Below are 57,671 nucleotides of genomic sequence, written 5' to 3'. Positions count from 1 at the left end.
CGCCACGCTGCCGCGGATGCGCTACGACCAGTTCATGGCGCTGGGCTGGAAGCTGCTCATTCCGGTGTCCCTGGTCTGGATCATGATCGTCGCAGTTCTGCACTCGGCCAACATCACCGGCGTCATCCCCGGCCTGATCGCCGCCGCTGGTCTGCTGCTGGCCCTGCTGGCGGTCAATGCGCTGCGCCGCAGGCTCATTCACCACCACGCTCCTGCCCCGCCACCGCCGACTGCTACCGGCGCATTCCCGATCCCGCCACTGCCCGGGCAGCCGGCGCCCAACGCCACGACCGCGAGGGAGACCGCAGATGCCTAAATTCGTGGATGCCGTCAAGGGCTTCGGCGTAACGCTGGGGTCGATGTTCAAACGACCCATCACCGAGGGGTACCCGGAGAAGCCCGGACCGGTGGCGCCGCGCTATCACGGCCGCCATCAGCTCAACCGCTACCCCGACGGGTTGGAGAAATGCATCGGCTGCGAGCTGTGCGCGTGGGCGTGCCCAGCCGATGCGATCTACGTCGAGGGCGCCAGTAATACCGAGACACAGCGGTATTCACCCGGGGAGCGCTACGGCCGGGTGTATCAGATCAACTATCTGCGCTGTATCGGCTGCGGGCTGTGCATCGAAGCGTGTCCCACCCGGGCGTTGACCATGACCAACATCTACGAGCTGGCCGACGACAACCGCGGTGACCTCATCTACGGCAAGGACAAGCTCCTGGCGCCGTTGCAGCCGGGCATGCAGGCACCACCGCACGCGATGGCGCCGGGCACTACCGACGACGACTACTACCTGGGCCGCGTGACCCCGAGCCAGGAGGTGCCCCGATGATCACGCTGCTGGCCGCTGAGACCCTGAACCGCACCTCGACACCCGAGGCGGTGGCGTTCTGGATCCTGGGCACTATCGCGGTCGCCGGCGCGATCGGAGTGGTCGCCGCCCCCAAGTCCGTGTACTCCGCGATCTTCCTGGCCTCGACGATGATCGCGCTGGCCATGCTCTATGTGGCCCAGGACGCGCTTTTCCTCGGGGTGGTCCAGGTGGTGGTCTACACCGGGGCGGTGATGATGCTGTTCCTGTTCGTGCTGATGCTCATCGGCGTGGATTCCTCGGAGTCCCTGGTGGAAACGCTTCGCGGACAACGGGTTGCGGCCATCGTCGCCGGATCGGGTTTCGGGATCCTGCTGATCGCCGGTATCGGCAACGTGGCCACAACCGGCTTCACGGGGCTGGCCGAAGCCAACCAGGGCGGCAACGTCGAGGGCCTGGCCACCCTGATCTTCACCCGCGACCTGTGGGCCTTCGAGCTGACCAGCGCCCTGCTGATCACCGCGGCCCTCGGCGCGATGGTGCTGGCCCACCGGGAACGGTTCGAGCGACGCAAGTCCCAGCGCGAGTTGGTGATCGAACGGTTCCGCACCGGCCAGCGCGCCACCCCGCTGCCCGCGCCCGGCGTCTTCGCCCGCCACAACGCCGTCGACACCTTCGCGCGGCTGCCTGACGGCTCCGACGAGACCACCTCGGTGTCCACGATCGTCCAGCGGCAGAAGGTGTCGGTGCCCGACGGCAGGAACGGTGCGAAGTGAACCCGGCCAACTACCTGTATCTGTCGGTGTTGCTGTTCACCATCGGCGCATCCGGAGTGTTGTTGCGGCGCAACGCCATCGTCATGTTCATGTGTGTGGAGCTGATGCTGAACGCCTGCAATCTGACGTTCGTCACGTTCTCCCGGATGCACGGCCACCTCGACGGCCAGGTCGTCGCCTTCTTCACCATGGTGGTGGCGGCCTGCGAAGTGGTGGTCGGTCTGGCCATCATCATGACCATCTTCCGCACCCGACGCAGCGCCAACGTCGACGACGCCCACCTGCTACGGCATTAGCATGCAGACGCTTCTGTGGTTGACCATCGCGCTGCCCCTGGCCGGGGCGGTGGTGCTGCTGCTGGGCGGCAGGGCCACCAACAGGTGGGGGCATCTGCTGGGCTGTGCCACCGTGATCGGCGCCTTCGCCTGCGGCGCAGTGCTGTTCACTCACCTGCTCGGCCTGCCCGCCGAGGAACGCGGCGTGCACGAAGTGCTGTTCTCGTGGGTTCCGGTCGGGGTGCTCAAGGTGGACTTCGGCCTGCAGCTGGACGCGTTGTCGGTGTGCTTCGTGCTGCTGATCACCGGGGTCGGTGCACTGATCCACATCTACTCGGTCGGCTACATGGCCCACGACCCGGGCCGCAGACGCTTCTTCGCCTACCTCAACCTGTTCGTGGCCGCCATGCTGCTGCTGGTCCTCGCCGACAACTACCTCGGCCTCTACATGGGTTGGGAGGGCGTCGGTGTGGCGTCCTACCTGTTGATCGGCTTCTGGTCGCACAAACCCAGCGCGGCCACCGCCGCCAAGAAGGCGTTCGTGGTCAACCGGGTCGGTGACATGGGCCTGGCGATCGCGCTGATGGTGTTGTTCGCCTCGGTCGGGTCGGTCACCTTCAGCACCGTGTTCGCCGCCGTGCCCAGCATGACCAACGGCGCCCTGACCGCCGTCGGCCTGTTACTCCTGCTGGGTGCCTGCGGCAAGAGCGCCCAGGTGCCGCTGCAGTCCTGGCTCGGTGACGCCATGGAGGGCCCCACTCCGGTCTCCGCACTCATCCACGCCGCCACCATGGTCACCGCCGGGGTGTACCTGATCGTGCGCTCCGGGCCGGTCTTCAACGCCGCGCCGGCCGCGCAGACCGCCGTCGTCCTCGTCGGCGCGGTGACCCTGCTGTTCGGCGCGATCATCGGCTGCGCGAAGGACGACATCAAGAAGGCGCTGGCCGCCTCGACCATGTCCCAGATCGGCTACATGGTGCTGGCCGCCGGCCTCGGCCCGGCCGGCTACGCGGTGGCCATCATGCATCTGCTCACCCACGGCTTCTTCAAGGCCGGCCTGTTCCTCGGCGCCGGATCGGTGATGCACGCGATGGACGACGAGACCGACATGCGCCGTTACGGCGGGCTGCGTCCGCTGCTGCCGATCACCTTCGCCACCTTCGGGCTCGGCTATCTGGCCATCATCGGTGTGCCGCCGTTCGCCGGCTTCTTCTCCAAGGACGCCATCATCGAAACCGCCTTCAACTCCGGCGGGGTCAGGGGCTTCGCGCTCGGCGGCGCTGCACTGCTGGGCGCCGGGATCACCGCGTTCTACATGACGCGGGTGATGCTGCTGACGTTCTTCGGCACCCCCCGCTGGAAGCCCAACACCCACCCGCACGAATCCCCGGCGGTGATGACCTGGCCGATGATCGTGCTCGCGGTCGGCTCGGTGGGCGCCGGGGCCTTCCTGGCCATCGGCCACACCCTGCAGGACTGGCTGGAGCCCGTCGTCGGCAGCCACGAGGCCGGACACACCATCCCGGTCTGGATGATGACCGTCACCGCACTGGGCGTCGTCGCCATCGGTGTGGCCGTCGCCTACCGCCAGTACGCCATGCACAACGTTTCCGAGACACCACCGCAGGACGTCTCGGCACTGACCGTCGCCGCGCGCCGCGACCTCTACGGTGACGCGCTCAACGAGGCCACCGTCATGCGCGGCGGTCAGGGACTCACCAGAGCCCTGCTCGTGGTCGACGACAAGGCCGTCGACGGCGCCGCCAACGGACTGGCCGCACTGGTCGGCCGAGTGTCCGGCGGATTGCGCACCGTCCAGACCGGATTCGCCCGATCGTACGCACTGTCCATGTTGGCCGGCGCGGCGCTGGTGATCGCGGTGGTCTTGATCCGGACGTGGGGGTGAGACGATGACGACCATCCCGTGGCTCACGCTGCTGTGGGCGATACCCGTGCTCGGCGCGGCGGTGATCATCGTGCTTCCCGCGTCACTGCGCCAGTTCGCCAAGTACGCCGGACTGGTCGTGGCGTTGGCGGTGCTGGCCCTAGCTCTGGTGCTGGCGGTGCGCTTCCAGCCCGGCGGCGCGCAATTCCAATTCGTCGAGAACCACCCGTGGATCCCGTCGTTCGGCACCGGGTACATCCTCGGAGTGGACGGTATCGCACTGGTTTTGGTGGTCCTGACCGCCGTGCTGGTGCCGCTGCTGCTGATCGCGGGATGGAACGACGCCGACGACCGGCCGGGATTGTCCGGCCGCGGGACGCACAGCTATATCGCCCTGACGCTAGCCGTCGAGGGCATGGTGTTGATGTCGCTGGTCGCGCTGGACATCCTGCTGTTCTACGTGTTCTTCGAGGCCATGCTCATCCCGATGTACTTCCTCATCGGTGGCTTCGGTGCCGAGAACCGATCCAAAGCGGCAGTGAAGTTCCTGCTGTACAACCTCTTTGGCGGCCTCGTCATGCTGGCCGCGGTGATCGGGCTGTACGTGGTGACATCGGCCAGCAAGGCCTTTGACGCCGGCACCTTCGACTTCCGGGAGATCGCCGACGCCGTAGCCACCGGAAAGTTCGTACTGCAACCCGGCGTGGCCAACGCACTGTTCCTGGGATTCATGTTCGCCTTCGCGGTCAAGGCCCCACTATGGCCCTTCCACCGCTGGCTGCCCGACGCGGCGGTGCAGGCCACCCCGGCGTCGGCGGTGCTGATGATGGCGGTGATGGACAAGGTCGGGACCTTCGGCATGTTGCGCTATTGCCTGCCGTTGTTCCCCGACGCATCAACGTATTTCCGGCCGGTGATCGTGGGCTTGGCGGTGATCGGCATCATCTACGGCGCCGTCCTGGCCATCGGTCAGACCGATGTGATGCGCCTGATCGCCTACACCTCGATCAGCCACTTCGGCTTCATCATCCTGGGCATCTTCGTGATGACCAGCCAGGGCCAGGCCGGCTCCACGCTGTACATGGTCAACCACGGCATCTCCACGGCGGCACTGTTCCTGATCGCCGGGTTCCTGGTCAGCCGGCGCGGCAGCCGCCTCATCGCCGACTACGGCGGCGTGCAGAAGGTGGCCCCGGTGTTGGCGGGCACCTTCCTGGTGTCCGGGCTGGCCACCCTCTCGCTACCCGGGCTGGCGCCGTTCATCAGTGAATTCCTGGTTCTGATCGGCACATTCACCCGCTATCCGATATTCGCGGTGTGTGCGACCATCGCCCTGGTGCTCTCGGCGCTCTACGTGCTGTGGATGTACCAGCGCATGATGACCGGTCCGGTCACCGACGGCAACGAGCACGTCCGCGATCTGGGCCGCCGGGAACTTCTGGTGGTGGCACCGCTGATCGCGCTGCTGATCGGTCTTGGTGTGTACCCGAAAATCGCTCTGGACGTGATCAATCCGGCGGTGACCGCCACGCTGACATCGATCCACCAGCCGGACCCGGCTCCCACCGTCGCGGAAGGAGCACGGCCATGACCGCGCCCAGCGTCGAATACAGCCAGCTGGCACCGATGTTGATCGTGTTCAGTGTGGCAGTGGCCGGTGTGCTCGTGGAGGCGTTCCTGCCCCGTAAAGCCCGCTACCCCAGTCAGGTGGCGCTGAGCCTGACCGGTCTGGTGGTGGCATTGCTGGCGGTACTCCGGCTGGCCCGTGACCTCGGCGACGGCGTGGGGCAGTCGGTGGTCGCCGGAGCCGTCGACATCGACCGGCCCACCCTGTTCCTGCAGGGCACCATCCTGTTGATCGGGGTGCTCAGTGTGCTGCTGATCGCCGAACGGCGCGCTCCCGCCGAATCACCTGATGGCGCAGTGGCATTGGATGCGTTCACCCCGGATGCCTCGACGGTGCCCGGCAGCGTGGCCGAGAAGGTGGCGACCAAGGCGGCGCTGATCCAGACCGAGGTCTTCCCCCTGACGATGTTCGCCGTCGGCGGGATGATGCTGTTTCCGGCGGCCGGCGATTTCTTGACGATGTTCGTCGCGCTGGAGGTGTTCTCGCTGCCGCTGTACCTGATGTGCGGTCTGGCGCGGCGGCGTCGGCTGCTGTCGCAGGAGGCGGCGCTGAAGTACTTTCTGCTCGGCGCATTTTCGTCGGCGTTCTTCCTGTTCGGCATCGCGATGCTCTACGGCTATGCCGGGACGATGAGTCTGACCGGTATCCAGCAGGCCATCGCCAACCGGGCCGGCGACACCACGCTGGCCATGGTCGGCACCGCACTGGTCACCGTCGGTCTGCTGTTCAAGGTCGGCGCAGTGCCCTTCCACTCGTGGGTACCAGACGTGTATCAGGGTGCCCCCACTCCGATCACCGGGTTCATGGCGGCGGCCACCAAGGTCGCCGCGTTCGGGGCGATGCTGCGGGTGTTCTACGTGGCCCTGCCTGCCCTGCAGCATGGCTGGCGGCCGGTACTGTGGGTGGTCGCGATCCTGACGATGGTGGTCGGCACCGTCACGGCGGTCACCCAGACCGACGTCAAGCGCATGCTGGCCTACTCGGCAGTGGCACACGCGGGGTTCATCATGACCGGTGTGATCGCGGGCAACCGCCCGGGCCTCTCGGCGACGCTGTTCTATCTGTTCGCCTACGCGTTCTCCACCCTGGGCGCCTTCGCCGTCGTCAGCGTGGTGCGCGACACCGACGGCGCCGAAGAGACCTCGATGGCCCGCTGGGCCGGCCTGGGCAGGCGTTATCCCCTTGTCGGCGTGGTCTTTTCACTGTTCCTGCTCGCCTTCGCGGGCATCCCGCTGACCAGCGGCTTCGTCAGCAAGTTCGCGGTGTTCAAGGCGGCCGCTCAGGGCGGGGCCATCCCCCTGGTGGTGGTCGGCGTGGTGGCCTCGGCCATCGCGGCGTACTTCTATGTGCGGGTGATCGTGCTGATGTTCTTCACCGACCCGCCCCCGGACGCACCGGAGGTCATCACCCCCAGCGCACTGAGCGTTGCCACGATCACGCTGACGGCCGCCATCACCTTCGCGCTCGGTGCTCTCCCCCAGCCGCTGCTGGATCTGGCGAACGGCGCCGCTAGATTCTTGTCCTGATGACTCTCTTGAGGAACGACCACGGCGCGGTCCGGGTCCTGACGATGAACCGGCCCGAGGCCCGCAATGCCTTGAGCACCGACTTGTTCGAAGGGCTGTATGCCGCTTTGGGCGAGGCCGAGGCCGACGACTCGGTGCGGGCGGTGGTCCTCACCGGCGCCGACCCGGCGTTCTGCGCCGGAGTGGATCTCAAGCAGGCCCAGCAGCTCGGCATGGAGTATTTCGCTCGCTTCGACGCGATGAATTGCATGACCCGCATTGTCGACATCGCGACCCCGGTGGTCGGGGCGATCAACGGGGCAACGTTCACCGGCGGCCTGGAGATTGCCCTGGCGTGTGATTTCCTGATCGCCTCAGAGCGCGCGATCTTTGCCGACACCCACACCCGGGTGGGCATCCTGCCCGGTAGCGGCATGACGGCGCGGCTGCCCCTGACGGTCGGGTGGGCGATGGCCCGACGGCTGTCGATGACGGGTGAGGTGGTCGACGCGGCGCGGGCGGAGAAGATCGGTCTGGTCACCGAAGTGGTTGCCCACGAGCATCTTCTGGATCGCGCGCTCGAGCTGGCCGGTCAGATCGCCGACGTGCCCGGGCCGGTGATGGCGGGCATGAAGGAGATCTACCGCACCGGCACGGCCGCGGTCACCGATGCTGCGCTGGCCGCTGAGCGCGCAGTGGGGGCGACCACCCACGTCAGCACCGACGAGTTGGCGGCGCGCCAGCGTGCGGTGGCCGAGCGCAACAAGCGCCAGATCGACCGCTGATACCGACGTAATCGGCCCACTGCTCGGGCGTTCACGCGCGGGCAGAACGTGTCGGTGGGTGCTGCCATGATGGCGTCATGTCCTCGTCGACGGTGGTGACCACACCCAAGGAGCGCCTCGAGGTGCTCTTCGAGGAGTTGGCGGAGTTGGCCGGTCAGCGCAATGCGATCGACGGACGCATCGTGGATATCGTCGCGGAGTTGGATCGCGACGGGTTGTGCGGCATGACGGGTGCACGCTCGGTAGCGGCGGTGGTGGCCTGGAAACTGGGCACCACATCGACCAACGCCAACACCTTCACTACCGTGGCGGGCCGGCTCGATGTTTTTCCCCGCTGCGTCCAGGGGCTGCGGGAGGGGCAGTTGTCACTGGATCAGGTCGGCGTGATCGCCGCCCGCGCCGCCGAGGGCTCCGACGAGCATTACGCCCAGCTGGCCTCGGTCGCCAGCGTCAGCCAGCTACGCACCGCCGTCGCACTCGAACCGCGGACCAAACCGCGGCCGGACCCACAGCCCTCATTCACCCGGGGCTCTGATGACCAGTTCGCCTGGTGGCGCATCACACTGCCGCACGCCAAGGCGGCCACGGTCGACGCCGCGATCGCCGCCCACCGCGAGGCGCTGATCACCGAGTGGAGGACCACCTGCGATCCCGGCTGCGAGAGCGCCCCGCCGATGCCCGGTGACCTCGAGGCGTTCCTGCGCCTGATCGCCGACAGCTGGGACGCCGAGGCCACCCGCCGCCCCCACGGCCAGCACACCACCGTGATCGTGCACCTCGACATCGACAAGCGCGCCGCCGAACTGCACCTGGGTCCGCTAATGCCCGAGGCCGAACGCCAGTACCTGACCTGTGATGCCACCTGCGAGGCGTGGTTCGAACGCGACGGCCGGCCCATCGGGGCCGGGCGGGCCACCCGTACCGTCAACCGCCGGCTGCGCCGCGCCCTGGAACACCGCGACCGGACCTGCGCCGTGCCCGGTTGTGCGGCCACCCGCGGCCTGCACGCCCACCACATCGTGCACTGGGAACACGGCGGCCCCACCGACCTGACCAACCTGGTGCTGCTGTGTCCGTTTCACCACCGCGCCCACCACCGAGGGCTGATCACCATCACCGGACCCGCCGACCAGCTCGTCGTCACCGACAGCAACGGCGATGTCCTGACTGACCAACCACTGGCACGTCCACCCAGCCACCCACCACCCGAGGTGCGGCCCTACCCCGGACCCACCGGTGAACGCGCCCAATGGAAGTGGTATCAACCCTACGAACCGCAACCCCCGCCAAGCACCAACTAGCCGATTGCGCTCTCGATGTTGGTGAACGGGCTGAAGCTGCCGTCGAGCACGTCGAGGTGACCGATGGTGCGCCCGGTGACGACATTGGGATCAACCAGCGTGAGTTCGACTGCAGCGCGGGCGAACTCGTCGTCCGGCGAGGTGCTGTCGAATTCGGAGCGGTAGTACGAGAGCCCGGGCGTGGGGATCGGCCGCGACGGCGCCAATGCGTTGACCGCGATATTGCGTCGCTGCAGATCGTAAGCCGCACACCAGGTCAGGTGCTCCAGCGCTGCCTTGGAGCCGCCGTAGCCCGGCAGCACACCACCTGCGAAATTCTGGTACGGACCGTCACCGGGCACCCGGGAAGCCACCGAGGTGACATTGATGATGGAACCGTATCCGGCGTCGAACATATCCGGGCACACCAGCTGGATGAGCTCGTAGGAGGCGAACACCCCGATCTCGAAGTGCCGCCGGTAGGCGCCAAGCGGAATCGACAGGAACCCCGGCCAGTCGGCGTTGCCCGCGCGTGGGGCACCCGCCGGCTTGGGTGTCTTGGGCGCGGCATCGGCTTTCGGTGGGCGGCCGGGGGCGGTGAACGCAGCATTGTTGATCAGGATGGTGATCGGCCCCAGGGCGGCGCGCGCTTCGTCGACCAGCCGCGGAATATCCTCCCGTTCAAGGAGATCCGCCTGAATAGGCACGGCCGTTCCGCCCGCGGCTTCGATGGCGGCGACTGTCTCACCGATGGTGCCGGGCAGACGCTCGTCCCACTGCTGGGTGCTGCGGGCGACGACCGCGACCGCAGCGCCCTCGGCCGCCAGTGCCAGAGCCGTAGCTCGGCCCAGCCCGCGGCTGGCTCCCGTGACAATCGCTGCGCGTCCCGCCAACCGTCCTGTCATCGCTTCGTCCTCTCCATCACAGGGCACCCCATCACAAGGCGACACCGTGCACCAGGATCGCCGTCGTCTGGTCCACCCAGTCGTCATCGAGTTCGCCCTCGGGCACCAGCAGTAACCGCATCATCGTCGCACCGCCGATGAGTTCGATGAGTCGGTCGGGCTCGACATCCGGGTGTACCTCCCGGCAGTGCACCGCCTCGACCAGCCGATCACGCACGAGTGCGAAGAGCCCGGTGAAGCGAGCCATCACCCGCGCGTTGAGCGCCGGGTCGGCTCCCATATCGGAGATCAACCCGGGCAGCGCCGCGCGCACCACCGGACTGGTGAACACATCGCGGGTGGCGGCCAGCATGGCCCGCACATCGCCAGGGACATCGCCGGCCGGGGCCGCCAGCGCGGTCGGCGCGGTGGGGAACGCGGCCTCGTGCACCAACTCGGCCTTGCTCGACCACCGCCGGTAGAGTGCAGTCTTAGTGGTGCCGGCCCGCTCGGCGACCGCAGCCAAAGTCAGATTGGCATAACCGATCTCGACGAGGAGCTCGGCCGTAGCACGCAAGATCGCGGCATCGATGCGAGGATCACGGGGACGCCCCGCGGCCCCGGCCTTGTCCACCGACGACGGATCAGCACTCATAACGCTACTCAGCGTATCGTAATCGCTCCGGATTGCGCCGACCAGCAGCACGAGCACCCGAACCCACTGGCCGAGACTTCACGCCGGTGACCCTTGTCTTCCGTCCAACGGTCTGCTTTCATAACGCTACTTCCAGTATCGAAATAGGGGTTGGAGGACAACGGTGACCAACCAACCGAACGTCGAGACCGACGTCGATCACCTACAGCGTTCCGGCCGAGACGTCAGCACGGTGCCCGCGCTGATCTCTGAATGGCTGTCCACTCAGCTGCCCGGCGGAGTCAAGCCGGAGGTGACCGTCGAAAGCGGTATCGACTCCAACGGCATGTCGTCGGAGACGATCATCCTGACCGGCCGCTGGGAACAGGACGGCAAGAAGGTTGAGGAGAAGTGGGTCGCCCGGGTGGCACCGACCACCGACGACGTCCCGGTGTTCATCACCTACCGGATGGACCACCAGTTCGACGTCATCCGCCTGGTCGAGGAATTGACCGACGTGCCGGTACCCAAGGTCCGCTTCATCGACACCAAGGGCGAGGTGCTCGGCAGCCCGTTCTTCCTGATGGACCACGTCTCGGGCATCGTCCCGCCCGACGTGATGCCCTACACGTTCGGCGGCAACTGGTTTGCCGACGCCACCCCCGAGCAGCAGCGCACCCTGCAGGATGCCACCATCGAGGTGCTGGCCAAGCTGCACTCAATTCCTCACGCGGAGAAGACCTTCGGATTCCTCACCGAGGCAGTGCCTGCGGGTGACACCCCACTGCGCCGCCAGTTGAACTGGCTGCAGGAGTGGTACCGGTTCGCCGTCCCCGACATCGGACGCTCGCCGCTGGTGGAGACGTCGCTGGCGTGGCTGGAGGAGAACTTCCCCACCGAGATCGCCGCAAAGGACACCGTGCTGGCCTGGGGCGACTCCCGGATCGGCAACGTGCTCTACGAGGACTTCCGCCCCGTCGCCGTGCTGGACTGGGAGATGGCCACGCTGGGTCCCCGCGAGCTGGACGTTGCCTGGATCATCTTTGCGCACAATGTTTTCCAAGAGCTGTCTGGCCTTGCCGGGATGCCCGGCCTGCCCGAGGTGATGCGCGAGCAGGACGTCCGCGCCACCTACCGGAAGCTCACCGGCGTCGAACTCGGCGACCTGACGTGGTTCTACGTCTACTCCGGGGTGATCTGGTGTTGCGTGTTCATGCGCACCGGGGCACGGCGGGTGCACTTCGGCGAGATCGAGAAGCCCGAGGACGTCGAGTCGATGTTCTACCACGCAAGCCTGCTGCGCCGTCTCATCGAGGCGGAGGGCAGGAGCGAAGCGACCCGGGAATCGAAGGAGAACTGACCATGCTCGGACCCATGGACGAATACCCGGTTCACCAAGTCCCGCAACCGATTGCGTGGCCGGGATCTTCAGACCGCAACTTCTACGATCGGTCCTACTTCAACGCCCACGACCGCAGCGGTGACATCTTCGTCATCACCGGCATCGGGTACTACCCCAACCTCGGGGTGAAGGACGCGTTCTTCCTGGTGCGCCGCGGTGACACCCAGACTGCCGTGCACCTGTCGGACGCTATCGACCAGGATCGGCTCAACCAGCACGTCCTCGGCTACCGCGTCGAGGTCATCGAAGGCCTGCAGAAGCTGCGGATCGTGCTCGATGAGACCGACGGGATTTCCGCCGACCTCACCTGGGAAGGCCTGTTCCCGGTGGTGCAGGAACAGCCGCACATCATGCGGCAGGGCAGCCGGGTCACGCTGGACGCTCAGCGCTTCGCCCAAGTCGGTTCCTGGGCAGGGCATATCACGATCGACGGCGAGGAGATCGAGGTCGATCCGTCGGTGTGGATCGGCAGCCGGGACCGCTCCTGGGGCATCCGCCCGATCGGTGAGCCCGAGCCCGCCGGCCGGCCGGCCGACCCGCCGTTCGAGGGCATGTGGTGGCTGTACGTCCCGATGGCCTTCGACGACTTCGGGATTGTCGTCATCATCCAGGAGGCACCCGACGGCTTCCGCTCGCTCAACGACTGCACGCGGATCTGGCGCGACGGCCGGGTGGAGCAACTGGGCTGGCCACGGGTGAAGATCCACTACCGTTCCGGCACCCGGATTCCGACCGGCGCCACCATCGAGGCCACCGACTCATCCGGCGCCCCACTGCGGTTCGAGGTGGAGTCCAAGCTGCCGGTGCCGATCCACGTCGGCGGCGGCTACGGCGGCGACTCGGACTGGATCCACGGCACCTGGAAGGGCGAGAAGTTCACCGAGCGGCTCACCTACGACATGAACGACCCGGCGATCATCGGCCGCTCCGGCTTCGGCGTGATCGATCACGTCGGGCGTGCGGTGTGCCACGACGGCGGCAAGTCCTCGGAGGGCTGGGGCCTGTTCGAGCACGGCGCATTGGGCCGCCATGACCCGTCGGGCTTCGCCGACTGGCTGGCCGTCGCCCCCTAGTCCGTTCAGTCAGACCTCACGCAGACATCTACTCGCACTTCTGCTGCGTGAGGTCTGACTCAACGCAAGGGCACTAGGTCAATTCGTCGACGATCGCGGCCACCGTGTCCAGGGCGATCGGGCCGGGCTGGTAGAGGCACACCGTGTCGGCTAGACCGTCCACCCGGCCGCGGATGTGCTCGGCGATCTCCTTCGGCGTGCCGCAGGCGGCGATCGTGTGCAGCATCTCGTCGGTGATCAGGCCGGCCATCTCCTGCCATTTGCCCTGTTTGGACATGGCGTTGAGCTCGGGCTGCAGGTCGCCCCACCCGTGGATATCGAGGACCGGACGGTACGCCGGGGTGGACCCGTAGAAGGACAGCAGCCGGCGGGTGGCATCGTGGTCCTCACCCGCCGACAGGATGATCTCGGGAACGATCGTGAAATCGGCCTCCGAGCGCCCCGCCGCGGCCAGCCCGTCGCGCACCGCGGGCATCGTGGATTCCCGCAGGAACTTCGCCGACCCGAACGGCATCACCAGCAGCCCGTCGGCTACTTCCGCAGTGGCCTTCGTCAGGCGTGGCCCCAGTGCTCCGACGTAGATCGGCGGTGGCCCAAAAGGATTCGGGCCGGGATTGAACATGGGCGTCATCAGGGTATGCCGGTAGAACTCGCCGCGGAAGTCGAGCCGTTCCCCGGTCTCCCAGGTGGTGAAGATGGCCCGCAACGCACGAACCAGTTCCGTCATCCGGGCAACCGGCTTGTCGAATGCCGCCCCGTAGCGCTTCTCGACTTGCGCTCGGATCTGAGTCCCGAGGCCTAGCGTGAAGCGGCCCTGGGAAAGCAGCTGATGGTCATAGGCCTGGTGAGCCAGCTGAATCGGATTGCGCGGGAAGGCGATTGCGACGTTGGTCATGATGTCGAGCCCGCCGACCCCGGCCGCCAGCGTCAGCGGGGCGAAGACGTCGTGCGGGCCTTCGAAGGTGAAGACGCCGCTGGCGCCGGCCTCTTTCAGCGCGCGGGCACGATCAACGGCATCAGTGGGCCCGAACAGGGCGGTGAGCACCTTCACAAGTCAATGACAGTAACCGAATTCACACCGAGGTCGACGATTCGTCCCACTCCACTCGGTGTTGTGCGCCGGTTTGGTGGTTTGGGCGAGACGAAGGCGGGACACTGGGAGGTATGGGTTACGACGTGGTGGTGATCGGTGCGGGGTTCGCCGGGCTGACGGCAGCGCGGGAGCTGGTACGCCAGGGCCTGGATGTGGTGGTTCTGGAGGGCCGCGACCGAGTCGGCGGACGCTCGAGCACCACCACCCTGGCCGGTGTGCCCGTCGATCTGGGCGGCACCTTCGTCGGCCCCACCCAGGACGCCGTGCTGAAGCTGGCCGCCGAACTCGGCTGCCCCACGACGCCGACGTACAACGCCGGCACCAATCTGATCCGCTGGCGCGGCCGGGTGCGCTCCTACCGGGGCACCATTCCGCGCCTGTCCATCCTGAGTCTGCTCGACATCGGCCGGATCCAGTGGCAGGTGCAGCGGCTGTCCCGCGGTATCGATATCAGCAGCCCCTGGACCGCGCCGAAGGCACAGCATCTGGACCGTATGTCGATGGGCGACTGGCTGCGATCGGTCGGCGCCAGCTCCTCCTCGCGGGACCTGATGGCCATCATGGCCCGGGTCACCTGGGGCGCCGAACCCGATGACGTGTCGATGCTGCACGCCGCGCGCTACATCAAGGCCGCCGGCGGTATCGACCGCATGCTCGACGTCGTCGGCGGCGCCCAGCAGGACCACTTCCACGACGGCACCCAGCAGATCGCCCGCAAGATGGCCGCCGAACTGGGTGACCGGGTCAGGGTGAACGCGGCCGTGTCGCGGATCGAGTGGTCGGCCGACGCCGTGGCCGTGACGTCGAGCGCCGGAGTGGTGGAGGCCCGCCGCGCCATCCTGGCCATCGCGCCCGCGCACCGGCTGGGTATCGACATCGCCCCGGCACTGCCGATCGAATACCAGCAGCTGTCCCAGAGCTGGCCGCAGGGCGCGTTGAGCAAGGCCTACGCCGTTTACTCCCGCCCATTCTGGCGCGCCGCCGGGCATTCCGGGCAGGCCCTGTCCGACGAGGGTCCGGTGTTCATCACCTTCGACGTCAGCCCTTCTGATGACGGGCCCGGTGTGCTGCTCGGCTTCGTCGACTCCCGCGGCTTCGATGCTCTCCCGCCCGAGCAGCGCCGCGACAAAGCCGTCCAGGGTTTCGCCGGGTTGTTCGGGGTGGACGCCGAGAATCCGATCGACTACCTCGACCACTGTTGGGGCGCAGAGACTTTCGCACCCGGCGGTCCCACCGCCGCGGTGCCGCCCGGCGCATGGACACAGTTCGGTCCGCTGCTGCGCACACCGGTGGGGCCGCTGCATTGGGCGGGCACCGAAACGGCCGACGAGTGGACCGGCTTCCTGGACGGCGCGGTGCGCTCCGGTCAGCGAGCCGCCGCCGAGGTCAGCGCCGCACTCAGGAGCTGATCCGACTGTCGGCCACCACCGACTTGACCAGCGCACGCAGGTGACCGTTGACGGTCTCGGGGTGCTCGAGGATCGCGCAGTGCCCGCCGGGCACCTCGACCAGATCGACCAGATTCGGTGCGGCTGCGGCGATCTTGCGGGCCTGGCACATGGGCAGCAGCCGGTCGTTGGTGGAGCCGATCACCAGGGTCGGCACCGTCAGTCCGGACAGGTCGATGTGGCGCGGTCCCATCTGCTCGACCAGCACCCGCGCCCATGCACCGCGACCCGACGGCGGCGTGGTGGCGAACAGCTCGTGGATGAACTCAGCGACCGCCGGATCGGCGTCGGCGCCGACCGCCATCAGCGTGACGAACCACCGACTGCCGGGCTGCGCACCACGCAACAGCGGCGCCCCGCCGAAGGCCTGGATCATCCGCTTGGCCGCCAGCGAGCGCCCGCCGGCGAACACCGTCGGCACCCGCAGCAGGTTGATCTCCTCGAGCAGGTCACCGGTGGTGGTGTTGATCAGGGCGACAGCATCGGCACGTTCGGTCACGCGCTCGCAGTGCCGTTCAGCCCAGGAACTGATCGCGATACCACCCATGGAGTGGCCGGCGATGACGGCCCGCTCCCCCGGCCGCAGCGTGGCGGCCAGGACGGCATCGAGGTCGCCGGCGAGGTGGTCGAGACTGTAGGCCGAGCGGTGCGGCAGCCCGCTGCGGCCGTGGCCGCGGTGGTCGTAGGCGATGACGCGGTGGTCCCGGGACAGGTCGTTGATCTGTTCGTGCCAGACCCGCAGCGCGCAGGTGATGCCGTGGGCCAAGACGATGGGATAACCGTCTTCGGGGCCGAAGACCTCGGTGTGCAGGCGGGTCCCGTCGGCGGCGCGGACGTTGACGGTCCGCCCGGGCGGCAGCTGAGGGCCACGAACGGTGGCCACTGGTGACGCTGGCATGGTGACTCCTCGCCTGGTGCAGCAACGTTGCCGCACCGGATCCACAGACTAACCGCACCGCGTGCCGGGCAATGCCAGACTCGACCGCGTCGTTACCGCACCGTGCCCCGTCCCTAGGATGGCCAGGTGCCCGACCACGCGTTTCCCACTGAGCAGCGGCGGGCGGTCTACCGGGTGATCGCCGAGCGCAGGGACATGCGCCGCTTCACCCCCGGGTCGACGGTGCCCGAAGAGGTCCTGGCCCGTTTGCTGGCCGCCGCGCACGCCGCCCCGAGCGTCGGCCTGATGCAGCCGTGGCGGTTCATCCGGGTCACCGATGACGGGTTGCGCCGGCGCATCCACGCCCTGGTCGACGCCGAACGCCGGTTGACGGCGACCGCACTGGGCCAGCGGGCCGACGAGTTCCTGGCATTGAAGGTCGAGGGCATCCTGGACTGTGCCGAGCTGCTGGTGGTGGCCCTCGGCGACGGACGCGAGGCGCATGTCTTCGGTCGGCGCACCATGCCGCATATGGACCTGGCCTCGGTGTCGTGCGCCATCCAGAACCTGTGGCTGGCGGCCCGAGCCGAGGGGCTCGGGATGGGCTGGGTGTCGCTGTTCGACCCCCGCGGTCTGGCCGAGTTGCTGGCTATGCCCGAGGGCGCCGACCCTGTCGCGGTCCTGTGTCTGGGACCGGTGCCGGACTTCCCCGACCGGCCTGCCTTGGAACTAGACAAGTGGGCATTCGGACGGCCGCTGGCCGAGTTCGTCAGCGAAAACAGTTGGGATACCGCGACCTCACTGCACGACTGAGAACCGCTCGGCGTGGATCTGCTCGCCCAGATCGGGCACGCTGGTGCTCACAATGTCCTCTCCGTCGTCCTCTCCGTCTTCCGTCCTCCTCTCCGACCCGAGTGAACTGGCCGGGCTCCGCGCGGCCGGCGCCGACCCCGACCGGCTGTTCGGCTCCTTCGCCGCGTGGGCACAACAGCGCGGCACCGCGCTGTACCCCGCCCAGGAGGAGGCCCTGATCGAGTTGGTCAGCGGCGCCAACGTCGTACTGGCAACGCCGACCGGGTCGGGCAAGTCGCTGGTGGCCACCGGGGCGCTGTACGCGGCGTTGGCTCGATCTTCCGAGCAACAAGGCCGCAGCTTTTACACCGCACCGATCAAGGCACTGGTCAACGAGAAGTTCTTCGCTCTGTGCGAGGTGTTCGGGGCGGCCAATGTCGGCATGCTGACTGGCGATGCCGCGGTCAACGCGGACGCGCCGATCATCACGTGTACCGCCGAGGTGCTGGCCAACATCGCCCTGCGGGAAGGTGCCGATGCCGAGATCGGCCTGGTGGTCATGGACGAGTTCCATTTTTACGGCGACCCGGACCGCGGCTGGGCGTGGCAGGTGCCGCTGCTGGAGCTGCCCAGAGCACAGTTCCTGCTGATGTCGGCGACGCTGGGCGATGTCACCTTCCTGCGCGAGGACCTCACCCGGCGCACTGGCCGTCCCACCGCACTGGTCGCCAATGCGCAGCGGCCGGTCCCGCTGTTCTATTCGTATGCGACCACGCCGATGCAGGAGACCATCGGCGACCTGCTCGACACCAAGCGAGCGCCCGTCTATGTCGTGCACTTCACCCAGGCCTCCGCGCTGGAGCGGGCGCAGGCGCTGATGAGTGTCAACGTCTGCAGCAAGGAGGAGAAGGCCGCGATCGCCGATCTCATCGGGGCGTTCCGCTTCTCCTCGGCGTTCGGAACCACGCTGTCGCGGTTGGTTCGGCACGGCATCGGTGTGCACCATGCCGGCATGCTGCCCAAGTACCGGCGGCTGGTCGAACAGCTCGCCCAGGCCGGTCTGCTCAAGGTCATCTGCGGCACCGACACCCTGGGCGTCGGGATCAACGTGCCGATCCGCACGGTGGTGTTCTCCGCGCTGTCGAAGTACGACGGCACCCGCACCCGGTTGCTCAGTGCACGTGAATTCCACCAGATCGCCGGGCGGGCCGGGCGGGCCGGCTACGACACCGCCGGCACCGTCGTGGTTCAGGCACCCGACCACGAGGTGGAGAACCTCAAGCAGTTCGCCAAGGTTGCCGACGACCCGAAGAAGCGCCGAAAACTGTTGCGCCGCAAGGCCCCCGAGGGCATGGTGCCGTGGAGCGAGGCCACCATGACCCGGCTCGTCGACGCGGTCCCCGAACCGCTGACCTCCAACATGCGGGTGTCGACCGCAATGATCCTCGATGTCGTGGACCGCCCCGGCGACCCGTTCGTGGCGATGCGCAGGCTGCTCACCGACAATCACGAACCGCGCAAACGCCAGCTCGCCCACATCCGCGAGGCGGTCGGCATCGCCCGGTCACTGCTGCAGGCCGGAATCCTCGAACGCCTCGCCGTGCCCGACCCCGATGGTCGCCGCTACCGGCTCACCGTCGACCTGCCACCGGATTTCGCCCTCAACCAGCCGCTGTCGACGTTCGCGCTGGCGGCGATGGAGGTACTCGACCCGGCATCGGAAAGCTATGCGCTCGAGGTTGTTTCGGTGATCGAGGCGACGCTGGAAGACCCCCGCCAGATCCTGGCCGCGCAGCTGAACAAGGCCAGGGGTGAAGCCGTCGCCGCGATGAAGGCCGAGGGAATCGAGTACGAGGAGCGTATTGAGCTCCTCGACGACGTGACCTATCCCAAGCCGCTCGACGAGCTGCTGCGCCACACCTTCGAGGTGTATCTGCGCAGCAATCCCTGGGCTGCCGACGGCCGGCTGTCGCCGAAGTCGGTGGTGCGCGAAATGTGGGAGCGGGCCTTCACCTTTCGCGAGTTCGTCAGTGTCTACGGATTGACCCGCTCCGAGGGTGCGGTGCTGCGCTATCTTTCCGACGCTTTCAAGGCCTTGCGGTCGGGGGTGCCGGCAGCCGCGCGCACCGAGGAACTCACCGACATCGTGGAATGGCTCGGCGAGCTGGTGCGCCAAGTCGACTCCAGCCTGCTCGACGAGTGGGAGCAACTCACCAACCCGGACCAGCCCGACGCCGTCGCAGTCTCGGTGCCGAGCCGTCCCCGCCCGCTGACCGGCAACCAGCGGGCCTTCACCGCCATGGTGCGCAACGCCCTGTTCCGGCGCGTCGAGCTGTTCGCCCGGCGCCGTTCGTCTGAACTCGGCGCGCTGGACTCCGGATCGGGGTGGACCGCGCAGCGCTGGGACGATGTCATCGACGACTACTTCGACGAGTACGACGATGTCGGCACCGGAGCCGACGCCCGCGGTCCCGCCATGCTGATCTTCGACCGCAGGCCCGACGTATGGCGGGTGCGCCAGATCCTGGACGACCCGGCCGGCGACCATGACTGGGCCTTCGAGGCCGAGGTGGACCTGGCGGCCTCCGACGAGGAGGGAACCGCCGTCATCCGGCTCCTCGACGCTGGTCGGCTGGATTAGCGGGGCCCGCAGCACACCGGTGCGATTGGCTGTTTGGCATCCGCGGCCAATACCATCAGCACCGTCATGACAGATCACGACACCGAAGTACGGACCGCCCCCACCGGCAAGGCCGCCGACCGCCTGGCCGCCGAAGCCGGTCGTCGCCGAACCTTTGCGGTCATCAGCCACCCCGACGCCGGCAAGTCCACCCTGACCGAGGCCCTGGTGCTGCACGCCCGGGTGATCACCGAGGCGGGCGCCATCCACGGCAAGGCCGGCCGTCGCGCCACCGTGTCGGACTGGATGGAGATGGAACAGGCCCGCGGTATCTCCATCACCTCCACCGCACTGCAGTTCCCGTACACCTCACCGGACGGTCAGGACTGCGTGATCAACCTGCTCGACACCCCCGGGCACGCCGACTTCTCCGAGGACACCTACCGGGTGCTGTCGGCGGTCGACTGCGCGGTGATGCTGATCGACGCCGCCAAGGGTCTGGAACCGCAAACCCTCAAGCTCTTCCAGGTGTGCCGTCACCGCGGCATCCCGATCCTGACCGTGATCAACAAATGGGACCGACCGGGCCGTCACGCGCTGGAACTGCTCGACGAGATCGCCGAGCGCATCGGCCTCAAACCGACGCCGCTGACCTGGCCGGTGGGTATCGCCGGCGACTTCAAGGGCGTGCTGGATCGCCGCACCGGCAACTTCATCCGCTTCACCCGCACCGCGGGCGGGGCCACCGCGGCCCCCGAGGAGCACATCACGCCGGACCGGGCCGAGGAGGCCGCCGGGGTCGACTGGATCAACGCGGTCGAGGAATGCGAACTGCTCTCCGCCGACGGCGGCGATCACGACCAGGAGTCGTTCCTGCGGGGCGAGACCACGCCGGTGCTGTTCACCTCGGCGGCATTGAACTTCGGCGTCAACCAGCTGCTGGACAATCTGGTCCGGCTGGCGCCGCCGCCGGGCGCCCAACGCGACGCCGACGGCAACGTTCGTCCGGTCGAATCCCCGTTCAGCGCTTTCGTGTTCAAGGTGCAGGCCGGGATGGACTCCGCGCACCGCGACCGCATCGCCTACGCCCGGGTGTGTTCCGGCTCGTTCGAACGTGGTGACGTGCTGACCCACGCGGCCACCGGCAAGCCGTTCGTCACCAAGTACGCCCAGTCGGTGTTCGGTCAGCAGCGCTCCACCCTGGACAGCGCCTGGCCCGGTGACGTCATCGGACTTGCCAACGCGGCGGCGCTGCGCCCGGGCGACACGCTGTTTCGCGATGTGCCCGTTCACTTTCCGCCGATCCCCAGCTTCTCCCCCGAGCACTTCGCGGTGGCCCGCGGCACCGACCCCAGCAAGCACAAGCAGTTCCGCAAGGGCATCGAGCAACTCGACCAAGAGGGCGTGGTGCAGGTGCTGCGCTCGGACCGCCGCGGCGATCAGGCGCCCGTGCTCGCGGCCGTCGGCCCGATGCAGTTCGAGGTCGCCAGCCACCGGATGGCCACCGAGTTCAGCGCACCCATCACGCTGGAGTTCCTGCCCTACACGGTGGCCCGCGCCTGCGCCCCCGAGGACGCCGAGTTCCTGCAGAAGCAGGTCTCCATGGAGGTCCTCACCCGCACCGACGGCGTCATGCTGGCGCTGTTCACCACGAAGTGGCGGCTGCAGGGCTTTCAGGAGGACAACCCGAGCGTCACGCTGCGCTCGCTGGTGGCCGCGGGCGACAACTAAGGCACTGAGCACTCAGCGCTCAGCCGACCGACGCGCAGCCCACGTACGGGATGCAGCCGGTGGCGCCGCCCGGGCCAGCCGAGCCGCTGGGGCCACCGGGGATAGCGCCGCTGGCCCCGCCCGGGCCTGCCGATCCGCCGGGCCCGCCGGGAATGACTCCCGAGGCACCACCTGAGCCGGCCTCACCGGCGGGACCACCGGGGATCGCACCCGAGGCGCCACCGGGGCCGGCGGTAGCCGTCGGGCAGGCGGTGCCGTCGGGGTTCACGCAGGCGGGCTCGGCCGACGCCAGCGGCGCGGCGGCGATGGCCGCTGCTGCGGCACCGGCGAGGACAACGGACGTCAGGGACATCTTCTTCATTGCCATGTTCATTGCCATGACAACCGCTTACCCGCATCGCCGCGATTTTCAACCATGACGTGACGCCTGCGGACAACAATTGACGGCCGCGTCTATTCTAGGGCTGGTCCAACCAGAATGAGTGGGACAGGAAGGTCGGGGGGAAATGGCCTCACGAGTGCGTGCTGTGCTCAGCGTCATCCTGCTGCTGGGGGTCATCGCCGGCTTACCAGCGTTGGCGGCACCAGCGGGAGCCGAGTCGCGCACCGTCACGCTGGCCACCCATGATCTGGACCCGTTCGTCACCACCCATGACGGCGTGAAGACCGGCTTCACCATCGACCTGTGGGAGGAGATCACCAAGCGGCTCGGCTGGAGCACCACGTTTCTGGATGCCAACGGTGTGAATGGCGTGCTGGATGCGGTCAAGACCGGCGCCGCCGACGCCGGCGCCAGCGCTGTCTCGATCACGGCCGACCGGGTGCAGACCTTCGACTTCTCCCAGCCGACGCTCAATGCCGGGTTGCAGATCCTCACCAAGGCAGGCGCCACGCAGAAGTCGACGCCCGGACTGATGGACTTCCTCAAGCTCCTGTTCTCCTGGTCGATGCTGGGCTGGCTGGGCGCGGCCTTCATCATCACGGTGATCCCGGCCCACATCACCTGGCTGGTGGAACGCCGGCACACCGACTCGATGGTGTCCAAGTCCTACTTTCCCGGCGTATTGCAGGCGTTCGGGTGGGGCCTGGGAACCCTTGCCGCCCAACCCGATGACGCCCCGCGACATTGGCTGGCCCGCTGCATGGGGTTGCTGTGGGCGTTCGTCAGCATCATCTTCGTCGCCTACTACACCGCGACCCTGACGGCGAATCTGACCGTCGAGCGTTTCGATGCCCAAATCTCCTCGCCCACCGATCTTTTCGGTAAGTCGGTGTGCACGGTCGCGAATACCACCTCCACGCACTTCCTCAGCGATCTGGGGATCAGTTTCACCGGCGCCCGCACTATCGAGGACTGCTACGCCGGCCTGAAGAAGGGCGATTTCGACGCCACGGTGTTCGACGCACCGGTACTGCAGTACTACGCGCGCCACGGCGGCTCGGGTGCCGTCGAGATCGCCGGGCCGATCTTTAAGAACGAGGACTACGGCATCGTCTTCCGCCCCGGCAGCCCGCTACGTCAGCAGGTCGACGAAGCATTGCTCTCGATGCGTGAGGACGGCACCTACGACATGATCAAAGCCAAGTGGTTCGGCAGCGAGGAGGGCAAAGCCGGCGGCTGACATTATTAGGGTAACCTACCCTAAATGAGCAGTTCGCTGGCCGTCGTCGCCGAGACCCTCGAGGTGACTCCGCGAATCCGTCGCATCACGTTGGACGTTCTGGACCCGGCTGCGCTGGCCGTTGCGCCCGGCGCCGACTCAGCAGTGGCGGTGTACTTCGACGCCACCGCACCGGAGGAGGGCCGCAACTACACCGTCCGCCGCCACGACAGGAATCGGGTCACGATCGACGTCGTCCTGCACGAGCGCGGCCCCGGAACCGCCTGGGCCCTCGCCGCGCGCCCCGGTGACCAGGTCGTCCTGGACCACGCCCGCTCCTGGTACCGCCGACCCGGCGGCTGCGATTGGCAGCTGTTGCTCGCCGACCTGTCGGGACTTCCGGCGCTCGCCCGCATCATCGGGGAGCTGCCCGGTGGCCTGCCGACCACCGCCATCGTGGACGTCGTCGACGACTCCGATCTGCGCTATCTGCCGCAGCACCCCGACGTGACCGTGCTCGCCAGCATCGGCGCCGGAAATGGTTGTGCACCAGGCTCCCTGGCAGAGCGGATGGCACAGGTCGACTCCCCCGGCACCGGATACTGCTGGTTCGCCGGGGAGGCCGCCGAATCACGGCAGATTCGAAAACACCTGCGCGCCCGCGGGTGGCGCATCGACCAGTACGACATCACCGGCTACTGGCGCCGGGACTCCGAGACCTGGGATGCCCGCTTCGCACTCGTCGAGAACGACGTCGTCGCGGTCTACGAACGCGCCCTCACGGCAGGCAAGAGCGAGAAGGTGGCCTTCGAGGAGTTCGACGACGCGCTCGAACGAGCGGGCCTCTGAACTCGTGGTCACCACTACCGTGGTCTCCGCACCGTCGGCGACCCACCGACACCGCATGGCCATGCTGTTCGCGGCCACCCTCGTTCTCGGGGTGATGTGTCTGGCGAGCCTGGCGATCGGCACCAACACCACCACGCTGCCGACGGTGTGGTCGGCGATCGTCGACTACCGCAACGTCGGCGACCAGTGGATCGTGCGCGAGCTGAGGATCCCCCGCACCGTGCTCGGTGTCCTGGTCGGTCTCGCGCTCGCCCTGTCGGGCAGCCTGATCCAGGCTGTTGGCCGAAATCCGTTGGCCGACAGCGAAATCCTCGGGATCAACTCCGGAGCAGCGCTTGCGGTCGTCGCCGCGATCGCCTTCCTGGGCGTCCACGGGATCTGGACCTACATCTGGTTCGCCTTCGCCGGTGCACTTGTGGCAATGACGGTGGTCGCCGCGATCAGCATGACCGGGCGGGCCATCACCACTCCGGTTCGGGTGCTGCTCGCCGGGGTCGCGGTCGGTGCGGTGATGGACGGCTTCGGGTACACCATCCGGCTGCGCAACCCGTCAGCCTTCGACAACATGCGCTTCTGGGACAGCGGAGCACTCGACGGACGACCGCTCGAGGTCGCTGCGGCCATCGCCCCGTTCATCGTCGTCGGCGCTGTGCTGTGCCTGACCGTCAGCAGGTCACTCAATGTGACCTCGCTCGGCGACGACCTCGCCCACAGCATGGGCACCAATGTCGGCCGCACCCAAGGGATCAGCCTGGTCGCGGTCACCCTGCTGGCGGGGGCCGCGACGGCCGGGGCCGGCCCCATCGGATTCGTGGGCTTGATGGTTCCGCACGCGGTACGCCGGTTCACCGGCCCGGACTGGCGCTGGATCCTGGCCTATTCGTGTGTCGCCGGACCAGTCCTGCTCTTGGCGGCCGACATCCTGGGACGCGTGCTCATCAGGCCAGCCGAACTGCCGGCCGGAATCGTGACCGCGTTCCTGGGCGCGCCCGTCCTGATCTGGCTGATCCGCAAGAACGGTACGAAAACCGGATGATCCCGGTCGATTTCGGACGCCGTCAGGCGGTTGTGCGCAGCGGGCGCGCCTCGGTGCGGGTGTCCTGGCGCACCGTGGCAGCGGTCGGCACCATGCTCGCGGTGGCCGCGTTGGTCGCGGTGTGGGCGGTCGGCTCCGGCACGTACCCGGTGAGCCCGACGGAGGTGATGCGGGTGCTGCTGGGCACCAACACCTCCTTCGACCGCACCGTGGTGCTGCAGTGGCGGATGCCGCGGATGCTGATGGCGCTGCTGGCGGGTGCGGCACTCGGGATCTCGGGCGCCATCTTTCAAGCGTTGACCCAGAATTCGCTGGGCAGCCCGGACATCATCGGCATCAACACCGGGGCCTACACGGGGGCACTGGTGGCGCTGGCCGCGGCGGGCGGCGGGTATTACCGGGTGGCGGCAGGGGCGCTCGTCGGCGGCCTGGCCACGGCGGCCATCGTCTACGCGCTGTCCTACCGCAATGGCCTACTCGGGTACCGGCTCATCGTCGTCGGCATCGCCGTCGGCGCCGTGCTCAGTTCGGTCAACCAGTGGATCGTCGTGCGATTGGACTTCCACACCGCCCTGACCGCCTCGGTATGGCAACAGGGCACGCTCAACGGGCTGGGCTGGACGCAGGTGCTGCCGATGGCCGCCTGCTTGGGGGTCGTGGTAGCCGTGCTGGCAACCATGGGGCCCGCGCTGTCGGTGCTGCAGATGGGCGACGCGGTGGCCGGCGGCCTCGGATTGCGCCCCGAACGTCTCCGGTTCGGCTATCTGGTCGGCGGGGTGGCACTGGTCGCGGTGGCCTGTGCGGCGGCCGGGCCGATCTCGTTCATCGCGCTGGCCGCCCCGCAGATCGCCCGTCGCTGCACCGCCGGCGCGGGGATCAGCCTGGCACCCGCGGCGGCGATGGGAGCGGTGCTGTTGTTGGTCAGCGATGTCGTGGCACAGCGCGTGCTCCCCGGCGGACAACTTCCCGTCGGCGCGGTCACCGCCACCCTCGGGGGTGGCTACCTGGTGTATCTGCTTGTCGCTCAGTCCAGAAAGGGGCCGCGATGACGGCGAGCCGACTATCCGCCGAACATCTCTCGATCGGCTACGGCGACCGACCGGTGATCACCGATCTGTCCGTGCAGATACTCGACGCCAGGATCACTGTGATCGTCGGACCCAACGCCTGCGGCAAGTCCACCCTGCTCCGCACCCTGGCCAGGCTGCTGCGCCCGTCGGCGGGCAAGGTGATCCTCGACGGTAGCGAGATCGGCACGCTACACACCAAGGAGGTGGCCCGGCGGATGGGTCTCCTGCCGCAGAGTGCCACCGCGCCCGAGGGCATCACCGTGGCCGATCTGGTCTCGCGCGGACGGTTCCCCCATCAACGGGTCATCCGGCAGTGGTCGCGCGACGACGAGGCCGCCGTGGCCGAGGCGATGCGGTGCACCGCCATCACCGGGTTGTCGGGACGACTGGTCGACGAGTTGTCCGGCGGTCAGCGCCAACGGGTCTGGGTGGCGATGGTGCTGGCACAGCAGACCCCGCTGCTACTGCTCGACGAGCCGACCACCTACCTGGACATCACCCATCAGGTGGAGTTGCTCGACCTCTTCACGATGCTCAACCGCGAGCATGGCCGGACCGTGGTGGCCGTGTTGCACGATCTGAACCATGCCTGCCGCTACGCCGACCACATCATCGCGATGAAGGACGGTCGTATTGTCGCCCAGGGCAATCCGCGCGAGGTCGTCGACGAGACGCTGGTCGAATCCGTCTACGGGTTACGGTGCCAGATCATCGACGACCCGCAGACCGGCACCCCGTTGATCGTTCCCCGCGCCGGCGCCCACCTCAGGGAGCGGCGGTGAGGTAGCCGCCACCCCGCCGGAAATAATCGAGCGCGCTGTGGTCGGTGCCGTCGTCGGTGCGGACGACGTCGAGCACCAGCCCCGGCGAGCCGCCGCGGTAGGCATCGGCACCGGCGACGATCACCATGCCACCGTCCTCGTCGACGAACACCCGGCCGGGCGTTCCGCCATAGGTGCACCGCGAGACGTGTGCGCGGATCAGCCGCAGCCGCTGACCGCGAAAGAAGGTGTAGGCGTTGGGATATGGGTCCGATAAAGCCCGAATCAATCGTTCGATGTCGCTGGCCGGCCAGGCCCAGTCGACCAGCCCGTCCTGCTCGGACCGTTTGTGGAAGAACGTCCGGTCGCCCAGATCCTGCGGCACCGGGGTCAGCGTCCCGTTCTCCAGACCGTCCAGTGCCTCCTCGAGCACCTCCGGCACCAGATCCAACGTGGCCAGCACCAGGTCGGTGCCGGTGCTGACCGGGGTGATCTCGACGGCGCGCTGCACCAGGATGTCACCGGTATCCAGGTCGTCGTCCATCAGATGAGCGGTCAGGCCGGTGTGCGAGGCACCACTGATCAGCGACCAGATCACCGGGGAGAAGCCGGTGAACCGCGGCAACAGCGAGTCGTGCAGATTCACCGTGCCGTACGACGGAATGCCGAACAACTCCTGGGGAATCCGGGTGCGCCAGTTGTTGGCCACCATCACATCGGGCGCCAACGCGGCGACCCGCTCGGTCAATTCGGGAGTCGGTCGCTTGGCCAGGAACACCTCGATCCCAGCCGCTCTGGCCAAGTCCTCCACCGAATCCGCCCAAATCGATTCGTAGGCATGATCACTTGTCGGATGCGTCACCACCAGACACACCTCGTGGCGGGACTTCAGCAACGCGGCAAGCGTGCGGTACCCCCATGTCTGATAGCCGAACATGACCACCCGCATCGACCGGACCTCCCTCACGAAAACGTAGCCAACTATGGTTAGCCTAACCTTGATAGCATGCCCAACGGACCGCTGGTGAGCTACCTGGACAGCGGCCCGGGCTGCAACATTCACGGGAGGAACGCCTTGTCCACCAATCCTTTTGACGACCCTGACGGTCGGTTCGTGGTGCTGGTCAACGACGAGGACCAGCATTCGCTGTGGCCGACGTTCGCCGCGGTCCCCACCGGCTGGACCGTGGTGTTCGGCGGACCGGAGGGAACCGACCGCGACGCCGCGCTGCGCTACGTCGACGAGAACTGGACCGACATGCGCCCACGAAGCCTGCGGTTGCAGATGGACGGCGCCGCCGACGCGGTCCAGCGAGCTTGACCGCCAACGCAGGTCACGCCGAAGACCTGAGCACCGCTCCCAGCGCGCCGTGGACCGGTGGTGCGGTATTGCGCCGCACCGTCAGCCGCAACCGGCGCTGGTTGATTCCCGGCTCCGGCCTGATCGGCCTGCATCAGATCTGCGAGCTGTCGGTTCCCGTCCTCATCGGAGTCATCGTCGACCGCGCCGTCAGCACCGGCAGCGTGCAGGCGATCCTCACCTGGGTTTCGGTGCTGGCCGCACTCTTCGTGGTGTTGACCCTGGTGTACCGCTACGGTGCCCGGCTGCTGATGTTCGCCATCGCCCGCGAGTCCCACCTGCTGCGGGTCGAGCTGAGCCGCAAGGTGTTACACCCGCTGGGCATCACCACGGACTTCCAGACCGGTGAACTGTTGTCGATCTCCTCCACCGATTCCGACGAGACCTCCTACGTGCTCGACTACGTGCCACGGGTCACCGGTGCCGTGGTCGCCACCATTACCTGTGGGGCGATCCTGCTCGGCATCGACGTACCGCTGGGACTGATGGTGCTCATCGGCGTACCGATGGTGGTAGCCGGTCTGCAGATCACCGCCCCGCTGATCGCCCGGCGAGTCGAGGATCAGCAGGCCGCGGTGGGCCGGGCCAGCGCCCTGGCCACCGACCTGATCAGCGGGCAGCGCCCGCTGCAGGGCATCGGTGCACAGCGCAACGCCGCCCAGCGTTACCGGGCCGCCAGCCGCCGGTCGCTGCAGGCCACCCTGCGGGCCGCCCGGATCCAGAGCCTGCACGAAGGAGCTGCCGCGGCCGCCGGCGCGGTGGCCGCGATGGCGGTGGCCGTGCTGGCGTCCTACTTCGCACTGCACGGCGCGGTGTCGGTGGGCGAACTCATCACAGTGATCGGGTTGGCTCAGTTTCTGATCGAGCCGTTCTCCCTGCTGGCCATCGTCCCCAGCTGGGTTGCCGAAGCGCGGGCGTCGGCCAACCGGGTGGCCACCGTCCTCAGCTCCCCCAGCCGGCATCGGCAACTCAGCGCCGCGCCCGCGGTCAAACGCGGGCCCTTGATCGTCGAGAATGCCACCCACCACGGGCTGGACGGGCTGCACCTGCGCATCGATCCCGGCGAGTTCGTCGCCGTGCTCGCCGCCGATCCGCGTGCCGCCGCCGCCCTCGTCGACGTGTTGTCCGGCCAGGTCCGCGCCGGCGGAGTCGTCCGCGTCGGCGGCCGCGGTCTCGGCGAGATCGCCCCCGGCGAGCGGCGGCACACCCTGCTGGTCGAGCACCATCACAGCGACTTGTTCAGCGGCACCGTGCAATCCAACCTGGACATCGCCAGCGCCGACGATCGCGCGGTGAGCGCGGCCCTTCAGGCATCCTGCGCCCAGGACGTTGTCGACCTGCATCCCGACGGCCTCGCTCATCCCGTGGTCGAACGTGGCGCCAGCCTGTCCGGAGGTCAGCGCCAGCGCATCGCGCTGGCCCGGGCGCTGGCAGCCGACCCCGAGGTGCTGGTGCTGCACGATCCCACCACGGCCGTCGACGCCGTCACCGAGCAGAACATCGCCGAGCGGGTACGCCGGCTGCGCGCGGACCGCACCACCATCGTATTCACCAGCAGCCCAGCCTTTCTCGCGGCCGCTGACCGGGTGATCGTGCTGTCCGACGGCCGGGTGCACGCCGAGGGCACGCACCGTGAACTGTTCGACACCGACCCCGGGTACCGACGGCGGGTGGCGCGATGACCCCCCGTCCCGTACTCCCGGTCGCCTCGACCGGGCGCACCCTGGCCTGGCTGCGCACCGACCTCACCCACCGGCCCGGCGCCACCGGCGCCGCCATCGGCGTCGGCCTGCTCGCCGCGGCCACTGCCACCGTCCCGGTGTATCTGCTGGGGACGCTGGTGGACCGGGTCCGCGAGGGCGGCACCGCAGGCAGTCTGGCCGGACTGGCCGCCGTGATCGCCACCGCCGCCCTGGCCGGCGGCCTGGGCACCGGACTTTCGGCCTATCTGATCGCCAGGCTGGGCGCCCACACCGTCGCGGACCTCCGTGAGCAGGTCATGCAGCGGGCGCTGGATCTGCCCGCCACGACGATCGAGGAGAGCGGCAGAGGGGACCTGCTCTCCCGCGTCGGCGCCGACGTCGCCACCGTCGCCAAGGCGGTGTCCCAGGTGCTGCCGACCATCCTCAACGCGCTCTTCCTCGGTGTGGTCACCCTGGTGGGCATGGCGAGCCTGGACTGGCGACTGGGACTGGCCGGCGCGCTGTGCATCCCGGCCTACGCCGCCGGATTGTGGTGGTATCTGCCCCGTTCCGGGCCGATCTACGCCGAGGAACGGGTGTCGATCGCGGCCCGCACACAGGTGACCGTCGAAGCCGTGCAAGGCATCAAGACCATCGATGCCTACGAGATACACGACCGGCATCTGGCCCAGATCGAGAACACCTCGGCGCACGCCCGCGATCTGTCGATCACCGTCTTCACCCTGTTCACCCGGCTCGTCGGCAGGGTCAATCGGGCCGAATTCATCGGCCTGACAGCAACATTGGTGGTCGGCTTCCTGCTAGCTCGATCGGGTGCGGTCAGCGTCGGGCAGGTGACCGCAGCCGCGCTGATGTTCCATCGGCTGTTCAACCCGATCGGGATGCTGATGTACAACTTCGACGAAGCGCAGGAGGCGGGCGCGAGCCTGGCCCGGCTGGTCGGGGTTGTCGACATCCCGCCCACTGTGCCCTCTCCCGCCGCGCAGGGAGCCCCCACGCCATCGGGTACCGATGTCGAGATCGACCGGGTCTCCTTCTCCTACGGCTCGGGCTCCGCGGTGCTGCGCGAGGTCTCCCTGCGCATCCCGGCCGGATCGCGGTGCGCGGTCGTCGGTGCCACCGGTGCCGGCAAGACCACCCTGGCGGCCCTGGTCGCCGGGCTGCTCAGCCCGACCCGCGGAAAGGTGCGGATCGGCGGAGTCGGGGTCGATGACATCGATGCAGACCAGCTGCGCCGCTGGGTCGCGACGATCACTCAGGAGGTGCACGTCTTCGCCGGGCCGCTGCTCGATGACCTGCGACTGGTCGCCCCGGACGCCGGTCGGGACCAGATCTGGGCGGCGCTGCGCCGGGTGGGGGCAGCCGACTGGGTGGCGGCTTTGCCCGAGGGTCTCGACACCGCGGTTGGCGAGAACGGCACCGAGTTGACCGCCGCGCAGGCACAGCACATCGCGATGGCCCGGCTGGTCCTGGCCGACCCAGCGGTGGTGGTCCTCGACGAGGCCACCGCCGAAGCGGGTAGCGCCCACGCCACCGAACTGGAGGCGGCGGCGGCGGCCGCCACCGCCGGACGCACCACGCTGATCGTGGCGCATCGGCTCACCCAGGCCGCCAGCGCCGACAGTATCGCCGTCATGGACCACGGCCGCATCGTCGAAACCGGCACCCATGACGAGCTCGTCGCATCCGGCGGACGTTACGCGCGGCTCTGGCGTGCGTGGGCCGCAACGCACTGAATCATCTGCTGCACAGCATTATTCGATCACCGAGAGGCCGCACGTTCGTGACCGCAGAATCGCTGGACATCACCGCATTGCTCAACCAGTGGAACAACCACTCCACCCCCGATGTCACCTCGACGGTGCCCGAGCTGTTCGCTGCCCAGTGCGCGGCCACCCCGGATCACCTCGCCGTCGAGGACGGCGAGGTTCGGCTGACCTACCGCGAACTCGGCGCCCGGGTCAACCAGCTGGCCCGCGCTCTGCGCCGCCGCCACCCGCGACCGGAGACCACCGTGGCCGTCGGCCTGGCACGCTCCGCTGAGATGGTGGTGGCGGTGCTGGCCGCCATGACCGCCGGGGCCGCGTTCGTCCCGCTCGATCCCGGGTGGCCGGCACTGCGCCGCCGGCAGGTGCTCGCCGACGCCGCGGTGTCGGCGGCCTTCGTCAGCCCCGGCGACGAGTCTGATTGGGACGCCGACAGACTCGACGTCAGTCTGGCGAACTGGGCGTATGCCGACTTTCCGGCCACCGCGCCGCAGACCACGGTAGCCCGTGCCCAGCTGGCGTACGTGATCTTCACCTCCGGATCCACCGGAACGCCCAAGGGCGCGATGATCCGCCACGAGGCCATCGCCGAGCGCCTGTGCTGGCAGCGCGATCACATCCTGGGCTTCGGCGCCGACGACGCGACCTTGTTCAAAGCGCCGCTGTCCTTTGACATCTCGGTCAACGAGATCCTGCTCCCCCTGGTCAGCGGTGGCCGGGTGGTGATCGCCGCGCCCGGTGGCGACAAGGATGCCGAATACCTGCTGGAACTCATCCGGGCTCGGCGGGTGACGTTCGTCTACCTGGTCTCCTCCATGCTGGACGTACTGCTCGACATGGACCGGCTGGCCGTCGCCGCCGGCCAGCCGAGCTCGCTGGGTTCACTGCGTCATGTCTGGTGTGGTGGTGAGGTACTCACTCCCGAACTGTTCGGCCGGTTCCGCTCCCAGCTGAGCACCACGCTGTATCACGGATACGGCCCCGCCGAGGCGACCATCGGCGTCTCCCACGTCATCTACCGCGACACCGCCGAACGGATCGCGACCTCGATCGGACGGCCCAACCCACACACCCAGCTCTATGTGCTCGACGATGACCTGCAGCCGGTGGGGCCCGGTGTGGCCGGTGAGCTGTACGCCGCCGGGTTCCTCCTCGGCCGCGGCTACGTCAACCAGCCCAGCCTGACCGCAGCCAGGTTCGTCGCCAGCCCCTTCGACCCGGCGACGCGGATGTACCGCACCGGTGACCGTGCCCGGTGGACCAATGCCGGGACACTGGAATTCCTTGGCCGCACCGACAACCAGGTCAAGGTCCGTGGCCGCCGGATCGGACTCGAAGAGATCGAATCGGTTCTGGCCGAACACCCCGCGGTGCGCCGGGCCGTCGTCGACGTCCACCGGCGCGGCAGCACCGAACAACTGGTCGGCTATCTGGTGACCACTGCCGACGTCACCGGCGAGGAATTCGCCCAGTGGTGCAGCGAACGGCTGCCCGACTACATGGTGCCGTCGGTGTTCCTCGCGATCGACTCGATTCCGTTGACCGACAACGGAAAGACCGACCGCCGGGCACTGCCCGCCCCGGACCTGGGCCGTAGCGGTAAGGCACCGACCACCCCGCGGGAACGGGTGATGTGCCAGACGTTCGCCGACGCCCTCGGTGTCGACCAGGTGAGCATCGACGACGACTTCTTCGCCCTCGGCGGGGACAGTATCGTCGCGATCCGGGTGGTCAGCCGGCTGCGGGCGCAGGGTTATGCGCTGCGACCGCGGGACATGTTCGCTCACCGCACCGTCCGGGACCTGGCCCCGTTGCTGACGGAGTCCGCGTCAGTGCCCGCGCCGAGCAGCACCGCACCCACCGGGGCGGCGCCCGCCACCCCGATCCAGTGCTGGCTCGACGAGGTCGGCTATCACGGTTCGGTGCTCCACGGCTTCTACCAGGGTGCCTCACTGGCCTGCCCGGCCGGCCTCGACGAGGACACCCTGCGCCGGGCGCTGCGCCACACGATCGCCGCCCATCACATCCTGTGGGCCGCCGCCGCCGGGCCCGCACAGCTGGATATCCCCGCTACCGCGCCGGAACCGGTGCTGCTGGTCGGCGATCTCGCCGACGGGGTGGCCGCCATGCGGGACCGCTTGGTGACCATTCTGGATCCGGCAGGTGCAGCGATGGTGGCATTCGGCTGGCTGCGCGGCACCGCCGACGATGACCGGTTGCTCATCGTCGCCCACCATCTGGTCGTCGACGGGGTGTCGTTGCGGATCCTGGCCGACGACATCGCGTCGGCCTACAATTCGATGAATAGTGCTGCGGTACAGCATTTTCCGTCGGTGCGGACATCCTGGCGCCAGTGGTCTACCGAGCTGACCGCGGCCACCGCCGCGGGAGTTTTTGACGCGGATACCGCCTATTGGCGGGCCACCTGTGCCACTGTGGCACCGTTGTGGGACGACCAGCGGCTCGACCCGGCCCGGCACACGGTCAGCACAGAACGCCGGCTCACCGTGGAGTTACCGGCGACCGTCAGCGAAGCACTGCTGTCCACGGTGCCGGACCGCATCCACGGACACGTCAACGACGCGCTGGTGGCTGCGCTCTATCTCGCGGTGCAGCAGTGGCGCGCCGACCGCGGCCATGACGGCACGGCTCTGCTACTGGAAATGGAGGGCCACGGCCGCGAGTCGGCCAAGGTCAGCGACCTCGACCTGTCCGGGACGGTGGGCTGGTTCACCACCCTGTACCCGGTCCGACTGGAGGACAACGGATTCGACTGGCGCGACGCGTCTTCCGGCGGTGCACCACTGGGTGCGGCGGTGGCCTCGATCAAGGACCAACTACGCACCGTGCCCGAACACGGGCTCAGCTACGGTGCGCTTCGCTATCTGCGTGGCGACGACACCCTGGCGGCCACCCCGCAGGTGCTGTTCAACTACCTGGGCAAGTTCGACACTGCCGGGGGCGACTGGTCGTTCACCGACGAACACACTGTGCTCGAAGACCGCGATCCGGCAATGCCGCTGCCGCGGTTGCTGGAAGTCAACGCCGAGGCCGTCACCGGCGCCCTCGGCACCGTCCTGCGTGCGACCTTCAGCTGGCCGGGGACGGCGGCGGACGAGGCCGAGATCGCCGCCACCGCACAGCGCTGGATCGACCTGCTGACCCTGATCGCCACCGATGAGCATGTCGGCGGACACACCCCGGCGGACTTCCCGTTGGTGACGCTGCGCCCGAGGATGTCCGGCAGCTGGAAGCCGGGTATCCGGGCCTGTCCGATGTGCTGCCGCTCACAGCCACCCAGCAGGGCATCTATTTCCACTCCACCTTCGATCGCCGCCACGACCCCTACCTGGTGCAGCAGATCGTCGACATCACCGGGCCGCTGGACATCGCGCGATTCCAGCGCGCCATCGAGGTGGTCGCCGCCCGGCACCAGGCGCTGTCGTGCGCATTCACCACGATCGCCGACGGCACCCCGGTCGCGGTACAGACCAGCGGCATCGCACCGGACTTCGACGTCGTCGAGGAACCGGCCGACGACCGGATGGTCAACCGGCTGGCCGAACGCGACCGGCGGCGCCAGTTGGATCTGGCGCAACCGCCGCTGACCCGCTACACGCTGGTCCGCCGTGGCGCCGACCGGTACACCATGATCCAGACGGTCCATCACATCGTCGCCGACGGCTGGTCGGTGCCGCTGGTCCTGCGCGACTTGTTGACCGCCTACGACGGCGTCGACTTCGGCGGCCCTGCACCACAATTCAGCGCCTTCACCGGCTGGCTGTCCGACCGCGACGATGCCGCCGACCGCAGCGCCTGGCAATCGGTGCTGGCCGGGATCGAGGAGCCGACGACGATCGCCGCGGCCGACGGGACCGACGTGCGGGGCGACGGCTTCGGTACCCGGCAGCTGGAGCTCGGTCCCCGCACCGAGCTGTCGGCGGCGGCCGCACGGGCCTCGGTCACGGTCGGCACCCTGCTGCACTCCGCATGGGGCATCGTCCTCGGCCGGCTCACCGCCCGCCCGGACGTCGTGTTCGGCACCGTCGTGTCCGGGCGTCACGGCGACCTGCCCGGTATCGAGGAGATGGTGGGTCTGCTGGTCAATACCGTCCCCGTGCGGGTGCGCTGGTCGCCCTCGGATACCGCGGCGCAGGTGGCCGGGCGGCTGGCCGAGCGGGAATCCACCGTGCTCGATCACCATCATCTGCCGCTGACCGAGGCCCACCAGATCAGCGGGCTGCCCGCGCTGTTCGACACCCTCGTGGTGATCGAGAACCTGGGCTCGGCCGCGCTCTCGGGTGCCGAACTGTCCTTCGGTGCGGTCACCGTGGTCGAAGCCCCGCACTATCCGCTGACGCTGATGATCGCCGTGCACGACACCGTGACTCTCACCGTGACCAACGATCGCGCCCACGTCTCGGACGCATTCGCCGATTCCGTCGCCGCGGCGGTGCGCGACCTGCTGGCCACGGTCGTCGCCGATCCCGGCGTGCCGTGTGGTGCCGTGCCGCTGGGCAGCCCGCTGAGTCGTCCGGCGACCGCGCCGGCCGGCACGGTCACGGCGCTGCTGGCCGATGCGATCAGCCGAAATCCCGACCGGACGGCCCTCGTCTGCGGCGACCGGCGGGTCAGCTACACCGAGATCGACCACCGCGCAGCGGCATTCGCCCACCGGCTCACCGAAGCCGGTGTCGGCCGCGGTGATGTGGTGGCGCTGTCGATGGTGCGGGACGCCGATCTGGTGGCCGCCCTGTGGGCGGTCATCGGGTTGGGCGCCGCTTATCTGCCGGTGGATCCGACCTATCCGCAGGCGCGGGTGAGCTTCATGCTCGGCCATGCCCGCCCGCGCGCGGTGCTGGTCGATCAGATCGGCGCCGCCGCGGTGGCCGGTGCCATACCGGAGGGCTGCACCGTGATCGGTAGCGACACCGTCGACGGTGGCGGCCCGTGGCGGCCGGTGCCCGTCGGACCGCTCGACGCGGTGTCGGTGCTCTACACCTCAGGGTCCACCGGTGAACCCAAGGCGGTGGTGGGCAGCCATGGCGCGCTGGCCCATCGGGTGCGCTGGGCGCTCGCCGACTGGCCCGCCCAGGTGCGGCTCGCCAAGTCGTCGCTGTCGTTCATCGACGGCACCACCGAGCTGCTGGCCGGCCTCGCCGCCGGGACATGCACGATCCTGGCCGACGACACCGCCGCCCGCGACGGCCGGTTGATGGCCGAGCTGATCGCCGCCCACGATGTGGCCCAACTGGTGGCGGTGCCGTCGCTGGCCCATGCACTGGCCGGCGAGCATCGTGGCGAGCTGGCCTCGGTGCGTCGCTGGATTCTCAGTGGAGAGCCGCTGGAGTCCGGACATATCGCGGCCCTGCGCGCCGCCTGCCCGGCAGCCGCCATCGTCAACTCCTACGGCAGCTCGGAGGTCACCGGCGACGTCCTGGCCGGCGAACAGCACGGCGAGGCTGTCACGCTGGGTCACGTGGTTCCCGGCACCACCGTGCGGATCCTCGACCACACGTTGTCCGATGTCCCGGCCGGCGCGATCGGCGAGATCTACGTCAGCGGAGAACAACTGGCACGCGGGTATCTGCACCGCCCGGCCCAGACCGCAACCCGGTTCGTGGCCACGCCGGGGGGCGGGCGGATGTACCGCACCGGGGACCTCGGCGCACTGCGCCCTGACGGCACCGTCATGTTCGCCGGCCGCGTCGACGAGCAGATCAAGGTCAATGGCTACCGGGTCGAGCCCGGCGAGATCGAGTCGGTGCTGTTGAGCCACAACGACGTTGTTGGCGCCGCCGTCATCGCGACTGGATCCGCGTTGGCCGCGTTCGCTGTTGGTGACGCGGTCGACACCGCCGAGCTGCGGGCTTGGCTGGACAGTCGACTCCCCCGTCACCTGGCTCCCGGCACGATCACGCGGATCGATCGGATCCCGTTGCTGCCCAATGGGAAGCGTGATGCGGCCGCGTTGCGATCGCTGGCCCATGGGCAGCTCCCCGAGTCCGTGGGTACGGTGGGTCCGGCCGACCCGGTACAGCACGCGATCGTCGAGGTGATGGCCGACGTCCTGGGCCGCGCCGCCGTGAGTGCCGACGCCGATTTCTTCGCCCTCGGCGGTGACAGCATCGGCGCGATCCGGCTCACCAGCCGGCTGGCGCGCCGCGGCTACCTGCTGACCACCGAGGACGTCTTTCGCCACCGCAGCGCCATGCATCTCGCCAGTGCGGCAACCCCGACGGCCGACCCGGCACCGGCGCCGGTTGAGCGCTTCGTTACGGTCGCGCTGTCGGCGGACGCGATCGAGCGGCTGGGGCCGGATGTCGAGGACGTCTGGGCGATGTCCCCGCTGCAGCAGGGCTTGTACTACCAAAGCACCCTCGATGGTGCCGGGTCGACCTACATCGTGCAGAACACCTTCGACTTCGACCGGCACCTCGACGCCAACCGGTGCCGACACGCACTGCACGCGCTGCTGGCTCGCCACCCACAGCTGCGGGTGGGTTTCGGCACGATCGAGGACGGCGAGCGCACCACTGCGGTGCAGGTGGTCGCCGCCGGACTCCACCCCGACATCGCGGTGGTCGACCTGTCCACCAGCGTCGACCCCGCCGGCGAGTCGGGCAGCATCGCCGACTCCGACCGCACCACCGCCTTCGACGTCGCCGTCCCGCCACTGCTGCGGATCACGCTGATGCGGCTGCCCGACGGACGCGACCGGATGCTGTTCACCTATCACTTCCTGCTTTTCGACGGCTGGTCACGCGAATTGGTGCTACGAGAGTTCTTCGCGCTGTACGCATCCGACGGGCAGCGCGGAATGATCGAGCCACACGGGGACGTCGTGGTCCGATTCCTGCAGTGGCGTGCCGCTCTCGGCGACACCGACGCGACGCAGGCCTGGCGCGAGTTGCTCGCCGGGGTGGAGGAACCCACCCTCGCCACCGGCGCGGCACCGGAGCACCCGACGCCGGTGCCGGTACCGAACCCGGCCGGATCGTGACGACCGTGCCCGCCGAGTTGACCAGGCGGCTCACCGACACCGCGACCGCACTGGGGGTCACCCTCAATTCGGTCGTGACGGCCGCGTTGGCCATGGTCACCGGCTATCACGCCGGCAGCACCGACGTCGTCCTCGGGACGACGGTGGCCGGGCGTCCCGGCGAGCTGATCGGGATCGATGACACCATCGGGCTCTTCCTCAACACCGTCCCGGTCCGAATCGATCTGTCCCCCAAGCGATCAGCCTCATCCTGCATCCGAGCGATCGACCAACAGCGGACGACGATGATGCGCCACGACCATCTCGGTCTGGGCCATATCCAGCGGGCGGCCGGCGATTCGGCCACCGCACTGTTCGATTCACTCCTGGTATTGCAGAACTTCCTCGACGACGACACCTTTACCGACCTGGAAGCCGGCCACGGCATCACCGGCGTGCACTACCACGACACCACGCACTTCCCGTTGACCTGGGTACTCACCCCGGGCCACCAGCTCACCGTCAAGCTGGAGTACCGGGTGATCGACGACGCCAGGGCCCGCGCCATGGTGGAGCAGTTGCTCAGCGTGCTGGATCAGATCTCCGAACGGCCCGGACACGCTGTCGGTGCCGTCGAACTGGTGGGTACCGCCGACCGTACTGCGCTCGAACACGTCTGGTCGCAAACCAGCCACCCCCTCGACGACCGCACCATCGCCGACCTGTTGGCCCGCCGCGCCGAACAGACTCCCGACCTGACCGCCCTGGTGTTCGGATCCCGGCGCCTGTCGTTCGGCGAGTTGGACCGCCGCGTCGATCAGCTCGCCCGATTCCTGCGCCACCGTGGCGCCCGGCCCGAAGCGTTTGTCGCCCTGGCGCTTCCGCGATCCATCGAGATGGTGGTGGCACTGTTCGCGGTGCTGCGGTCCGGCGCCGCCTACCTGCCTCTGGAGCTCGACCTGCCCACCGAACGGCTACGCACCATCGTCGAGGACGCCACGCCGGTGCTGCTGCTGACCGCAGCGACCGACAGCGAAGTCGCCCACTGCGCACGCGAAGCCGGCGCACAGGTCATCACGATCGACGATCCAGCGATCGGCGCCACCGCTGATCACCGCCTCACCGAGTCGGAACTGGCCGGGTTCACCGGCGCGGGACGGCTCGACCATCCGGCCTATCTGGTGTACACCTCGGGCACCACCGGGCGGCCCAAGGGCGTGTTGACCGGCTATGCGGGACTGTCGAACATGTTCTTCAACCACCGCGAGGCGATCTTCGCCCCGACGGTGGCCAGCCGCCGCCGGCGGTGAACAGCTGCAGATCGCCCACACCGTGTCGTTCTCCTTCGACATGTCCTGGGAGGAGCTGTTCTGGCTTGTCGAGGGGCACACCGTCCACATCTGCGACGAGGAGCTGCGCCGCGACGCACCGGCGCTGGCCGCCTATTGCCGCCGCCACCACATCGACGTCATCAACGTCACCCCCACCTATTCCCACCATCTGATCGAGGCGGGCCTGCTCGCCACCGACGGTCACGTCCCGGCCCTGGTGCTGCTGGGCGGTGAGGCCGTCAGTGAGCAAGTGTGGTCGACCCTGCGCAATCACCCGGGCACCGCGGGCTACAACCTGTACGGTCCGACCGAATACACCATCAACACCCTGGGTGCGGGGACTTCCGACAGTGCGACTCCCACGGTGGGAGAACCGATCTGGAACACCCGCGGCTACCTCCTCGACAGCGCACTGCGACCGGTTCCTGACGGGGTGCCCGGCGAACTCTACGTCGCCGGCGTCGGCCTGGCCCGCGGCTATCACCGCCGGGCCGGCCTGACCGCCGCGGCCATGATCGCCGACCCGTTCGTGGCCGGCGGCCGGATGTATCGCACCGGTGACCTGATGCGCCGACGCCCCGACGGCCAACTCGACTATCTGGGGCGGGTCGACGACCAGGTCAAGATCCGGGGCTATCGCGTCGAGCCGGGCGAGATCGAGTCGGTGCTGCGCCACGCTCCCGGCGTGGCCCGGGTGCGGTGGTGGTGCGCAGCACGACCACAACGCCACCGGTCAAACAGCTTGTGGCCTATGCGATTCCCACCGATGACCCGCACGACGTGACGGCGTTCATCGCCACCCTGCGCGATCATCTGGCGGCCCGGCTGCCCGCCTACATGGTGCCGACCCGCTATGGCATCGTCGGTGAGCTCCCGCTGACCATCAACGGCAAGCTCGACATCCACGCACTGCCCGAACCGGTGGCCGCCACCGGCGGTTCGGGGCGCGCACCGCGCACCGCGGCGGAATCGACGCTGCTGCGGATCGTGACGACCGTGCTGGGCCTCGAGCAGGAGGTCGGGGTCGACGACGACTTCTTCACCCTCGGCGGCGACAGCATCTCCTCGATCGCGGTGTGCGGCCGCGCCCGTAAAGCCGGTCTGGCGATCACACCCCGCGACGTCTTCCGGCGGCGCACGGTCGCCGCCATCGCCGCCGCAGCCGGATCCAGCCGTCCGATGCCGCATACCGACTCCGGGATCGGCGATATCCGCGCTACTCCGATGCTCGCCGAAACAGAGTATGCGGCAACACCATTGAGCAACTTCTACCAGTCGATGGTGCTGGTCACCCCGGCCGCGATGACACTGCCACAGCTGGAGGCCATCCTGGGAGCGATCCTGCACACGCATGACATGTTGCGCGCCACGCTGGTGGGACGTGCCGGCGGCTGGACGCTGCGCGTGCCCGAGCACGGTCCCACCGTCAGCACTGTCCTGGCTGTCGAGACCGGCCTGCTGAGTGCGGACACCGTCGCGCAGGCGGCAGCATCAGCGGCCGACGACCTCGATCCCGAGTCCGGGGTCATGATCCGCGCGGTATGGCACCACAATCCCGGCGAAACCGGCCAGCTGCTGCTGGTCATCCACCACCTGGTGGTCGACGGGTGTCCTGGCGCATCCTGACCGAGGACTTGGCCCGGGCATGGGCCGACGTCGCTGCCGGGCGCCCGCTCACGCTGGACGTGGTACCCACTTCGTTCCGCACCTGGGCGCAAGCCCTGGGCGAGAACAGCTTCGAGCCGGAGACCGACTACTGGAACGCGCTGCTGTCGACACCGGATCCGGTGCTGGGCACCGGATCCCCCGACCCGGTACTCGATACCGCCGGGACCGTCATCAGCACCAGCGTGTCGCTGCCCACCGCGGTCGGTTCCGCGCTGCTGTCCCGTGTTCCGGCCGCGTTCCACGGCAACGCCAACGATGTGCTGCTCGCCGGGCTCGTACTGGCGTTGGCGCACTGGCGCCGCCGGCAGGGAGTCAGCGCCGGCAGCGCCACCGTGCTCAATCTCGAGGGCCACGGCCGGGAGGCCGATCTGGTGGCCGGGCATCTCGACCTCTCGCGCACCGTCGGCTGGTTCACCGCCATCCATCCGGTCCGCATCGACCCCGGGGAGCTGTCCTGGGACGAGGTTCTCGATGCCGGGCCACGGCTGGCGGGCGCGGTCAAGGCGGTCAAGGAGCAGCTGCGCCAGGTGCCCAGCCGCGGGCTGGGATATGGAGTGCTTCGGCATCTGGCGGATCCGTCGCCCATCATCGGCCCGGCCCCACAGATCCTGTTCAACTATCTCGGCCGGTTCACCGGCGGCGACGAGCAGCTCTGGCGGCCGGTCGCCGGGGTCGGGGCACTGCGTGAAGGTGTCGACCCCACCAACCCGGCTGTGGCACTGGAGATCAACGCGCTGGCCGAGGACGGGCCCGACGGCACCCTCCTGCACGCCACCCTGTCGTGGCCCGCCCGGCTGGCCGACGAATCCACCATGGCCGAGCTGGCACGGCTGTGGGCACAGGCCCTGGCGGCCCTGACCCGCTGCGCCGACCTGAGCGGTCACACGCCCTCGGACTTCCCGTTGATCCCGGTGACCCAGGACGACATCGACGCGTGGGCCCGCTCCGGGGTGGTGGAGGACGTGCTGCCACTGCTGCCGCTGCAACAGGGGATGTACTTCCATCACATCGTCGACGACACCGCCAGCTATGTGGTGCAGCAGGTCGCCCAGCTCAGCGGCCCCGTCGAACCCGACGTCCTGGCCGCCGCCGCGCAGGCGGTGCTGCGGCGCCACCAGGGGCTGCGGGCCAGCTTCCACGAATTGCATGACGGGCGGATCGCCCAGGTGGTGTGGGCGGATGTCCCGGTCCCGTTCGAAGCCGTGACGGCTCCCGGTGATCAGTGGGAAAGCATTGCAGCACAGGAGCTCTCCCGGACGTTCGACCTGGCCGAGCCACCGCTGGTGCGCTACACGCTGGTGTCGCAGTCGGCCACCGAACACCGGCTGATCCAGACACTGCACCACATCGTGGCCGACGGCTGGTCCTATCCGCTGATCTTCGGTGACATCGTCGCGCACTACAACGCCGCTACCGGAGCAGGTCCGGCGCCCGACCCGACCGGGGTGACCTTGCGCGACCATGTCGAGGCTCTGGCCGCCGGTGACCCCGCAGTTGCGCGCGCGACCTGGGCGCCAGTTCTGGCCGGCAGCACACCCACCCTGCTGTTCGACGACGTCGCCGCGGTCGGTGAGCACCGCAGCGTCGTGCGGCGGCTCTCCGCGGAGCACACCACCGCGCTCGCCGACTACGCGCGCACCCGCGCGGTGACGGTCAGTACCGTGCTGCACGCGGCATGGGGTGTGGTGCTGGGCAGGTTGACCCAACGCACCGATGCCGTCTTCGGATCCACCGTGTCGGGTCGCGGCGGCGCTCTGGCCGACACCGATTCGATCGTCGGACTGCTGATCAACACCATCCCGGTGACGATGTCCTGGGACGAGCAGACCCCGCTCGGCGAGGTCATCGAGGCTGTGCACCGCCAGCAGACCGAGGTACTCGATGCCACTCACATCGGCCTTCCGGAGCTGGCTCGGATGGCCGGGGCACGCGAACTGTTCGACACCCTGGTGGTCGTCGAGAACTTCCCCGCCACACCGGAATACACCGCCTCAGCCCCAACGGCATTGACCTATCGCGGTTTCACCGGGACCGACGCGCCGCACTATCCGGTCGCCCTCGTCGCGTATCTGGGTGCGGAGCTGACGGTGGAGATCAAGTACGACACCGCCGTCGTGTCGCACACGCAAGCACTGCGGTTCGCCGACCGGGTGCACACCGTGCTGGAGGCAGTCACGCTGCGACCCGACGGTCCGGTCGGCGCCCTCGATCTGCGGACCGATGACGAGAAAGCGTGCTCGGCAGGGGCAGTGCGGCCCGGGCCTGCTCGCACCCTCGGTGCCGCGTTCGCCGACGTCGTCGCCTCCCACCCGGACGCCATCGCGGTGGTCTGCGGTGAGATCCGGCTCAGCTACGCCGAACTCGACCGGCGGGCCGCCGCGGTGGCCGCGGCACTGGCCGACCTCGGGGTGGGGGTGGAATCTCCGGTGATCGTCGCCCTACCGCGCTCGGTGGATCTCGTCGTCGCGATCCTCGCCGTGGTCAAGGCCGGCGGCACCTACGTGCCCGTCGATATCGATTCCCCGACCGCCCGGCTCGCCCACATCCTCGACGACGCCGCCGCGGTGTGTGTGCTGACCGATCGCGCCGAACGCATCCCGACCAGCGCCGCGGTGCTGGTGGTGCCGGAGGTGGCCTCCCGACGGATCGATGGCCCGCTGCCGGCGGCCGTTGCGCACCCCGACCACGCCGCCTATGTCATCTACACCTCCGGGTCGACCGGCCTGCCCAAGGGGGTTGCCGTCACGCATCGCAACGTCGCGGCGCTCTTTCACGCCGCCTCGGAGGTGTTCGAGGTCGGCAGCAGCGATGTGTGGACCATGTTCCACTCGGCGGCCTTCGACTTCTCGGTGTGGGAGATGTGGGGAGCCTTGCTCCACGGCGGCCGGCTGCTGATCGTCGAGCAGGAGGTGGCCCGCGATCCGGATTCGTTTGTCCGGCTGCTGGCCGACGAAGGCGTGACGGTGCTCAACCAAACACCGTCGGCGTTCTATCCGCTGATCGAGGCCGATCGGCGGCTGCGGCGCGAGCTGTCGCTGCGGTATGTGATCTTCGGCGGCGAGGCACTGGACACCAGCCGGTTGGCGCCGTGGTACGCCCGCCACACCGAGGATGCTCCCCGGCTGGTCAACATGTACGGCATCACCGAGACCTGTGTGCACGTCTCGCTGCGGCCGCTGACCGCAGCCGATGCGGACAAGGCGGCGAGCGTGATCGGCACCGCACTGCCGGGGTTGCGAATTCACCTGCTGGACAATCAGCTTCGCCCGGTCCCCACCGGTGTGGTGGGTGAGATCTACGTCTCGGGTGGCCAGATAGCCCGCGAGTACCTGGGCCAGCGCGGCCGCACCGCGGGCCGGTTCGTGGCCAACCCCTTCGACGCGCCGGGCGATCGGCTCTACCGCAGCGGGGACACCGCGATGTGGACCGAGGGGGGCGAGCTGGTGTATCTCGGCCGCACCGATGAGCAGGTCAAGGTGCGCGGCTTCCGGATCGAACTCGGCGAGGTCGAGTCGGCGCTGGCCGCCCACCCTGATGTGCACAATGCGGCGGCGACGGTGTGGAGCGACGAGACCGGGCACCGTCGCCTGGTCGGTTACCTGGTCGGGGCGGGTGACCTAGACACCGCCGCAGTACGAGCCGTTGTGGCACAACGCGTTCCGGAGTACATGGTGCCGTCGGCATTCGTCGTGCTCGATGCGTTGCCGCTGACGGTGAACGGCAAGCTCGACCGCGCGGCGTTGCCGGCACCGGTCCCCACCGAGACTGCTGACGCGGGCGAACCGGAACCCGCCATCGGGACGGCCACGCTGCTGTCCCGGCTGTGCGGCGAAATCCTCGGCAGCCCAGTGGCTCTCGACGACGACTTCTTCGCGATCGGCGGAGACAGCATTCTGGCGATCCAACTGGTCAACCGGGCCCGGCGGGCCGGGGTACGGATCAGTCCGCAGCAGGTGTTCACCGCCAGGACCCCGGCGGGTCTGGCGGCGCTGACCGGGCCGGGCACACCGGCCACCGGTACCGAGGACTCCGGGCCCGATCTCGGCGAGGTGATGCTCACCCCGATCGTGCACCGGTTGGCCGAACTCGGCGGCTCGATATCCCGGCTCAATCAGTGCGAGCTGCTGTGCGTCCCGGCCGGCGCCTCCGAAAAACGGTTGCAGATTGCTCTGGATGCGCTCGGCACCCGCCATGACGCGCTGCGACTTCGGCTGCACCGGCCGACGCCGATGCTGTGGTCACTCGAGGTGACCGAACACTGCACCCTCACCTTGTCCGGGTCGACGCCGCCGGTCTCGATGACGACGCTCTGCGGCAGGTGATCGGCGCCGAATCGGATGCGGCGGCAGACCGGCTCGATCCCGATGAGGGCGTGGTGGCTCAGGCGGTGTGGTTCGACCGTGGCAGCGGGCAGTCGGGGCGGCTGCTGCTGATGCTGCACCACCTGGCGGTCGACGGGGTCTCCTGGTCGGTGCTCGTCGATGATCTGCGGTCCGCGTACGAGCAATCTCCACTGGCTCCGGTCGCTACCTCGATTCGTGCGCACGCCCGCCTGGTCAACGAAAATGCCCAGGGCTCCGCCCGATTGGCGGAGTTCCCCCATTGGAGCGAGGTCCTGGCGCCCGGCGCAGATCTGGACCCGACCACGCCGACCGTCGGACTGACGGTGGGTGCCACCCGCGACCACGAGGTCCGGTTGACGGCACAGCAGACGGCAGCGCTGCTGACCGACGTACCCGCACTGGCCAACGCCGATATCACCGAAACCCTGCTCACCGCGCTGTATCTGGCGGTGCGCCGCTGGCGCAGCGCACGGTGGCGAACCGCACGCACCGTTGCTGGTCGATCTGGAACGGCACGGCCGCGACCACTGGCCCGCCGAGGTCGACCTGTCCCGCACCGTCGGCTGGTTCACCACCATCACCCCGGTCCGGCTGCACAGCGAACACGACGAACCGATCAGTGCGCTCAAACAGGTCAAGGAATCGGTACGCACCGCACCCGACGGCGGCCACGGCTACGGCCAGCTGCGGTACTGCAATGCCCGTACTGCAGCGGCCCTGGGCCGGTTCGCAGCCCCGCAGGTGTTGTTCAACTATCTGGGCCGCCAGGCCCGCACCGGCACCACTGCCTGGCAGGTGGCGCCCGAAGCCGACGCACTGCGCGGTGCACCCGACTCTGACCTGGGCACCCCGTACCTGTTGGAGGTCAACGCCTTCTGCGAGGAGGGCGCCGACGGTCCACGACTGCGCGTGATCCTCACCTATCCCGACACCGAACCCGGTGCCGCCAGCGCCGAGGAGCTGGGCGGGTATCTCGCCGAGGTTCTCGTCGACCTGGGCCGCACGGCCGACACCGCCCCTGCCCGCCCGGCGCTGACGCCCTCGGACCTCGCGCTGGTGACGCTGCGCCAGAGCGAGATCGACACGCTGCTGGCTGCCGCACCGGGGCCGGTCGACACCATCTGGCCGCTGTCGCCGCTGCAAGAGGTGTACTTCCAGGCCCGCTACTCTCCCGCGGCGGTCTACATCGTGCAGAACGTGTTCGACGTCGCCGAGCCGATCGACGTCGCCGCTCTGCGCACTGCCTATTCGACGGTGATGCGCCGGCATCCGGTGTTGCGGTCCGGATTCCACGCCGGCGACCTCGCGTCGCCGGTGGCGGTGATCGCCGCCGATCCGGTCTGCGAGCCGGAGGTGATCGAACTGGTGGAGCAGGACCGCTCTCGGCTCGACGAGATCACCGCAGCGGAGCGGCTGCAGACCTTCGACCTGGCCCGGCCGCCACTGGCCCGGTTCACCGTGGTGCGCTCACCGGAAGCGGATCGGCTGATCTTCAGCTACCACTTCCTATTGCTCGACGGCTGGTCACGCGAGCAGTTGTTGCGCGACCTGTTCGCCGAGTACGCCGCGGCGCGCACCGGCCACCTCGCCGACGTGCCCGTCCCGACCGCCGATTTCACCGATTACCTGCGCTGGTTGCAGGGCCAAGACCGGCAGGCCTCGGCCCAGCGGTGGAGCCGGGCCCTGTCCGGGCTGGCCGCACCCACGCTGCTGGTGCCGTCGGCGGTCGGCAGCGAGCCAGTGCTGGCGCTGCGACTCGAGGTCACCCTGACCGAGGAGCAGACGACAGCGCTGACCGACACCGCGCGACATTGCGGGGTCACGCTCAACGCGGTCATCGGCTGCGCCCTGGCTATGGTGCTGGGCTACGAAACCGGAAGCGATGATGTGGTGTTCGGGTCGACGGTGGCCGGCCGTCCCACCGACATCGACGGGATGGACGCGGTGATCGGGCTGTTCCTCAACACCGTGCCGACCCGAGTCCGGCTGGAACCGGGACGCTCGCTGACAGCAGCACTGCGGGCGATCCAGAACGAGCGGCTCGACCTGATGGATCACGAGTACCTCGGGCTCGGTGAGATCCAGCGCGCGGCGGGCCTTCCCGGCGCCTTGTTCGACAGCCTCTACGTGCTGCAGAACTTCCTCGGCGACGACACCTTCACCGACATGGAGGCCGAGCACGGCATCGTCGGCCATGACTCGGTGGACGCGTCCCACTATCCGTTGACCTGGGTGGCCTCCCCCGGCCGCCGGTTGTGGATCAAACTCGAATACCGGCCCGACGTCGTCGAGCGCGATCGCGCCCAGCGACTGCTCGACCGCCTGCAGCAGGTTCTGGTCGCCATGCCCGACCACCGCGACCAGGCACTCGCGCCTGCCGCTGAGGCTGCCCACGGGCAGATGGTGCTGCTGCGCAGCATGTTTCGACAGTTCATCCACTGCCGCCGAGCACGGTGACCGACCTGCTGGCCGAGCATCGACAGGCGACCGGCGCGGCTCTGGTGTGCGGCACCGATCGGATCGGCTACCCGGGCTCGACGACCGGATCACCCGGCTGGCCTGGTTCCTGCACAACCAGGGCATCGGACCCGAATCGATCGTGGCGCTGGCGATCCCCCGGTCGATCGATGCCGTGGTGGCGCTGTTCGCCGTCCTACGCGCCGGTGCGGCCTACCTGCCACTGGAGCTGGACTACCCCGACGAACGGCTCACCGTCATGCTCGCCGATGCGTGCCCCGCGCTGGTGCTGACGACACCAGCCATCGCCGACCGCATCCGTGCCCTGTCGCCTGACCTCACCACAATTGTGCTGGGCGACACTGATCTTCCGGCGGCACCCCCAGCGTGGACCGGAGTGCCGGTGCGGCTCGACGATCCCGCTTATCTCATCTACACTCGGGTTCGACCGGCACACCCAGGGTGTGCTCACTGCTCACCGCGGTCTGACCAACATGCACCTCAATCACCGCGAGGCGATCTTCGGCCCGGCGATCGCCACGGCCGGCAGGCGCCGGATGCGGATCGCGCACACCGTGTCGTTCGCCTTCGACATGTCCTGGGAGGAGCTGCTGTGGCTGATCGAGGGTCACGAGGTGCACATCTGCGACGAACACTTGCGCCGGGACGCGACCGCCCTGGTGGCGTACTGCCACGAGAATGCGATCGACGTCGTCAATGTGACACCCACCTATGCGGGGCTGCTCTTCGAGGAGGGCCTGCTCGACCCGGCCGGGCACCCGCCGGTACTGGTGCTGCTGGGCGGTGAGGCGGTGTCACCGGCGGTGTGGAACCGGTTGCGCGACAGCGACACCAGCTACGGCTACAACCTCTACGGGCCGACCGAGTACACCATCAACACCTTGGGCGCGGGCACCGACGACAGCGCCACCCCGACAGTCGGCCGGCCGATCTGGAACACCGAGGCGCACGTTCTGGATGCGTGGCTGCGGCCGGTCCCCGACGGTACGCCCGGCGAGTTGTACATCGCCGGAGCCGGTCTGAGCCGCGGCTATGTCGGCCAGCCGGGGCTCAGCGCGGCCCGGTTCGTCGCCAACCCGTTCGGCGCTGGCCGGATGTATCGCACCGGTGACGTGATGGTGCGCCGGCAAGACGGCAACCTCGACTTCCTCGGCCGCACCGACGATCAGGTGAAGATCCGCGGCTACCGCGTCGAACCCGGTGACGTGCAGGCGGCGCTGGCCGCCCATCCGCGGGTGCGGCACGCCGCGGTGATCGCCCGGCCCGATCCCGGTCTGACGGGTTCTGATCAATTGATCGGCTACATCGTCGCCGCCGACGACGACCCTAACGTGGTGGCCGACGTTCGGTCCGCCCTGCGAACGAGCCTGCCCGCCTACATGGTGCCCGCGGTGATCTCGGTGATCGACGCGTTGCCGTTGACCGACAACGGCAAGCTCGATCTTCGCGCTCTGCCGGATGTTTCGGTCACCGGCGGCGTCGCGTCCCGGCCGCCCCGCACGCCGGCGGAGGCCGCCCTGTGCGCCGTGTTCGGCGACATCCTGGGCATCGACGAGGTCGGCGCCGACGATGACTTCTTCGCCCTAGGCGGCCACTCATTGCTGAGTATCCGGTTGATCAACCGGGTGCGAACCGAGTTCGGGGTGACGATCTCGTTGCGCGACGTCTTCGACGCACCGACCGTCGCCGGACTGGCAGCCCTGATCACCGGCACCGGCGGGCACGCCCACCGACCTGAGCTGGCCGCCGGTGAGCGTCCCCGCCGAGTCCCCGCCTCCGCCGCCCAACAGCGTCTGCTGGTCCTCGACCGGCTGGCCACCACCGGCACGGCCTACAACTATCCCTGGTGTTCCGGCTGCATGGCCGGCTCGATGTGACGGCGTTGCACGCGGCCGCCGGTGACGTCGTGGATCGGCATGAAGTTCTGCGGACGGTGTTCGAGTCCACCGAAAGTGGTTTCTATCAAAGGATTCTGCCACCGGGAACCCCGCCGCCACTGCAGGTGATCGACTGCCGGCCGGACGAATTCACTGCGCGGATCGCCACCGCGGTCGACTACCGGTTCGACCTGAGCAATGAGATCCCGCTGCGGCTCAGCGTGTTACGGGCCGCTGACGACGAGTACATCGTCGTGGTCCTGCTGCACCACATCTGCACCGACGAATGGTCGGATGGCCCGTTCCTCGACGACCTGAACCGTGCCTACCGAGGCCGGGTGGCGGGTGATCGTTCCGGCCTGCCGCCACTGCCCGTGCAGTACGCCGACTTCACCCTGTGGCAGCAGCGCGTGCTCGACCAGGTCGGCGAGCGGCAGGCGGAGTTCTGGAGGCGCACCCTGGCCGGTGCTCCCGACGAGATGACGCTACCCACCGACCGGGCCCGACCGGCCCGGCCCAGCGGCCGGGCGGCACCGTCGAGGTGGAGCTTGCGGCTGAACTCGTGGCGGCCTTGCGGCAGCTGGCGGCGCACGGCGGGTGAGCATGCTGATGCTGGCGCACACCGCGGTCGCCGTGCTGCTGCACCGTCTGGGCGCGGGCGAGGACATCGTGCTCGGCACACCGGTGGCCGGTCGTGACGAGGCGGCGCTGAGCGACCTGATCGGATTCTTCGTCAACACCGTGGTGTTGCGCACCGACGTGTCCGGCAATCCGGACTTCGACGACCTGCTGGCGCGGGTGCGCGACACCGACCTGGCCGCCTTCGCGCACCAGGAGCTGCCGTTCGACCAGGTGGTGGAGAACCTCAATCCGCCCCGCGTGCTGGGTCGCAACCCGTTGTTCACCGTCTTCCTGGGCTACCACCTGCGAGATGGCGAACCCACCGGGATGTTCGGCCTTCCCACCACGTGGCAGGAATCCGCGACGACGGCGGCGATGTTCGATCTGGGCTTCACGCTCGTCGAATATCACAGTGGCACAGCAACTCTGGTCACCGAATACAGCGCCGACCTGTTCGACGAGTCCTCGGTGCGCACGCTGGCGGACCGGCTAGTGCGGGTGATGGACCAGATGGTGGCCGATCCACACCGCCGGATCGGTTCGATCAACCTGCTCGACGAGGCCGAGCGGCACACCGTGGTCGACGTGGTCAACGACACCGACCACCCGAGTGCCCCGGCGACCCTGGCCTCGCTGGTGACCGGGCAGGCCGGGCTCACGCCGACGGCGGTCGCGGTGCGCTCGCAGGACGCCGAGCTGACCTACCGCGAGCTGGATGACTGGTCAGACCGGCTGACTGCGGGACTGGTCGCACGCGGTGCCGGCCCCGGCACAGTGGTGGCGGTGTCGTTGCCGAGGTCGGTGGAGTTGGTCGTCGCGCTGCTGGCGGTCGCCAAGTCGGGGGCTGCGTTCCTGCCGCTGGACACCGACTACCCGGCCGACCGGCTGGCCTACATGATCGACGATGCCGTACCCGCCGTGATCCTCGACGACATGGCCGAGATCCGCAGGCACCGGACCACCGAGGCGGCTGCGGAGCCGATCCAGGTTCCCGCCGGCACATGGGCGTACGTGCTCTACACCTCCGGATCAACGGGACGGCCGAAGGGTGTCGCCGTGCCGCATGCCGGCATTGTCAACCGGATCAGGTGGCTGCAGCACGCTTACCCGCTGGGGCCGCAGGACCGGATGCTGGTGAAGACCCCGATCAGCTTCGACACTTCGGTATGGGAGGTGTTCTGGCCACTGAGCGTGGGCGCGACGCTGGTCATGGCCCGCCCGGGCGGTCACCGCGATCCGCGCTATCTCGCCGACATGATTGTCGCGCAATCGGTCACGGCCGTGGACTTCGTTCCGTCCATGCTCGAACTGTTCCTCGACGAACCGGCCGCGGCCAGGTGCACCGCGCTGACCCGGGTGACGGTGGGTGAGGCGCTCGGTGCCGATCTGGCCGCCCGCTACACCGCGATGTTCAGCGCTCCCTTGCACAATCTCTGGCCCCACCGAGGCATCGGTGGACGTGCTGGGGTGGACATGCGACGGTTCGGCCCCGGCACTCGGGGTGCCGGGCTGGAATGTGCGGGCTTACGTGCTGGACGACTATCTGCATCCGGTGCCCGCCGGTGCGGCCGGTGAGCTGTATCTGGCCGGTGTGCAGCTGGCCGACGGCTACCTCAACCGCCACGCCCTGACGTCGTGCCGCTTCGTGGCCAATCCGTTTGGCGGCGGGCAGCGGATGTACCGGACCGGGGACCTGGTGCGTCGGCGCACCGACGGCCAGCTGGAGTATCTGGGCCGCACCGACGATCAGATCAAGTTGCGCGGTGTGCGCATCGAGCCCGGCGAGATCGAAGCGGTGCTGGGCACCCATCCCGCGGTGAGCTCGGCCCGGGTGGTCGCGCGCGGAGACCGGTTGGTGGCCTACTGCCTGGCCACCGGTGAGTTGCCGGCCGCCGCGCTTCGGGAACACCTCACCGCGGCACTGCCGGCGCACATGGTGCCCTCGGCGTTCGTCGCGGTGGAGTCCTTCCCGCTGACCCCGAGCGGCAAGCTCGATCGGCGGGCGCTGCCGGAACCCGAGTTCACCACCGCTGCCGGACTCCCGCCCACCACCGCGACCCAGCGGCGGCTCTGCGAGCTGTTCACCGCACTGCTGGCGGTTCCGGTCACCACGATCGACGCCGATTTCTTCACCCTCGGCGGGCATTCGCTGCTCCTGGTCCGGCTGGCGGCCATGATCCGCGCTGAGTTCGGTGCCGGGATCGCGGTCACCGACCTGATGACCGCGGCGACCGTGGCCGAGATCGCTGTCCTGCTCGACGCCCCGGACACAGTGAGCGCCAATGGCCTGGGGCATGTGCTGCCGCTACGGGCCTCGGGGACACAGCCGCCGCTGTTCTGTCTGCATCCGGCCGGTGGCTTGGCGTGGCAGTTCGCCGGACTCAAGGCGCACCTGCCGGCGTCGGTGCCGCTCTACGGCCTGCAGTCGCCGCTGTTCTCCGGACAGCCGCTGCCCGAGACCATCGGGGAGCTGGCCAGCGGTTACGCCGACACCGTCGCCGGTCTCGCACCGCAGGGTCCGATTCGGCTGCTGGGCTGGTCCTTCGGCGGCTCGATGGCGCTACTAGTGGCCGCCGAGTTGCGCCGTCGCGGGCGCGAGATCGGATTCGTCGGCATGCTCGACGCCCGCACCGACGACGCCGTCGTGGCCGACTTCGAGCCGGAGCAGGTGTTGGCGGGCTTGCTGCGGGAGATGGGCTTCCCGGTTGCCGCGGGTACCAGCATGACGGTGGCGCAGGCCGTCGCGCTGGTGCGGGACAGCGGAGATGCCATCGCCGTGCTCAACGATCGCCAGATCGCCCTGGTGCTCGAGAACTACGTCGCCGCGGAACGCCTGACCGCGGGCGCGGATTACGGTCACTATGACGGGGACGTCTTGTTCGTCGACGCCAGTGTGCTGGAGATGGGGCTGACCGGGGTGGCGTCCGAAGGCTGGCGCCGGCACGTGGGTGGCCGGCTGCGGACGGTCGAATTGCCCTGCCGCCATTCCGGGCTGGACCCGACCGCTGTGGACCGGTGGGGGCCGGTTGTGGCCGATGAACTTGCCCACTGAACAGAGCAGGCCCGCCGGGACGTTCCGGCGGGCCTGCTGCCTCCCCTCAGGCGTTGGACAGATCCGCGACCGGTCGCCCGTTGAGGGCATTGGCCAGCTGCGGGGTCAGAATGTTGAGCGCGTACAGCATCGCGTCCGGACCGCTGTAGGTCAGTGCACCACTGAGATTGGAGTCGAAGCCGGTGAAGAGGGTTCGACCGTCGCGGACTACCGCCAGCCGCGCAAAGCCGGCGAGGCCATCATCTGCTCTTTGGTGGCGCCATTGACGAACAACACATCGCGGTCGAGCACGTCGAGACGCTCCTCGCTGACGTCGCCAGTGACATCCTGGGTGGCGAAGCCCAGCGCGGTGAACAATGCCCGGCGGGGATCCTTCTCGGAAGCAGGTAGTGCCCGCCGTTCTCCGGACCGAAGTCGACAACCAGTGTCTTGCCGGCGAATTCGGGGTTGGCGGCGCGGGCCTGGTCCAGGCTGGAGCGCACCTTGTCGACGAGTGCCTTGGCCTGGGACTCCTTGCCGAGGGCCTTGCCGGTGGTGAGCAGCTGGACATCCCAGGGAGTTTCCTCGTCCGGGTAGTCGGCCGACTGGATCACGGTGGGGGCGATCGCCGACAATCGCTCGTAGGTGGGTTTGTCGATCGATTCGTAGATGGCCAGGATCAGGTCCGGCTTCTGCGCCGCGATGGCTTCGTAATCGATGGAGTCCGACCCCCGTGGGAAGCCCTTGCCGCTGGTGGCGGCCTTGACCCACGGGTAGTCGTTGTAGTGGTCGAAGAACGCCCGGGCGCTGACCGGTACCACGCCGAGCGGCAGGACGAAGTCCTGGTCGGTCCAGCCGACGGTGACCACCCGCTGGGGGTTGGCGGGGACCTTGGTCTCGCCGAACTTGTGGGCGATCGTGACCGCGCCGGCGGCCGTGCTGGTCTGGGCTCCGGTTTGGGTGTTGGTGGTGCTCGATCCGCAGCCGCTGAGCAGGCTGACGGTCACGGCGATGACCGCTGCGGCAGCAAGTCCTCCCCGCGCCGCCATCGGTGATTGCGCTTCAAGGCGTTCCCTTCGTTGGAAGCAATAACCGCGCCAGATTACTTTAGGCTTACCTAATTTAGGGTCCTACGTTTCGAGATGCCGCAGGCGGCCTGCAATGCCCGCGTGGGTGTGTGATCCGCTGGGTGACAGCATTTTTGACGCCTCCGATGGCCTGCCGCCGGGCCGGGAGCGTAGCCCTTGTAGAACCTGATTATTAGGTTAGCCTTTCCTGGTAATGGGCGCGCCGGCTTATCCGACGCGTCATCGACGCTGGGGCGGAAGGGTGTGCATGCTGCGAACAATGCTGGGCGGGAAGATCCACCGGGCAACCGTGACTCAAGCCGACCTGCACTATGTCGGGTCGGTCACGATCGACTCGGAGTTGATGTCGCACGCCGGCATCCTCGACGGTGAACAGGTCCACATCGTCGATGTCACCAGCGGGGCACGGCTGGTGACCTACGCGATCTCGGGGGCCGCCGGTTCCGGGGTGATCGGGATCAACGGCGCGGCGGCGCACCTCATTTCGCCGGGGAACATCGTGATCATCATGTCGTTCCTCGGGCTCGACACCGCTGAACAGGACGTGCACAAGAGCCGGGTCGTGCGTCGACTCCGGCAACCGCATCGTCGCGGTGGGATCCGACCCGCCGAGCCGGTGCCGGGCGCGATCGACCAGATGGCGGGTGCGTGATGCCGACCTTCACCACTGACGCGGACAACGACGTACTCGACTTCGTCGGCGTGGGGTTCGGGCCGTCGAATCTCGCCCTGGCGATCGCCGTCGAAGAGTTCAGCGCGCAGTGCCCGGCCGGGGTCGCGATCAATGCCGAGTTCATCGAGGCCAAGCCGGAATTCGGCTGGCACACCGGCATGCTGATCCCCGGGGCAACGATGCAGATCTCGTTCCTCAAAGACCTTGTCACCCAACGCAACCCGCAGAGCGAGTTCAGCTTCCTGAGCTACCTGACCGAGCGCGGCCGGCTCTCGGAGTTCATCAACTACAAAACGTTCTTTCCCACCCGCCTGGAGTTCCACGACTACCTGTCGTGGGCGGCCGAAGGTGACGGCCACGGTGCGTTACGGCTCGCGGGTGGTCTCGGTACGGCCCGTCGGCGATTTCTTCGAGGTCGACATCATCGGGGCCCACGCCGGCCGGCTGCGCGCCCACAACGTGGTGATCGCGGGCGGGCTGAGCCAGCTACCGTCCGGCGTCCGCCGGTCGGCCCGTCAGATCCACAACCACGATTTCCTCAACGACCTGGCGCGGCTCCCCTCTCGGATGCACGACCGGTTCGTCGTGGTCGGCGCCGGCAGAGCGCCGCCGAAGTCACGGCCTACCTGCACGACACGTTTCCCTGTGCCGAGGTCCACGCCGTGTTCGCCAAGTACGGCTACAGCCCCGCGACGACAGCCCGTTCGCCAACCGGGTCTTCGACCCCGGCGCCGTAGACGACTTCTACGCCGCCGAGCCGCCGGTGCGCCGTCGGCTGCTCGACCACCGCAGCACCAACTACTCGGCCGTCGACCTTCCGCTCATCGAGGATCTCTACGCGCGCGAGTACGCCGAACGGGTGGACGGACACCGACGGCTGTTCATGCGCGGCGCCTCCAGCGTGGACGGTACCGAGGAGAGCCGGGATGGCGTGCGCGTGTCCATCCGGCATCACCCCAGTGCCGTCATCGACGAGATCGACTGCGACGCCGTGATCTACGCAACCGGTTTCCTACCCACACCGCTGCGCGACATCCTCGGGGACCTCTACGGCAGCCTGGTCTTGGAAGGCGGCGAACCAGCGGTCTCCCGCGATTACCGGCTGATCACCGCGACCGAACTGACCGGTGGTCTCTACATCCAGGGCAATACCGAACACACCCATGGGCTGACGTCGTCGCTACTGTCCAACATCGCCATTCGAAGCGGGGAGATCCTGCAGTCGATCGTGCAGCAGCGCAGTGCTGTTGCGCTGCAACGGCTGTGACCGCAGCGGCGTAGGTCAGACCGTGGCGCGCCAGGTGGTGGTTTCGTTCACCGACCGGCGCTCGGTGGGCGGCTGCGGGTCAGCACCCTCGGGGGCGATCCCGACCCGGATCAGTGCCTGCGGATGCGCAGCACCGTCGAAAACCTCGCAGGCCAAAGCCAATCGGTTGCCGATGTCATTGAGTGGCTCGGTCAGCGGGCAACTCGCCACACCCATGGCGGTCGCCGTCAGGGTCAGATGGCTGATCGCCTCACCGGCGCGCAGTCGCATATCGTCGCCGTCGCTGGTGGTACCCACCACCAGCAGCACCGCATCGTCGGACGGATCGTCGACCGCATCGGAGGTGTAGTGCAGCACCACGGTGCCGTCGGCACGCCGGGTCCAGCGTGACCGCGGTACGACCGCGAGTTCCACACCCAGCCGGGCGGCCCGGACGTAGAGCGTCTCCAGTGTGCCGGCCGGCACCCGCTCGGCCCGGTACCGCCGGCGGTCGGCTCGGCGTCGGGGTATGGCAGCGGCCAGTTCGAGCTGACCGTCGCGCGCCGGTTGCTCGGCGACGTCGACGACCGCCAGGTGGCTGTGGTCACCGCGGTCCGGGAACCGCTGTACCCGCGGCTGCCAGCCGGCAGCGGCCAGGGCGACGGCGCAGTGATCCAGCACGGCTCCG

The 57,671-nt window shown here is 68.5% G+C and carries 31 protein-coding genes and 3 pseudogenes (1 of these 34 running past the window's edge); 26 read left to right on the top strand and 8 right to left on the bottom strand.

The genetic code is table 11. The annotated features are described in order from the left end of the window. The 9 genes from nuoH to G6N35_RS00130 all read left to right on the top strand — a co-directional run. A protein-coding gene (gene nuoH, locus G6N35_RS00170; protein ID WP_163802266.1) for an NADH-quinone oxidoreductase subunit NuoH crosses the window boundary here: on the top strand, positions 1 to 316 show its final stretch. Its footprint begins 926 nt before the window's first position; 316 of the gene's 1,242 nt are visible here — the last part of the coding sequence; its start codon lies beyond the left edge, outside the window; its stop codon occupies positions 314 to 316. After that, entirely contained in the window at positions 309 to 833 is a 525-nt protein-coding gene (gene nuoI / locus G6N35_RS00165) for an NADH-quinone oxidoreductase subunit NuoI (protein ID WP_163802265.1), read from the top strand. The genes nuoH and nuoI overlap by 8 nt, the downstream gene beginning before the upstream one ends. Beyond that, on the top strand, positions 830 to 1,588 hold the full coding sequence (locus G6N35_RS00160; protein WP_163802264.1) for an NADH-quinone oxidoreductase subunit J: 759 nt from the start codon (positions 830 to 832) through the stop codon (positions 1,586 to 1,588). The genes nuoI and G6N35_RS00160 overlap by 4 nt, the downstream gene beginning before the upstream one ends. Further along, positions 1,585 to 1,884: an NADH-quinone oxidoreductase subunit NuoK gene (gene nuoK / locus G6N35_RS00155; RefSeq protein WP_163802263.1), complete on the top strand. Its 300-nt coding sequence runs from the start codon at positions 1,585 to 1,587 to the stop codon at positions 1,882 to 1,884. Before G6N35_RS00160 ends, nuoK begins: the two co-directional genes overlap by 4 nt. Before the next feature lies 1 nt (position 1,885). Beyond that, entirely contained in the window at positions 1,886 to 3,769 is a 1,884-nt protein-coding gene (gene nuoL / locus G6N35_RS00150) for an NADH-quinone oxidoreductase subunit L (RefSeq protein ID WP_163802262.1), read from the top strand. A 4-nt stretch (positions 3,770 to 3,773) separates the two neighbouring features. After that, a complete protein-coding gene (locus G6N35_RS00145) occupies positions 3,774 to 5,339 on the top strand; it encodes an NADH-quinone oxidoreductase subunit M (protein WP_163802261.1) in 1,566 nt (521 codons plus the stop codon). After that, positions 5,336 to 6,901, top strand: a complete 1,566-nt coding sequence (nuoN, locus tag G6N35_RS00140; RefSeq protein ID WP_163802260.1) for an NADH-quinone oxidoreductase subunit NuoN — start codon at positions 5,336 to 5,338, stop codon at positions 6,899 to 6,901. Before G6N35_RS00145 ends, nuoN begins: the two co-directional genes overlap by 4 nt. Further along, on the top strand, positions 6,901 to 7,665 hold the full coding sequence (locus G6N35_RS00135) for an enoyl-CoA hydratase (RefSeq protein ID WP_163802259.1): 765 nt from the start codon (positions 6,901 to 6,903) through the stop codon (positions 7,663 to 7,665). The genes nuoN and G6N35_RS00135 overlap by 1 nt, the downstream gene beginning before the upstream one ends. Before the next feature lie 77 nt (positions 7,666 to 7,742). Further along, positions 7,743 to 8,966, top strand: coding sequence for an HNH endonuclease signature motif containing protein (locus G6N35_RS00130; protein ID WP_163802258.1), 1,224 nt, complete (start codon positions 7,743 to 7,745; stop codon positions 8,964 to 8,966). Here G6N35_RS00130 and G6N35_RS00125 read toward each other — a convergent pair. Together G6N35_RS00125 and G6N35_RS00120 are read right to left on the bottom strand one after the other, a co-directional pair. After that, positions 8,963 to 9,850, bottom strand: a complete 888-nt coding sequence (locus tag G6N35_RS00125; protein ID WP_163802257.1) for an SDR family NAD(P)-dependent oxidoreductase — start codon at positions 9,848 to 9,850, stop codon at positions 8,963 to 8,965. The genes G6N35_RS00130 and G6N35_RS00125 overlap by 4 nt on opposite strands. A gap of 31 nt (positions 9,851 to 9,881) precedes the next feature. After that, a complete protein-coding gene (locus tag G6N35_RS00120) occupies positions 9,882 to 10,484 on the bottom strand; it encodes a TetR/AcrR family transcriptional regulator (protein ID WP_163802256.1) in 603 nt (200 codons plus the stop codon). A 163-nt stretch (positions 10,485 to 10,647) separates the two neighbouring features. On the opposite strand from G6N35_RS00120, the gene G6N35_RS00115 reads away from it, so the two are divergent. Together G6N35_RS00115 and G6N35_RS00110 are read left to right on the top strand one after the other, a co-directional pair. Continuing rightward, positions 10,648 to 11,823: a phosphotransferase family protein gene (locus G6N35_RS00115; RefSeq protein WP_163802255.1), complete on the top strand. Its 1,176-nt coding sequence runs from the start codon at positions 10,648 to 10,650 to the stop codon at positions 11,821 to 11,823. Positions 11,824 to 11,825: 2 nt separating this feature from the next. Continuing rightward, on the top strand, positions 11,826 to 12,938 hold the full coding sequence (locus tag G6N35_RS00110; protein ID WP_163802254.1) for an Rv3169 family protein: 1,113 nt from the start codon (positions 11,826 to 11,828) through the stop codon (positions 12,936 to 12,938). A 73-nt stretch (positions 12,939 to 13,011) separates the two neighbouring features. On the opposite strand, the gene G6N35_RS00105 is transcribed toward G6N35_RS00110, so the two are convergent. Next, on the bottom strand, positions 13,012 to 13,989 hold the full coding sequence (locus tag G6N35_RS00105) for a TIGR03617 family F420-dependent LLM class oxidoreductase (protein WP_163802253.1): 978 nt from the start codon (positions 13,987 to 13,989) through the stop codon (positions 13,012 to 13,014). A gap of 113 nt (positions 13,990 to 14,102) precedes the next feature. Between G6N35_RS00105 and G6N35_RS00100 the strand changes: the two genes are divergently transcribed. Next, positions 14,103 to 15,440, top strand: coding sequence for a flavin monoamine oxidase family protein (locus G6N35_RS00100; RefSeq protein ID WP_163802252.1), 1,338 nt, complete (start codon positions 14,103 to 14,105; stop codon positions 15,438 to 15,440). Here G6N35_RS00100 and G6N35_RS00095 read toward each other — a convergent pair. Continuing rightward, complete coding sequence (locus G6N35_RS00095) at positions 15,430 to 16,377, bottom strand: alpha/beta fold hydrolase (RefSeq protein ID WP_163802251.1); 948 nt, start codon at positions 16,375 to 16,377, stop codon at positions 15,430 to 15,432. The two genes, G6N35_RS00100 and G6N35_RS00095, sit on opposite strands and share 11 nt — an antisense overlap. A gap of 126 nt (positions 16,378 to 16,503) precedes the next feature. On the opposite strand from G6N35_RS00095, the gene bluB reads away from it, so the two are divergent. The 3 genes from bluB (at position 16,504) to G6N35_RS00080 (ending at position 21,499) form a co-directional block, all read left to right on the top strand. Continuing rightward, on the top strand, positions 16,504 to 17,169 hold the full coding sequence (gene bluB / locus G6N35_RS00090; RefSeq protein WP_163802250.1) for a 5,6-dimethylbenzimidazole synthase: 666 nt from the start codon (positions 16,504 to 16,506) through the stop codon (positions 17,167 to 17,169). A 52-nt stretch (positions 17,170 to 17,221) separates the two neighbouring features. Beyond that, positions 17,222 to 19,789, top strand: coding sequence for a DEAD/DEAH box helicase (locus G6N35_RS00085; RefSeq protein WP_163802249.1), 2,568 nt, complete (start codon positions 17,222 to 17,224; stop codon positions 19,787 to 19,789). Positions 19,790 to 19,855: 66 nt separating this feature from the next. Next, on the top strand, positions 19,856 to 21,499 hold the full coding sequence (locus G6N35_RS00080; protein WP_163802248.1) for a peptide chain release factor 3: 1,644 nt from the start codon (positions 19,856 to 19,858) through the stop codon (positions 21,497 to 21,499). 19 nt (positions 21,500 to 21,518) lie between these two features. Here G6N35_RS00080 and G6N35_RS00075 read toward each other — a convergent pair whose 3' ends face one another. Further along, a complete protein-coding gene (locus G6N35_RS00075) occupies positions 21,519 to 21,866 on the bottom strand; it encodes a hypothetical protein (protein ID WP_163807369.1) in 348 nt (115 codons plus the stop codon). Positions 21,867 to 22,005: 139 nt separating this feature from the next. Between G6N35_RS00075 and G6N35_RS00070 the strand changes: the two genes are divergently transcribed. Genes G6N35_RS00070 through G6N35_RS00050 form a run of 5 tightly spaced genes read left to right on the top strand, consistent with a single transcriptional unit; the run spans position 22,006 to position 26,837 of the window. After that, positions 22,006 to 23,121, top strand: coding sequence for a transporter substrate-binding domain-containing protein (locus G6N35_RS00070; protein ID WP_163802247.1), 1,116 nt, complete (start codon positions 22,006 to 22,008; stop codon positions 23,119 to 23,121). A gap of 24 nt (positions 23,122 to 23,145) precedes the next feature. Further along, positions 23,146 to 23,949 carry a siderophore-interacting protein gene (locus G6N35_RS00065; RefSeq protein WP_163802246.1) on the top strand — a complete coding sequence of 268 codons (804 nt, stop codon included), beginning with the start codon at positions 23,146 to 23,148 and terminating at the stop codon, positions 23,947 to 23,949. 55 nt (positions 23,950 to 24,004) lie between these two features. Then, a complete protein-coding gene (locus G6N35_RS00060; RefSeq protein WP_163802245.1) occupies positions 24,005 to 24,985 on the top strand; it encodes a FecCD family ABC transporter permease in 981 nt (326 codons plus the stop codon). Then, a complete protein-coding gene (locus tag G6N35_RS00055) occupies positions 24,982 to 26,034 on the top strand; it encodes a FecCD family ABC transporter permease (protein ID WP_163802244.1) in 1,053 nt (350 codons plus the stop codon). Before G6N35_RS00060 ends, G6N35_RS00055 begins: the two co-directional genes overlap by 4 nt. Continuing rightward, on the top strand, positions 26,031 to 26,837 hold the full coding sequence (locus tag G6N35_RS00050; protein ID WP_163802243.1) for an ABC transporter ATP-binding protein: 807 nt from the start codon (positions 26,031 to 26,033) through the stop codon (positions 26,835 to 26,837). Before G6N35_RS00055 ends, G6N35_RS00050 begins: the two co-directional genes overlap by 4 nt. Here the strand turns inward: G6N35_RS00050 and G6N35_RS00045 are convergent. Beyond that, complete coding sequence (locus G6N35_RS00045; protein ID WP_163802242.1) at positions 26,821 to 27,765, bottom strand: methionyl-tRNA formyltransferase; 945 nt, start codon at positions 27,763 to 27,765, stop codon at positions 26,821 to 26,823. The two genes, G6N35_RS00050 and G6N35_RS00045, sit on opposite strands and share 17 nt — an antisense overlap. A gap of 126 nt (positions 27,766 to 27,891) precedes the next feature. Between G6N35_RS00045 and G6N35_RS00040 the strand changes: the two genes are divergently transcribed. The 4 genes and pseudogenes from G6N35_RS00040 to G6N35_RS27805 all read left to right on the top strand — a co-directional run bounded on the left by G6N35_RS00040 (position 27,892) and on the right by G6N35_RS27805 (position 53,997). Further along, entirely contained in the window at positions 27,892 to 28,137 is a 246-nt protein-coding gene (locus G6N35_RS00040; RefSeq protein WP_163807368.1) for an MbtH family protein, read from the top strand. Then, complete coding sequence (locus G6N35_RS00035) at positions 28,134 to 29,858, top strand: ABC transporter ATP-binding protein (protein WP_246224144.1); 1,725 nt, start codon at positions 28,134 to 28,136, stop codon at positions 29,856 to 29,858. The genes G6N35_RS00040 and G6N35_RS00035 overlap by 4 nt, the downstream gene beginning before the upstream one ends. Beyond that, positions 29,855 to 31,615: an ABC transporter ATP-binding protein gene (locus tag G6N35_RS00030; protein WP_163802241.1), complete on the top strand. Its 1,761-nt coding sequence runs from the start codon at positions 29,855 to 29,857 to the stop codon at positions 31,613 to 31,615. The genes G6N35_RS00035 and G6N35_RS00030 overlap by 4 nt, the downstream gene beginning before the upstream one ends. Positions 31,616 to 31,623: 8 nt before the next feature. After that, positions 31,624 to 53,997, top strand: a pseudogene (locus G6N35_RS27805) (non-ribosomal peptide synthase/polyketide synthase). A 239-nt stretch (positions 53,998 to 54,236) separates the two neighbouring features. Here G6N35_RS27805 and G6N35_RS00020 read toward each other — a convergent pair. Continuing rightward, positions 54,237 to 55,025 (bottom strand): ABC transporter substrate-binding protein, encoded by a 789-nt coding sequence (locus G6N35_RS00020; protein WP_246224141.1) that lies wholly within the window; start codon positions 55,023 to 55,025, stop codon positions 54,237 to 54,239. Positions 55,026 to 55,311: 286 nt separating this feature from the next. On the opposite strand from G6N35_RS00020, the pseudogene panD reads away from it, so the two are divergent. After that, positions 55,312 to 55,716, top strand: a pseudogene (gene panD / locus G6N35_RS00015) (aspartate 1-decarboxylase). After that, a pseudogene (locus G6N35_RS00010) lies at positions 55,716 to 57,004 on the top strand (lysine N(6)-hydroxylase/L-ornithine N(5)-oxygenase family protein). The pseudogenes panD and G6N35_RS00010 overlap by 1 nt, the downstream one beginning before the upstream one ends. Before the next feature lie 15 nt (positions 57,005 to 57,019). Here the strand turns inward: G6N35_RS00010 and G6N35_RS00005 are convergent. Then, positions 57,020 to 57,671: nitroreductase (locus G6N35_RS00005; RefSeq protein WP_163802239.1), on the bottom strand; the 652-nt coding region annotated here is incomplete at its 5' end.

The organism is Mycolicibacterium anyangense, from assembly GCF_010731855.1.
Taxonomy (GTDB): Bacteria; Actinomycetota; Actinomycetes; order Mycobacteriales; family Mycobacteriaceae; genus Mycobacterium; species Mycobacterium anyangense.
This window is presented reverse-complemented; position numbering and strand designations above follow the sequence as displayed.

What these genes read in the sequence shown, in the direction of transcription:
- G6N35_RS00080 (WP_163802248.1), top strand. Translation starts at nt 19,856, where the DNA reads ATGACAGATCACGACACCGAAGTACGGACCGCCCCCACCGGCAAGGCC.
- G6N35_RS00065 (WP_163802246.1), top strand. Translation starts at nt 23,146, where the DNA reads ATGAGCAGTTCGCTGGCCGTCGTCGCCGAGACCCTCGAGGTGACTCCG.
- G6N35_RS00095 (WP_163802251.1), bottom strand. Translation starts at nt 16,377, where the DNA reads ATGCCAGCGTCACCAGTGGCCACCGTTCGTGGCCCTCAGCTGCCGCCC.
- G6N35_RS00085 (WP_163802249.1), top strand. Translation starts at nt 17,222, where the DNA reads ATGTCCTCTCCGTCGTCCTCTCCGTCTTCCGTCCTCCTCTCCGACCCG.
- G6N35_RS00135 (WP_163802259.1), top strand. Translation starts at nt 6,901, where the DNA reads ATGACTCTCTTGAGGAACGACCACGGCGCGGTCCGGGTCCTGACGATG.
- nuoI (WP_163802265.1), top strand. Translation starts at nt 309, where the DNA reads ATGCCTAAATTCGTGGATGCCGTCAAGGGCTTCGGCGTAACGCTGGGG.
- G6N35_RS00125 (WP_163802257.1), bottom strand. Translation starts at nt 9,850, where the DNA reads ATGACAGGACGGTTGGCGGGACGCGCAGCGATTGTCACGGGAGCCAGC.
- G6N35_RS00055 (WP_163802244.1), top strand. Translation starts at nt 24,982, where the DNA reads ATGATCCCGGTCGATTTCGGACGCCGTCAGGCGGTTGTGCGCAGCGGG.
- G6N35_RS00030 (WP_163802241.1), top strand. Translation starts at nt 29,855, where the DNA reads ATGACCCCCCGTCCCGTACTCCCGGTCGCCTCGACCGGGCGCACCCTG.
- G6N35_RS00100 (WP_163802252.1), top strand. Translation starts at nt 14,103, where the DNA reads ATGGGTTACGACGTGGTGGTGATCGGTGCGGGGTTCGCCGGGCTGACG.
- G6N35_RS00075 (WP_163807369.1), bottom strand. Translation starts at nt 21,866, where the DNA reads ATGGCAATGAAGAAGATGTCCCTGACGTCCGTTGTCCTCGCCGGTGCC.
- nuoN (WP_163802260.1), top strand. Translation starts at nt 5,336, where the DNA reads ATGACCGCGCCCAGCGTCGAATACAGCCAGCTGGCACCGATGTTGATC.
- G6N35_RS00120 (WP_163802256.1), bottom strand. Translation starts at nt 10,484, where the DNA reads ATGAGTGCTGATCCGTCGTCGGTGGACAAGGCCGGGGCCGCGGGGCGT.
- G6N35_RS00020 (WP_246224141.1), bottom strand. Translation starts at nt 55,025, where the DNA reads ATGGCGGCGCGGGGAGGACTTGCTGCCGCAGCGGTCATCGCCGTGACC.
- G6N35_RS00060 (WP_163802245.1), top strand. Translation starts at nt 24,005, where the DNA reads ATGGCCATGCTGTTCGCGGCCACCCTCGTTCTCGGGGTGATGTGTCTG.
- nuoL (WP_163802262.1), top strand. Translation starts at nt 1,886, where the DNA reads ATGCAGACGCTTCTGTGGTTGACCATCGCGCTGCCCCTGGCCGGGGCG.
- G6N35_RS00050 (WP_163802243.1), top strand. Translation starts at nt 26,031, where the DNA reads ATGACGGCGAGCCGACTATCCGCCGAACATCTCTCGATCGGCTACGGC.
- G6N35_RS00110 (WP_163802254.1), top strand. Translation starts at nt 11,826, where the DNA reads ATGCTCGGACCCATGGACGAATACCCGGTTCACCAAGTCCCGCAACCG.
- G6N35_RS00070 (WP_163802247.1), top strand. Translation starts at nt 22,006, where the DNA reads ATGGCCTCACGAGTGCGTGCTGTGCTCAGCGTCATCCTGCTGCTGGGG.
- G6N35_RS00145 (WP_163802261.1), top strand. Translation starts at nt 3,774, where the DNA reads ATGACGACCATCCCGTGGCTCACGCTGCTGTGGGCGATACCCGTGCTC.
- G6N35_RS00130 (WP_163802258.1), top strand. Translation starts at nt 7,743, where the DNA reads ATGTCCTCGTCGACGGTGGTGACCACACCCAAGGAGCGCCTCGAGGTG.
- G6N35_RS00045 (WP_163802242.1), bottom strand. Translation starts at nt 27,765, where the DNA reads ATGCGGGTGGTCATGTTCGGCTATCAGACATGGGGGTACCGCACGCTT.
- G6N35_RS00160 (WP_163802264.1), top strand. Translation starts at nt 830, where the DNA reads ATGATCACGCTGCTGGCCGCTGAGACCCTGAACCGCACCTCGACACCC.